The sequence below is a fragment of the Bradyrhizobium sp. 141 genome (assembly GCF_023074055.1).
GTDB lineage: Bacteria > Pseudomonadota > Alphaproteobacteria > Rhizobiales > Xanthobacteraceae > Bradyrhizobium.
In genome coordinates this window covers 229319-284098 of sequence record NZ_JADPKR010000103.1, presented here as the reverse complement: position 1 = coordinate 284098, position 54780 = coordinate 229319, and the positions used below count along the sequence as shown (strand labels likewise).

Here is a 54780-nt window from a genome sequence, read left to right as displayed (position 1 = left end):
CATCATTGCACCGCTCGCACGCGTCAGCGAGATCATCAGCCTGCGCCGCACCGCCGAGATGCTGCTCGACACCTATGTCGGCAATCGCGCCGGTGCGCGCATCCTCGGCGGCCAGATCCGCCGCGGCCACAACGATACCATGCAGGCTGCGATCTGGCTGTCGGACCTGCGCGGCTTCACCGCGCTGTCGGACCGGCTTCCGGCCGAGACGGTGGTCCAGATCCTCAATCACTATTTCGACTGCCAGGTCACCGCGATCCGGGGCCATGGCGGCGAGGTGCTGAAGTTCATGGGCGACGGCCTGCTCGCGGTATTCCCGATCGACGAATATGTCGGCGATGCCGCGCATGTCTGCGCGCGCGTGCTGGAGGCCGCGCGTGAATCACGCGCGAGCGTCGAGGCGCTGGCTTTTCCGGTCGGCGACGTCGTCGAGCGCTTCCGCTTCGGCGTCGCGCTGCACGTCGGCAACATCCTCTATGGCAACATCGGCGGCGGCAACCGTCTCGACTTCACCTGCATCGGCCCGGCCGTCAATCTTGCTGCGAGGCTCGAGAAGATCACGGGACGCCTGGGACGGACCGTCGTCGCCTCGGAGGGCTTTGCCAATGTCTGCCGTCACGACTGGCACGAGCTCGGAGAATTTCCGATCGCAGGATTTTCCAAGGCGCAGCGTGTGTATGGGCTGGCGGAAGAGACGCACGCGGCCGGCCGCTGAGCCTTACTCCTCCGGCTCCGTCGTGAACAGCAGCGGATAGCCCTTGGCGCGGCCGGCGTCGGTGGCGCGCGTGGCCTTGGTCTCGGCGACGTCCTTGGTGAACACGGCGACGACGCAGGCGCCCAGCTTGTGGGCGGTGATCATCACCTTGTAGGCCTGATCTTCGGTCATGCGGAACTCGGCCTTGAGGATCATGGTGACGAATTCGCGCGGCGTGTAGTCGTCGTTGATCAGGATGACCTTGTGCAGCTTCGGCCGCTCGACCTTGGTCTTCGTCCGCGTCTTCGGCTTGGTGACAGTGTCGTTCATTCCGCCTCCCGGACACGGCGGGCTGGGGGTTGCTGCCGCAGCAATCAGCTCGCGGCCTTCGCACCATATTGCAGGACCTGCACCTTCTCCAAGGTGATCAGCCCGCTCGACATCATGCCATCCAGGATGGGCAGGAATGCGTTGATGTTATCCTCGCTGTCGACGATCTCGATCAGCAGCGGCAGGTCCTCCGACAGCCGCAGGATCTTCGAGGTGTGCAGCCGGCTCGACTGGCCGAACCCCATCGGTCCGCGCAGCACGGTGGCGCCGGCGAGGTGCCGCTCGCGCGCCGTCATCACGATCGCTTCATAGAGCGGCTTGCCGTCGAAATGGTCGCTCTCGCCGATGAAGATCCGGAGCGAAACTGCCTGAGCGGGGATTTGCATGGTCAGCTCCTTGTCAAGCGGTTGTAGCGGCTCGCGATCATATGGCCGATCCACACCGACACCAGCCAGCAGACCACGGATGCGGCGATGTAGGCGAGCGCCGTGTATTTCATGCCGCCGTGGAACAGGCGGAAGGTCTCGAGGCTGAAGGTCGAAAAGGTGGTGTAGCCGCCGCAGAACCCCGTCATGACGAACTGCCGGTGCTCGGGCCGCGCCAGCATGCGGCCGTCGGGGCCGGTCAGCGTCGCGTAGAAGCCGATGATCAGCGATCCCGTGGCGTTGATGAACAGCGTCGCGAAGGGAAAGCCCGGTCCGGTGTCGAGCGCGAGCCCGACCAGATAACGCGACAGACCACCGACGATGCTGCCCGCGGCAACCCAGGCATAGAGCATCGCGGTGCGCCAGCGCTCGGCGGAGGAGGGGGACTTCATCTACCTCTAGCCTCCCAAGCTGTCCGCAAGGAGGAAGCCGCAACTGACCGCGGCAAGGCACAGTCCGACCGAGAGCATGATATTGCCGAGCGCATGCATCGGCTCGCCGCTACGCGCGAGCGTCAGCGTTTGCAGGCTGAACGAGGACACGGTGGTGTAGCAGCCGAGAAAACCGGTCACTGCGAACAGCCATGGATTGGGCGCGGCGAAGGCCGAGCCGGGATGGGTCGCCAGCGCGCCGAAAATGCCGATCAGGAAGGCGCCGGTGACGTTGATGGTCATGGTGCCCCATGGAAACGTTTCGCCCAGCCGCCGCGCGATCGCACCGGAGACGAAATAACGGGCGCAGCCGCCGAGCACGCTGCCGACGATGATTGCGAACACTCCGCTCAGCACGACGAAAGACCTCCCATTTCATTTTTCCTCCGCTGCCAGACCGTTGCCGACGGCCAATAGTCCCACGAGCGAGACCAGCGCGAAGCCGAGCCCCGCAAAGAACGTTCCGGCCGGACCATAGCTGTCCCACAGCGCGCCCGCGATCACGCTCGCGGCCAGCAAGGCAAGGCCGGTGAACAAGTTGAAATAGCCGAACGCGGTGCCGCGCAGGTTCGGCGGCGCGGCGTCGGCGACGAGCGCCGAGAGCAGGCCTTGCGTCAGTCCCATATGCAGCCCCCACAGCGCGACGCCGAGTGCGAGACCGCCAAGGCTCGGCAGCAGAGCGAGCGCCAGATCGGCACCGGCGAGGAAGACGAGCCCGAGCGCGAGCAGGCCAGTCCTGTTGATCCGGTCCGAGAGCACGCCGGCCGGATAGGCCGACAAGGCGTAGACGATGTTCATCAGCACCAGCACCGCAGGCACCCACATCGCGTTGAGCCCGATATTCTGTGCGCGCAGGATCAAAAAAGCCTCGCTGAAGCGCGCGAGCGTGAAGACGACGCCGACGGCCACAACGCGCCAATAGATCGATCCGAGCTGCCGCATTGCGGCGAGATTGAGCGGATTCTTTGCAGGCTCCCGGCCCGGCTCCGGCTCCGGCTCGCTCACCGCGAACGCGATCAAGCCAAAGGACAAGAAGGCCGGCAGCACTGCCACCCAGAACACGGCGGCGAAATTGTCCGCCGTCCACCACATCAGGGCGATCGCCACGAGCGGCCCGATGAAGGCGCCGATGGTGTCGAGCGATTGGCGCAGGCCAAAGCTCGCCCCGCGCAGGCCGACCGGGGCGATATCGGCGATCAGCGCATCGCGCGGCGCGCCGCGAATGCCCTTGCCGACGCGGTCGATGAAGCGCGCCGCCACCAGCCATCCGACGCTGGGCGCGAGTGGGAATAGCGGTTTTGTCAGCGCGGCAAGTCCGTAGCCGAGCGCTGCGAGCAGCTTGCGCCGGCCGAGCCAGTCGGACAATGCGCCGGAAAAGATCTTGGTGATCGAGGCCGTCGCCTCCGCAATGCCCTCGATGAAGCCGACGGTGAGCGTCGAAGCGCCGAGCACGGTGACGAGATAGATCGGCAGCAGCGCATGGATCATCTCCGAGGAGATGTCCATCAGCATCGAGACGAAGCCGAGCACCCAGATTCCCCTGGGCAGCCCCGCACGCTCGGCATTCGGTGTCGTCGTCGTCACGCCTTCGCCTTTGTCACCAGACAACAAAAAACCCGCCATTGGCGGGTTTGTCCATGCTCCCGCCGAAGGCAGAGGCTCAAAGATTGCCCCTCCTCAAGCAGGAGTCATCAGCCCACACGGTCATCGACCGTCGGGCGGTTATCGGGGGACTCCATCCCCATCTGTGCGGCCAACCTAGCACGGAAATCGCTTCGGACAAGTGGGCGGGGAGTTCTGTCCCGCGGCTCGTCGTCCGGCTTCGCGCATCATGAGCCCGATGATGCGAGCGACCGGGCGTGTCCAGCGGCGCGAGCGTGGCAACACGGCGGCAGCTTTGCGCAAGGCGCGCAGATCCCTGGCTCGCAATCCTTCACTCACAGATCTTTAGCTCGCAGCTCCTTAACTTGAATGTGAAGCGCAATCGATCTTCGCGCTTTGCGGCAAGGCGATTGCATGTCACCATCACGTCATACGACGGGAGGCTGCGATGCGCTTGCTGTTCTCGATCGGGGCTGTGTTGGTTGCCGGCATGTTTGCCGGAGGGGACGTCGCGGGCGTCGCGGCACCAGGGCCAAAATTCGAACCGCCCAAACATCAGCCGCAGCGGCTTGCGGGCGACAGAGACGCGCAGACGGTCGACGTCGAGCTGATCCTTGCGGTCGACGTGTCCTACTCCATGGACATGGACGAGCTCGCGATCCAGCGCGAGGGCTATGCGCAGGCGATCCAGTCGAAGGAGTTCCTCCAGGCTCTGAAGCTCGGTCCGAACGGCCGGATCGCGGTGACCTATTTCGAGTGGGCCGCCTCGAGCGACCAGAAGATCATCATTCCCTGGCGGCTGGTCGACGGCCCGGAGACGGCGGATGCGGTCGCCGCCGAGATCATGAAGACGCCGATCCGGCGCGCCTCGCGCACCTCGATCTCCGGCGCGATCACTTTCGCGATGCCGCTGTTTGACGAGGATCCCTATCGGGGCTTGCGCCGCGTGATCGACATTTCCGGCGACGGCCCCAACAACAATGGCGGCCCCGTCACGGTGGCGCGAGACGCCGCGCTGGAGAAGGGCGTCGTCATCAACGGCCTGCCGATCATGGTCAAGGAGCCGTCCTATTCCACCATGGATATCGACAATCTCGATTTCTACTACGAAGACTGCGTCATCGGCGGACCCGGCTCCTTCGTCATCACGATCAAGGACCGCGACAAGTTCAAGGAAGCGATCCGCACCAAGCTGCTGATGGAGGTCGCCGGCCGCACGCCGGAGCGCCCCACGATGCGCGTTGCGGACAAGGAGCCGCGCGTCAATTGCCTGATCGGCGAGAAGATCTGGTCGGACCGCTGGGGACGCTGATAGCGCACCCCCGTTGGGACCTTTCGCCTCATCTCGTCCGGCGGTTGAATTTAACCGCTCGTTAACCGGCACATGGCCCTAATCCGGTGTTTCAGTTCGTTTCCGACCGCTGTTTGACTTTGCTGTCGGGCGCGCGAACGAGAGCGGGTTCATCGAACCCGTCCACCGAGCAATCCAATGGCCATCGTCACGTCCAGCACCAGCCAGATTTCGCCCGCCAACGAGCGGGTGTTTCACCAGAGCAGGCTCGTCGGTGAATGGAAGGGCAATTGGGTGGGCAACAACCAGCCCGTCAGCTTCAAGGTCGTCAACATCCGCGGTGCCCGGGCGCAGGTCGAATACACCCATAACGGGCAGACCGAGCGGGGCTTTGCCGAGGTCAGCGGCGCGCTGATCACCTTCGGCGGGGTCACGGTCGGCACCAAGGACGGCAAGAGCATGGTGCTGCTGTTCTCGGCGGGCGGCGCTGGCAAGCAGACCGCAAATCTCGAGAAGCAGGCGCCGCCGGCTTCCGACAGCCGTCTCATGGGAAGCTGGGGCGGCTATTCCAGCGACAACGGCAAGAGCGCCAGCTTCAAGGTGCTTGCCGTCAACGGCAAGGAAGCGCAGGTCAGCGTCACCACCGACGGCGTCACCCGCCAGGGCACCGGCACCGTCTACAAGAACGTCATCATGTTCGGGCAGGCGCAGATCGCGACCGATGACGGACAGAACGGCAAGGTCATCTATCAGGTCGGCACGAAATCGTTCATGGTGCCGGTGACGAAATATCCACCGGCCGATACATCGTCTACTCTTGACAGAACCGCCTGAACGCTGCCGTCCTCACCATTTCGGCGGCCGCTTCTCCACGAACGCCCGCAAGCCCTCCTGCGCCTCATCCGACGTCGCGACGTTGCAGAAATCGTCCACGGCGCTTGCAATGCTGCGTCGATAGTCGAGATCGATCTGGCGCATGAAGGCGGCGCGGCCCATCCGCAGCACCGCGGCCGATTTGGCGGAGAATTGCGCCGCAAGCTTCAGCACCTCCGCCTCGAGTTCGGCATCACCGACGACGCGGTTGATGACGCCAAGCTCGCGCGCTTCCACGGCGCTGAAGACCCGGCCGGTGAACAGCAGCTCGAAGGCACGATGGCGTCCGACGATGCGCGGCAGGTGCGCGTAGTGAATCGCCGGAATGACGCCGACGTCGATCTCGGGATAGCCGAACGTCGCGCTCTCGGCTGCCAGCACGACGTCGCAGGACACTGCCATGGTCATGCCGCCGCCCCGCGTCGCGCCACCGACCGCGGCGATTGACGGTTTTCCCAACCCGTACTGAGCATCGTAGAGGTCGATATAGAGCGCCTGAAGGAATTCTCGGATCTCGGCGCCGGATCTGCCGAGCAGGATGTCGAGATCGAGGCCCGCCGAAAAGCGCTTAGGGATCGCACTGGCCAGCACCACCACGCGGGCATCCGGATCGTCGGCCGCGCGGCGGAACGCCGCGACCACGGCGCGAATCATCTCGAGGCTCAGCGCATTGACGGGCGGGCGGCGCAGCGTGATGCGGGCGATGTTGTCGACGCGTTCGTATGCGACCGGACCGTCAGATGTCACCGAGTTCTCCATGCTTCATTGGGACAGCACCTTCAACTGCTGGTCGATCTTGCGCAAGACTTCACAGGCGGACGCAAGGGCGCCGTCGTCGATCAGCCGCCAGACATCGTCAGTCCGTTCCGTCAGATGTGGAATCGTCAGCGGCAGACGGGCAGCCTCCTGGAGCGCGCCCTTTTCGTTGATGAGATAGCGCTCGTTGAGCGCGAACAGCACCTGCGCGATGCAGGCGAGCGATCTGTAGAGACATCCGGCGACGTGGGTTCGATCACCCCGCGCAATGGCGAGCTCGGCGTTCCCGATGCCAAACAGGATTTCCCACCGGAAGCGTTGGATCAGGGCTTCGCGCAACGGGCGAGGATAGGGCAGGGCGATCGATTTCAGCCGGGCGATCAGGCCCTGCGGATCGTGCAGAGGCTGACAATACGCGATCTCGCCCATCCAGATTGCCGAACAGAAGCCATGCGGATGGCCGGGTTGGTAGGTCATGGTGACGAGGCCGGCATGGCAGGACTTCATCACGGCTTCGACCGCATCGGCGTTGCGATAGAGCAGATCGACCTTGCGGCCTTCCACCGACAGCCACGCGCCGCCGACGATCCATGGTCCCCATTCGCCGACCGGCGTCACGGTCGTGGCGGCGGGATCGTCGGCGATCTCCTTCGCGGCCGCCAGCAACCGCTCGGTGTCGATCGGGCTCGCTGCGGCGAAGTAGAGCCCGATATCATGGTCGGAGGTAAGATGCGCGCTGCCTCGCGCACGCGAGCCGCCGAGCACGATGGCCGCGAGGCCCGGCACCTCGCGGAAAGCGGATGTCAGGTGCGTGAGCAGGGGATCGTGCGACATCGGCGGTGCGGCTCGGCTACTTCGCCGCCAGCGTCAGACCAAGATATCTCATGGCATTCTCCCCATTTCGGCGGACTTGCGCCGCTTTGCGCGACGACCAGCTTACGTTGCGGCGCGATCCGTGCAAGACCTCGGGCGCGCATGCTAGACTGCGCGCGGGAGATTGCTCGCGACGGAGAGGACAGATGATGACCGACGAACATCCCAGGATGGCTGGCTCCGCGACCGTCTTCGTCGTCTCCGACATCGCGACGAGCCTCGCCTATTATCGCGACGTTCTCGGGTTCGAGGTCACCTTCGAATACGGCGCCCCCCCGTCCTATGCTTGCCTCTGCCGCGACGAGGTCGCTCTGCATCTGCTCGCGGCGGCCGCTACGAAACGATTGCCTGGACAAGGCGGTCTCTGCATTTTCGTAACAGACGTCGACCGGAGCTATGCCGAGGTGACGGGACGCGGCGCCAGGCCCATCAACCAGCCGGAGGACCGTGATTACGGCATGCGCGATTTCGATATCGTCGATGCCGACGGCAATCAGCTCACATTCGGCATGGGGATCTCGGAACCCGGGTGAGACCATGCCGGCGCGCGGCCTCGCTGGCATTCCTCATCGCCGAAGGGTATAATTTACAAGGTTTTCGAAGGTCACCTGAATGTCGCGCCGCGCAGCTTCATGCCGTCTTGCAGCTCTCTTCGTCGTGCTTTGCCTCGGCGGAACGTCCGTTGATGCGCAAGTTGCACCGCTGCGGTATTTCATTCCGGGTGGACCGTTTGGCTTTGGCGGCAGCGATGGCCAGAGCTCCGAACCTTACGGCAATTTTTCGGGCTTCAATGCCGGCGACGCGAGCGGGCGTGCCAATTTTGCGAAGGGCTTTTTCGTCGGCAGCCAGCGCGGCAATCTCAATTGGAGCGGGCTCAGTCAGCCCGGACTCAGTCAGACCGGACTTGCCGGCAATTTCAGCGCGCTGTCGTATGACAGCACCCAGTTCGGCTACGCTACCAAGACCGCGGGCGGCTTGCCCGTGACGTTCTTTGCCGGTTTCGACACGTTGAAATACGGCAATGGCATCGGCAGCTCGGTTGCGCCGCTGACATCAAGTACGGCACCCGGCTACAGCGCATTTGCGGGCGTCGAGTTCAAGCCGACCTCCAACCTCAGCCTGTCGTTCGGGGCCAGTGTGATCCAGCAGGATTCCGCCCGCATGGACAGCGATATCAGATCGAACATGCTGCCCGGCGAGTCGCCGGCCTTGGGCGGCCTTCGGCGTTAGGATCGCAGCACCAGCTCCGGCGGACGCCGCAGCGATTTCGGCAGGTTCGGGCCGATCCGAAACGCATCACGATATCGGGACGCGGTTCGCCGAGCGAGTGAAGTCGCAACAGGCGCGGCCGACGGCGATCCAGTGCGATTGTCGCTGCGATCGGCAGCAAGCACGACCACGCCCCTAGAGCAGCAAGCTTGTTTCCTGAGCCGCGCTACCGCGCGCCTTCGCAGGCCGCGAGCATCAGGACAAGCCCGCCACCAGCGGGCGCTGCAGGTGCTTGGCCATCAGTTCCGCCGCCTCAGTGTAACGCCGCGTCTCCAGGACGTCGAGCAGGCGCAAATGTTCGCGCACGTGCCGCCGCATGCCGTCACGGTCGGCGAAGCTGCGATAGGCGAACAGGCGTCTGATCGAATTCACCCGCCTGAGCGCTTCGAGAAAGAACGGATTGCCGGCGCCGCGGATGATGTCTTCATGGAATTCGCAGCCGGAGTGAAAGATCTCGCCGATCGTCATCTTTTCGAGCTCGCCTTCGAAGACGCGCTGTTGGCGCTCGCGCAGGCGTACGATCACCTCCTGCGGCAGCGCAAAGCCGGGCTGCGCGATTGCCGCCGGCTCGATCACCGCACGAAACGCCTTGGCCTGCGCTTGAGCTTCGGGGCTCGAGACCGTCTCCGCAAAGCGCCAGCCATAGCCCGGCAGGCGCGCGATCCAGCCCTCGGCCGCGATCCGGTCCAGCAGCCGCTGTAGCTCGGCCCGAGCGACGTCATAGCGGCGCATCAGCTCCGCCTCGGTGACGTCGGCCGGCAGCCGGCTCGCGAGCACGTCGCCTGCGATGCTCGCATAAACCTGCTCGTTGCGCCTGACCGCCGCGAGCGCCGGTTGGGCGGCGCCGCTGGTGGGATTCTTTGCCAGCACAAAGCCGCGATGCGGCTCGCCGCGCGCCAGCCCCGCTGCTTCCAGCGCCTTCAGGCCGAGCCGGATCGGCGCGCGTGAAAGGTCCAGCGCATCCGCAAGCCTTTGTTCGATCAGGCGGTCTCCGGCTTTCATGCCTTCGCGCCGGGCGAGCGCCATGATCAGTCCGGCAAGGTGTTCGGCGCGTTCGGAACCGTTCTTGTCGCTGCGTTGTCGGGAACTGTCGGAAGCGCTCATTGCAGTGCACGCAAATTTTTGGGGCTTGACAGATTGTCCCATGGATTGTTCTTTTACGCAACAATATACAATCGACCAGGGAGAAAGCATGATGGCGCACGCGCCCGATGTCCACATTTGCGAGGTTGCCCCCCGCGATGGTCTCCAGAACCTGGACATCTTCGTTCCGACTGAAGCCAAATGCGCGCTGATCGACACGATCGCCGCTGCGGGCGTGCGCGAGATCGATGCCGGATCGTTCGTGCCGCCAAAGGTCGTGCCGCAATTCGCCGACGTCGACGCGGTGATGGCGCATGCGCTCACTCACGAGACGGCGACCATCGGCGCGCTGGTGCCGAACGTGAAGGGTGCCGAGCGCGCCATCGCCGCAGGCGTCAACGCCGTCTATTTCGTTATCTCGGCGAGCGAGACGCACAATCGCGCCAATGTGCGCCGCTCGGTCGACGAGCAGCTCGAAGGATTTCGCGCGGTCCGCGCCGCGATCGACGCCCGGCCAGTGGGCCAGCGGCCGCAATTGATGGGCGCGATCTCCACCTCCTTCGGCTGCTCGCTGGAAGGTGAGGTGAGTGAAGCGGCCGTGTGCCGTGTGGCACTCGCTTTTGCCGAAGCTCGCGCCGACGAGATCGGGCTTGCCGACACCGTCGGTTATGCGACGCCCAAATCGATCGGGCAGATCGTCACGGCCGTGCGGCGCGAGGTCGGATCGCACATGACTCTGCGGCTGCATCTGCACGACACGCTCGGCGCAGGCCTTGCCAATGCCGTCGCCGGCCTCGAAGCGGACATTCGGCGTTTCGACGCCGCGGTGTCCGGCCTCGGAGGCTGTCCCTTTGCTCCCGGTGCGCGCGGCAACATCGTCACCGAGGATCTCGTATTCATGCTGGAGCGCATGGGACTTTCCACCGGCATCGACCTCGATCGCCTGATGCAAACGCGCGAGATTCTCGCCCGCCATATCCCGGCAAAACATTTGACGGGGCATCTGCACGAGGCCGGCATTCCCAAGGTTTTGCGGAGGGCGGCATGACGGCGGCAGAGCGCGAGACGGCCTCGGAGCTTCGTCCGCTCGCCGGCGTTCGTGTCATCGAGTTCAGCCAGATGGTGATGGGGCCGAGCTGCGGCTTGATCCTCGCCGATCTCGGCGCCGACGTGATCAAGGTCGAGCCGCCCAAGGGCGACCGCACCCGTTATTTCAAGGGGCCCGCCGCCGGCTTCTTCGCCACCTACAGCCGCAACAAGCGCAGCATCGCGCTGGATACGTCGACCGCGGAAGGCCAGACCATCGCGCGGCGGCTGATCGAGAACAGCGACGTCCTGATCGAGAACTTCCGGCCGGGCCTGCTGAAGCGGATCGGTCTCGACTACGAGAGCGTCGCCGCCTTCGCACCACGCCTGGTCTATTGCTCGCTCAAGGGCTATCTGCCCGGGCCCTACGAAAACCGCCTCGCGCTCGACGAGGTCGTGCAGATGATGGGTGGCCTTGCTTACATGACCGGCTTGCCCGACCGTCCCATGCGTGCCGGGGCCTCTGTCAACGACGTCATGGGCGGTATGTTCGGCGTGATCGCGATCCAGGCGGCGCTCGCCGAGCGGCAGCGGACCGGCAGGGGGCGCTACATCCAGAGTGCGCTGTACGAGAACAACGTGTTCCTGATGGCGCAGGCCATGATGTGCGAGGTGGTCAGCGGCCAGCCGTCGATCCCGTATTCGATCAAGGACAGCCCGTGGCCGGTCTACGATCTCTTCGACACAAAAGACGGCTCGAAGCTGTTCGTCACCATCGTCGGCGAAGAGCAATGGGAGGCGTTCTGTCGTGCCTTCGATCGCGAAGCCTGGCTCGTCGATCCGCGCTTTGCGACGAGCAACGACCGCGTCGATCATCGCAGCTGGCTGATCCCCGAGATCGCGAACATCTTCAGGCAATGGGACAAAGCCGATCTTGCCGCGCGTCTCGAGCAGCTCGATCTGCCCTATGCGCCTGTGAACAAGCCCGGCGATCTCTTCGATGATCCGCATCTCAACCAGTCGGGGGGCCTGACCGATATTCGGCTTCCGGACGGCGGCCAGGCCAAGACGCCGCTGTTGCCGATTTCCATGGACGGAAGGCGCCTGCCCAATCGCTACGATCCCCCCGGGATCGGCGAGCACAGCGGCGAGATCCTGAGCGAGATCGGCATGTCGCCGAATGAGATCGAAGCGCTGCGACAAGCTGGGACGATCAAGCTCGCGCCGTCCTGATCGATCGGCGCTAGCGAACAAGAACCAAGGGAGGAGGAACACATGAGCATTACCAGGCGCCAGACGCTGATCGCGGGCTCCGCATGGGCCGGCGCAACGCTGCTGCCGGGGCAGCTGCGCGCCGAGGCCAAGCAGGTCTCGCTCGCCTTCGGTCCGGTATCGCCGGTCTACGCCATCGGCATGATCGCGGAGCTGAAAGGGTACTTCAAGGACGAAGGACTCGATTCCAAGCTCGTCACCGGCAATGCCGGCACATTCGGTCGCCAGACGCTGGCGGGAGGGCAGGCGCAGTTCGCCCATGGTGATGCCAGCCATCCGCTCCAGCTCGGTGCGCGCGGCAAGCCCTGCAAGATCCTGCTCGCGACCGAGATGGTGTGCTCCTACGCCAATATCATGGTCCGGCAGGACCTCTACGACAGCGGCATCAATTCGGTCGAGAAGCTTGCGGAGTACAAGCGCGCGGACGGTGCCAAGCCGATCGTTGCCGCGACCGCGATCGGGTCCGGCACCTGGGTGTTCGGCACTTATGTGTTCGAAACGCGTGGGCTGGGCAGCAAGGTGAACTGGGTCGCGGGCGGCGGGCCCAACACGATGTTCCCTTCGCTCCAGACCAAGCAGTTCGACGCCATCATGGCGCCGCCGAGCTGGATCGTCGAGGTCGAGAAGAAGGGCTTTGGCAGGACGATCTATGACACCTCAAAACCCGGCGTCTTCGAGAAGGATTTCGGCGGGACGCTGCCCGTGCTGGTGATCTACACGCTCCAGGACACGGTCGAGCAGGACAAGGCGATGGTGCAGGCCTATGTCAACGCGATCTACCGCGCGATGGCCTTCGTGAAGGCAACGCCGCTGGCGGAGGTGCAGGCGCTGGTCACGCCGAAATATTTCTCGGGCATCGATCCCGACGCGGTCAGTGCCGAACTCGGCTTCGACAAGTCGACCTGGGCCTATGACGGTGTCATCGACAAGCCCGCGTTCGAACGCGGCGCCAAGCCCTGGTACCGCAAGGGCACGGATATTCCCGAGACCAGATACGAGGATGTCGTCGACATGAGCTTCCTCCAGGCCGCCAGGGCGAAATACAAATGATCGCCGCGCCAGGCCAGGGCCTTGCGCTCGCGCGCGGCGAGGATCAAGCAGCGGCAGCGCGCATCCGCATTGCCGTGCAGGGTCTTGCCAAGCGCTTCAACGCGTCCGGCCGCGAGTTCGTGGCAGTGGATGACGTCTCCTTCGAGGTCAAGCAGGGCGAGTTCGTTGCGCTGCTCGGTCCATCCGGCTGCGGCAAGAGCACCATTCTCAACATGGTCGCGGGGCTGTTGCCGCGCTCGGGAGGACGCATCCTGATCGACGAGGACACGGTCGAGACCGGCAAGGTCAACCCCAGGGTCGGTTATGTCTTCCAGCGCGATACGCTGTTTCCCTGGCGAACCGTGGAGCAGAACATCGGCTATGGGCTGGAGATCGCGGGACTGCCGAAGACCGAACGCGCAGGGCGCGTCGCTTCGGCCGTCGATAAGGCCGGGCTCTCGGGCTTTGCGCAGAGCTTTCCGCGCATGCTGTCCGGTGGCATGCGCCAGCGCGTCGCCTTGATGCGCACGCTGATCCTCGAGCCCGAGATCCTGCTGATGGATGAGCCGTTCGGCGCGCTCGACACCCACACCAAGCTGGAGATGCACAAGACGCTGCTGGAGATCTGGGAGCGCGAGCGGCAGACCGTGCTGTTCGTGACGCACGATCTCGGCGAAGCCTTGACACTGGCGAGCCGCATCATCCTGCTCTCGGCGCGGCCCGGGCGTCTCAAGGAAGACTTCGACGTCGCCATCCCGCGTCCGCGTGACCCCGTTTCCGTACGCGAGACCGCCGAATTCGGCCGCCTCTATTCGCACATCTGGCATTCCCTCGGCGAAGAGTTCCGCCGCACCAGGGCCGACTGACCATGTCCAACAGCCGCACCGCCATCCTGTTCTGGCAACTGGCCATTCTTGCAGCCGTTCTCGTCGTCTGGCAGTGGGGCTTCGAATGGAGCAAGGCGCTGCTGCCGAAGGCCTACGTACCGAAGATCCTAGATCCCTATTTCGTCGCCAAACCGTCGCTGATCTGGCAGAGTTTCTTGCGGCTTGGTTGCTTCGCTGACGCCGGCGGCTTTGCCGCCTGTCTCAAGGGCAACGACAACAATCTGTGGCTTGCCACGCTCGTCACGCTGAAGAACACCTGGTGGGGTTTTCTGTTCGGGTCGGCGAGCGGGATCGCGGCTGGCCTGATTCTCGGCCGTTCGGACTTCCTTGCCCGCGTGTTCGGACCCTATATCGTGGCGCTCAACTCGATACCGCGCATTGCGCTGGTGCCGCTCGTCATCCTGATCTTCGGCCTCGGCGATCTCTCCAAGATCGCCACGGCCTGGCTCGTCGTCTTCTTCGTGGTGTTCTTCAACACCTTCGAGGGAACGCGTGCGGTCGACCGCGACCAGATCGCCGCCGCCCGTCTGCTCGGCGCCAGCGAATTCACCGTGCTGCGTACCGTCGTGATCCCGTCCGCGCTTGCCTGGGTGTTCGCTTCGCTCTTGCCGGCCGTGTCTTTTGCGCTGATCGGCGTCATCGTCGGCGAGTTCATCGGCGCCGAGCGCGGCCTCGGCAAGCTCATCATCGAAGCCGAGGCGCGGGCCAATGCCAGCGAGATGATGGTCGCCATCTTCGTCATGATGTTCGTCGGTATCCTGCTCGCGATCGCGGTGCGCTCGCTGCAGTCCTACCTGCTGCGATGGCAGCCGCAATTCGAGCCGTCGGCGTAGCGATCCGGCGTCAGCGGCTGAACCGCGCCACCAGCTCCACATGCGGCGTGTGGCGGAACTGGTCGACAGGCACCACCGCCTCCAATCGATAGCCGCCGTCGATCAGCAGTCGGGCGTCGCGGGCAAATGTCGCGACGTTGCAGGACACCGCGATCACCACTGGCACCTTGCTCGCGGCGAGCTTCAACGCCTGCGCCTGCGCGCCCTGGCGCGGCGGGTCGAACACCACGGCATCGAAATCGCGCAGCTCCGGCGGCACCAAAGGGCGGCGAAACAGATCGCGCGGCTCGGCTTTGATCGGCTTCAGGCCCGGGGTGCGCGCGGCTTTCACGAGGGCCGCAATCGCACCGGCGTCGTTGTCATAGGCGGTGACGCGGGCCTTCTCTGCGAGCCGCAGAGCGAACGGGCCGACGCCGCAGAAAAGGTCGAGAACTTCCTTGGCCTTGCCGATGCGTTCCGCGACGAGCGCGGCGAGCGTCTCTTCGCCCGCCACAGTTGCCTGCAGGAACGAGCCCGGCGGCAGCGTCACCTCCGCGCGGCCCATCGTCACCGTTGGCGGCAAGCGTTGCAACACCAGCTCGCCATGCCGCGTCAGCCGCGCCAGGCGGTGCAGTTCGGCGACGCGCGAGAGTGCCGTGACGAGCGCCGTCGGCAGCGGGCCGGAGCCGCGCACATCGACGTCGAGCCCGTTGGTTGTGGCGGTGACCTGGATGTCGAGCGGCTTGGTCACCGGCATCCTGGATGTCAGCGGCTCGGCGAGCGCCCAGGCGGCATCGAGCGCGCCGTCGAGCGTGGGATCGAGAATGGGGCAGCGATCAATTGGAATGACGTCGTGCGAGCTCGTCGCGGAGAAACCGACCTTGAGGATGTCATGCGTGCCAAAGCGGCCGTGCAGGGTGATGCGCCTGCGCCCGGCGCCGTGAGCATCGACCAGCGGCGCCACCGCGCAATCGATGCCGGCCTGCGCCAGCGTTTCGACCACGATGCCGCGCTTCCAGGCGTGATAGGGATCGGCCGCCCAGTGCTGGATGGCGCAGCCGCCGCAGACGCCGAAATGCGGACAGAACGGCTGGACGCGCTCGGAGCTTGCCAAATCCACTGCGAGCAGTTTGCGGCGGTCTGGATGGTGGCCCGCGACGTGATCGACCTCGACGGTCTCGCCGCCAAGCGTGTAGGGCACATAGATCGCTTCGCCCGTCGCCATCGAGACGCCGTCGCCGCGATGGCCAACATGATCGATCGTCAGACGTTCAACCACGGCGCGCACCCAGGAAGAATTCGATATTGCCGTCGCCGCCCGCAATCGAAGAGGGAAATATCTCGATGTCGGTGCAGCCGAGCGAAGCGGCAAAGGCGGCGATGTCGTCGCAGATCTCCTTGTGCACGGCGGCGTCGCGGACGATGCCCTTCTTGTTGTGCTTCCGATCAGCCTCGAACTGCGGCTTGATCAGCGCCAGCAGGCTCATCGGCGCGGCGGCGAGGGAAAGCGCCACCGGCAGCACCGTCTTGAGCGAGATGAAGCTGACGTCGATGACGACGACATCGGGCCGCGCCGGAAGCCGCTTGCCTTCGTAGGACCGGATGTCGGTCTCCTCCATCGACACGATCTTGGGATGATCCCGCAGCGAGGGATGCAGTTGGCTGGTGCCGACATCGATTGCGAACACCAGGCTCGCGCCGTTCGCCAGCAGCACCTCGGTGAAGCCGCCGGTCGACGCGCCGACGTCGAGGCAGACATGATCCTCGATTTCGATCGGGTAGCGTTCCAGCGCGCCGGCGAGCTTGACGCCGCCACGGGAGACGTAGGGGTGCGCGGGCTCGGCCTGGATCACCGCATCCTCGGCAATCGTCTCCGACGGTTTGGCGACCGGCTTGTCGTCGGCCGTGACGAGGCCAGCCTCGATCGCCGCGCGCGCCCGCGCCCGGCTCTCGAACAGGCCGCGCTCGACCAGCAATACATCTGCGCGCTTGCGGGCAGGGGACATCACGCTCTCTTGGGACGCTTCTTCGGGACGATTGATGGGCTTATGTAGCGATCAATCGCGCTGCCGCCATCCGGACGCAAGCCTCGACCGTCAGGCCCTGCGTGTCGACCTGCCGTCTGTCCTCGGAGGTACGGTCCATGAAACGGCTGACGCGGCCGACATTTTATGAAGCGAATACGAAAATTTGGATGAGATGCGAGCCGCAGCGCCAACTCTGCCGCTTCCCCCGCCTGCGGGGGGAAGGCCGGGGAGAGGGTGCCGCCGCAAGCAAGGACCCTCAAGAGGAGAAAGCCCTCACCCGACGCTGCGCGATAGCCGGGGCATCGCCCCGGCGTTCCTAGAGGACGGCCGCCGGCGGCGGCCTACGCTCTCCCGCAAGCAGGCGGGAGAGGCGAAACCAATCAGGCCAGCTTGACCGTCTCGGCCTTGACGTCCTTGCCGAGCGCCTCGAACACCTTCGCGACGATGCCCTTGGCGTCGAGACCGGCGCGGCCATACATCGCGGCCGGCGTGTCGTGGTCCTGGAACACGTCCGGCAGCACCATCGAGCGGAACTTGACCATGCCGGTGTCGAGCACGCCCTGATCGGTCAGGTACTGCGCGACATGCGAGCCGAAGCCGCCGACCGAACCTTCCTCGATCGTAATCAGGATCTCGTGGTCGCGGGCAAGCTTGAGCACCAGCTCGGTGTCGAGCGGCTTCATGAAGCGCGCGTCCGCAATCGTGGTCGACAGGCCATGGGCCGCGAGCTCGTCGGCCGCCTTCTCGCATTCGGCGAGGCGCGTGCCGAAGGAGAGCAGGGCGATCTTGCTGCCCTGGCGGATCATGCGGCCCTTGCCGACCTCGAGCGGAATGCCGACCTCCGGCATCTCGATGCCGCGACCTTCGCCGCGCGGATAGCGCAGCGAGCTCGGACGGTCGTCGATCGCGACCTGGGTCGCCACCATGTGCACGAGCTCGGCCTCATCGGCCGCCGCCATGATCACCATGTTCGGCAGACAGCCGAGATAGGCATTGTCGAACGAGCCGGCATGGGTCGCGCCGTCGGCGCCGACGAGGCCGGCGCGGTCGATGGCGAAGCGGACGGGCAGGTTCTGGATCGCGACGTCGTGCACGATCTGGTCGTAGCCGCGCTGCAGGAAGGTCGAGTAGATCGCGCAGAACGGCTTGTAGCCTTCGCTCGCAAGACCGGCGGCAAAGGTCACCGCATGCTGCTCGGCGATGCCGACGTCGAAGGTGCGGTCGGGGAAGGCCTTGTTGAAGATATCGACGCCGGTGCCGGACGGCATCGCCGCGGTGATGGCGACGATCTTGTCGTCCTTCTCGGCTTCCTTGACGAGGCTCTGGCCGAATACGTTCTGGTAGGCCGGCGCATTCGGCTTGGCCTTGGCTTGCGTGCCGGTCGCGACGTCGAACTTGACGACCGCATGGTACTTGTCGGCGGACGCTTCGGCCGGGCCGTAGCCCTTGCCCTTCTGCGTCACGACGTGGACCAGGATCGGGCCGGTCTCCATGTCGCGGACGTTCTTCAGCACGGGCAGCAGATGGTCGAGATTGTGGCCGTCGATCGGGCCGACATAGTAGAAGCCGAGCTCCTCGAACAGCGTGCCGCCGTCCATCATGAAGCCGCGGGAATATTCCTCGACGCGGTTGGCGCGGTTGGCGATGATCTTGGGCAGGCGCTTGTTGATCTGCTTGGCCGCATCGCGCAGCGTGCGATAGGTCTTGCCGGAGTAGAGACGCGACAGATAGGCGCTCATGGCGCCGACCGGCGGCGCAATCGACATGTCGTTGTCGTTGAGGATGACGATCAGGCGCGAGTTCATCGCACCCGCGTTGTTCATGGCCTCATAGGCCATGCCGGCCGACATCGCGCCATCACCGATGACGGCGATCACGTTGTTCTTGCCGCCGGAGAGGTCGCGCGCCACCGCCATGCCGAGGCCGGCGGAGATCGAGGTCGAGGAATGCGCCGCGCCGAACGGATCGTAGTCGCTCTCGCTGCGCTTGGTGAAGCCGGACAGGCCGCCGCCGGTGCGCAGCGTGCGAATGCGGTCGCGCCGGCCGGTGAGGATCTTATGCGGATAGGCCTGATGGCCGACGTCCCAGATCAGCCGGTCGCGCGGCGTGTCGAAGACGTAATGGATCGCGGTGGTGAGCTCGACCACGCCGAGACCCGCGCCGAAGTGACCGCCGGTGACCGAGACGGCATCGATGGTCTCCTGCCGCAGCTCATCGGCAACCTGGCGAACCTGCTCGATCTTGAGCTTGCGCAGGTCGTCCGGCGTCCGGATGGTGTCGAGAAGCGGCGTTTTACTGTATGCGTTCACGGCGATTTCCAATTTGTCAGCGCCGGAAGGTCGTTCCGGTGCGCGATGGGTTTGCACAATATCGGCGCAGCGCGAGTCCTCAAACCGTCGGAGCCACCTGCATGGGGCAAGGCCCCGTCTTCAAGCTTAGGTAAGCTTAAGCACGCTCCGGTTCAGTCTCTGTGATCCCTGTCACTTAGATCGGCTTCGTCCGTCCCAGCCAATTCATCAGCAGTTTGAAGCGCTTGTCGTGGGCAATCGGTGCCCACGCAAGGCTTACAAAAAGCCACACTCCGCGCAGCTTTACACCAAAGCTTGGGCCAAAGCCAACCCGCCGGACCGATTAGGGGTATGCAGATGCAACCGGCGGGCCAGAGTGGTTAACTGTGGCCCGCGACGAGAGGTTCCTGGCTGGACTGGGTCCCTGGCGGCTTTTTCGCCGCGAATCAGATCTTTTTCGGTCTCGGAAGGCCTTTTGCACAGCGGCCAGCAGTGGCGCCTGCCCATGGAACCGTAATGTCTCGTGGGACGGCGCCGTGCGATCGTGAAATCTCGGCCCGCTACGCTGCCATTGCCGTGTCACAGCGCCAAGCGCGGTCAGAAGCCGAGTGAGGAAACGTGTGTGGGATAGTTTTGGCTACTGCACGTCGAGCGGCGCAGTGCCGGTGGCCTGGCCGCTGGCATCGGTGGTGATCTTGTCGACGCGGGCCTCGGCCTGGCGCAGCAATTCCTCGCAGCGGCGCTTCAGTGCCTCGCCGCGCTCGTAGATCGTCACGGATTCTTCGAGCGGCACCTTGCCGTCTTCGAGCCGCTTCACGATCGTCTCAAGTTCCTCGATCGCGCGCTCGAAGGTGAGCCTGGAGACGTCGACTTGGGTGTTTTCGGCCATATCCGTTTCCGATTGCCCGATTCGCTTTCCTTGCAGTGAAGGCGGGTTTTGCGGGCTTAATGTGGCGGGCGTCGTCAGGCGCCCATCAGGGCGCCGACATGCGCCGTAACAGATTCTTTCAGTCCTTGCAGGTCATAGCCGCCCTCGAGCACCGAAACAACGCGTCCCCCCGCGGACTTGTCGGCGAGATCCATCAGCTTGCGCGTCACCCAGGCATAATCGTCCGCGCGCAAATTCAGCGAGGCCAGCGGATCGCGATAATGCGCATCGAAGCCGGCGGAAATGACCACGAGCTCGGGGCTGAATTTTTCGAGTTGCGGCAGGATCAAATTCTCGAACGCGGAGCGGAATTCGGGCCCGCCGTCCTCGGAGGCAAGCGGCGCGTTGACGATGGTGTCGTGATCGCCGCGTTCGCTTTTCGCGCCTGTGCCCGGAAACAGCGGCATCTGGTGCGTCGAGCAGTACATCACGGTCGGATCCGACCAGAAGATGTCCTGGGTGCCGTTGCCGTGATGCACGTCGAAATCGACGATGGCCGCACGCTTGATGCCGTATTTGCGCTGCGCATGGCGCGCGGCGATGGCGACGTTGTCGAAGAAGCAGAAGCCCATCGGCTTGCCGATTTCGGCGTGATGGCCGGGCGGGCGCACCGCGACGAAGGCGTTGCGATGATCGCCCGCCATCACCGCTTCGGTCGCCGCGACCGCGCCGCCGACGCCGCGCATCACCGCTTCCCACGTGCCCGGCGACATCGAGGTGTCGCCGTCGATATAGACCTGCCCGCTGGTCGGTGCGATGTGGCGCAGCTCGGTAACGTAGTGCTCGTTGTGGCAGAGCGTGACGAGATCGAGATCGCCCTCGGGTGCCTGGTCGCGCACCAGAAACTGGAAGCGCTCATGCGACAGGGCTTCTTCCACCGCGCGAAGACGATCCGGCCTCTCAGGATGTCCCGGCGGCGTGACATGGTCGAGGCAGGCCTTGTGGGAAAGGAGAAGCGTGCTCATCAGGTCGGCCTCACAGGAAACGGGCTTTTGGCGTCGTTGGCGCATCCGACGCCAAAACGCAATGCAAAACCCAATCTATGCGCTTGGGCGGCAATGGCAAAGGGTTGTCCGGCCCGGCCCCGTTTGATCCGGATCAATTCACGCGCAGGATGCGGCTCAGCGGTAGCGGACCGATCGGCCCGTGTGCCCGGAAGAACGCAAACAGCGCGTCCGCGTCGTAGCCGCCATATTGTGGCGCCGTGCCTTGTTTGGCGACGGTAAAACCGTCGCCGCCGACGGCGAGGTAATCGTTGAGGGTGACGCGGTAGCCGCTGGCCTGCTCGATCGGCCTGCCGTTGAGCGTCATCTTCTCGGGGATCACGCGCTCGCCGAACGGCTTCGCCGCATCCCAGGCATAGCTGAATCCGTTCGAGACCTGGAGGATCCGCGGCCGCTTCGGGTCCAACCATTGCTGCTCGAGCATGTCCTTGAGCTGGCTACCGGTCAGCGTCATCGTGACGAGGCGGTTGCGGAATGGCTGGCTGGCGAAAACATCGCCGAAGGATATCGCGCCGTTCTCCTTCGGGACGATGTCGGTGCGGATGCCGCCGGGATTGGTGAGCGCGATGACAGCGCTGCCATCTTTGGCCTCCCTGGTCGCGGCAAGCTGCGCGTCCGCGATGACGTCGCCGAGCGGGCTTTCGCCGGCCTCGTTCGGCACGCGCGACAGCGTCTGCGTCACGGATCCGGCCGGCCGGTTGGCGATCGGTGCTGAGAGCCTGTCGTAAGCCTCGATCAGCGCGGTCTGCTCCGCGTCCCTCGCCAGCGAGGCATTGGCGACGACGACGTTCTCGCCCCTGGCGCTGACGATGTCGCGCGTTGTGGGATCGAGCTTCAGGTCGATCGCGGTAACCAGCGTGCCGTATTTGTCGCCGCTGGTGACGAGCCGCCCGTCGATGTCGCAGACATAGGCGCGATGGGTGTGGCCGCTGACGACGACGTCGACGGCGCGGTCGAATTTCTTGACGATGTCGACGATCGGCCCCGTGATAGCCGGGCATTCATTGTAGTCGCCGGCGGGCTCGCCGCCCTGGTGGATCAGCACCACGATCGCCTCGACGCCGCGCGCCTTCAGCTGCGGCACGAGCGCGTTCACCGTCTCGGCTTCGTCGCGGAATTCGAGCCCGGCGATGCCGGACGGCGAGACGATGCCCGCGGTTTCCTTCAAGGTCAGCCCGATGAAGGCAACGGGGATGCCGTCGAACTCCCTGATTTCGTAGGGCGGCAGCAAGCTGTTGCCGGTCGCGGTCTCGATGGTGGATGCCGCGAGATAACGGAATTTGGCGCCCGTGAAGGGATGCGGTCCCTGGCAGCCGTCGAGGGGATGGCAGCCGCCGTTCTGCATCCTGAGCAGCTCGGTCTTGCCCTCGTCGAATTCGTGATTGCCGACGGACGTGATCGCAAGCCCCATCATCGACAGCGATTCGATCGAGGGCTCGTCGTGAAACATCGCCGACAGGAACGGACTCGCGCCGATCAGGTCGCCGGCGGCGACGAAGATCGTGTTCCTGTGCCCTTCGCGCAGCTGCTTGACCAGCGTCGCCATGTATTCGGCGCCGCCGGCCGCCACCATCACCTTTCTGGCCTTGTCCTCGGGATCTCCGATGCGGATGCCACCCGGCGGCGGGCGCAGATTGCCGTGGAAATCGTTGATCGCGAGGATGCGCAGCTCGACCGGCGCGGCGGTCTGGGCCGAGGCGGGGAGGGTGCTGGTGAGCGCGAGGACGGTGAGGAGGGATCGGTATCGCATGGAACCGAGACTAATCGTTCCACGCAAAGATTTCACGAAGTTCTCGCCGTCATTCCGAGGCGCGCGTAGCGCAAGCCCGGAATCCATTGGGCGACAATGACGGTGGATGAATGGATTCTCAGTCTCCTAGGGTGGGCAAAGCGAAGCGTGCCCACATCTTTCGCTGTCATCGACAGATGGTGGGCACGGCGCAAGCGCGCCTTTGCCCAACCTACGATTTCGGACACGCGGAGGAAATGTGCACTCTACCGCTTCTTCCTATTCGCGAATGCACTGAATGCCGCCACCGCTTCCTCCGACGTCAGCCGCTCGCCGAACAGGTGACCTTCCTGGTCGATGCGGCGGGTGAGCTCTTCGGTCGGCGCGCGCAGCAGTTTGCGCGAGATCGCGACGGCCTCGGCCGGCAGCCGGCAGATCTCGCGCGCCACCTTGCGCGCCTCGACCTCGGTATGTCCCGGGGACACAACGGTGTTGACGAAGCCGGCGGCATGCGCGTCCGCGGCGGAAAAAGTCCGCCCCATCACCAGCATCGCAAAGGCGCGCTGGTAGCCCATCGTGTTCGGCATCAGGAGGCTGGCCGCGCCGACCGGGACGAGTCCGAGATGGATATAGGGCGCGGAAAAGGTCGCAGCGTTCGAGGCGAGCACATAGTCGCAGTGGAACAGCATCACGGTACCCATGCCGATCGAGGCGCCGTCGACGGCCGCGATGATCGGCTTGACGTTGAGGGCGAGCGAATAGAGAAATTTTGCGCCCTCCGACAGCGTCTCGGGACGCGAGGCGTCGGCGTGCATGAAATCGTCGATGTCGTCGCCGGCGGTGAACACGCCGGAGCCACCGGTGATGATCATGCAGCGGATATCGGGGTTGTTCTGCGCGGTGTCGATCGCGCGGCTCATCTCCCGGTACATGTCCTGGGTGATCGCGTTCTTCTTGCCCGGGCGACGCAGGGTGATCACGCGTGTTCCGCGCTCTTCGGTGATCACGATGTTGCCATTCGGCATGAGAGCCCCCTGCGGTCGCCGCGACGCTTGCCGCTTTATGAGTCCCGCCAAGCGTCAGCCTACATCATCTCGCAGGCGTGCCAATGCGCTGGCTCAATCTTTCCGGCGCCAATTTCCGCAAGGTCGCACATGGCGGCGGCCGCCGCCGCCCGCCGCAACAAATGGCTACAATGTTTCATTTGAAAAACCGGTGGTTGTGGTGCACGATCTCGCGCGGTTCCATTTGGCCGATTGCTCATTGATGATTGCCGCAGCCCGCGTCGACGAATCCTCGCTGCACTACCGCGGCTGGCGCGTCGTGCTGGCCTGCTTCCTGATGGCCTTCTTCATGTTCGGCTTCGGCCTGTACGGCCAGGGCGTCTATCTTGCCGAGCTGCAGCGCGCCCATGGCTGGCCGGGCACGCTGGTCTCCGCCGCCAGCACTTTCTCGTTCCTCCTGACCTCCGTGCTCGTCATCTTTACCGACGATCTGCTCGCCCGGATCGGGCTGCGCTCGCTGATCCTGTGCGGCCTGGTGGCGCTCGGCGCCTCGACGGTGCTGCTGGCGCTGATGCAGACGCCCTGGCAGCTCTATCTCGCCTATGGCCTGATGTCGGTCGGCTGGACCGGCATGGGCACCGTGGTGATCGCGACCGTGCTGAACTCCTGGTTCGAACGCCGGCGCGGGCTTGCGCTCAGCCTCGCGTTCAACGGCGCGACCTGCGGCGGCATCGTCCTCGTTCCGCTGCTGCTGTCGCTGTCCGGCAGCATCGGCTTTCGGTCTGCCATGCTGGCGGCCACGACGGCGATGATGGTGCTGGTGCTGCCGGTGGTCGTGATCTTCATCGGCTGGCCGGCCGGGACGTCGCTAGCATCGGACGGGCGTTCCTCCGGCGGCGTGGCGGCACCAGGCCGATCCCGCAAGGCGCTGCTCGCCAACGCGGCGTTCTGGACCATGGTGTTGCCGATCGCCATCGCCCTGCTGGCGCAGATGGGATTCATCATCCACCAGGTGACGTTTCTCGAGCCGCTGATCGGCCGCTCCGCCGCAGGGCTCGCGGTCACCGTCATGGCGGCGATGGCGGTGGTGGGCCGCCTGTCGCTCGGCCTGTTCGTCGACCGGCTCGATCCGCGGCTCGCCTGCGCGGCCTCGATGGCGAGCCAGGCGGCGGCGCTGTTCGTTCTCCTGCAGAGCACGAACCCGACGATGCTGCTGGTGTGCTGCGCCGTCTACGGCTTCTCGATCGGCAACATGATCACGTTCCCGCCCTTGATCATCCAGCGCGAGATCGGCGCCAGCGCCTTCGCCGCTGCCATGGGATTGGGCACGTCGATCAGCGGCATCGTCAGCGCCTTCGGTCCCGGCATCGTCGGGCTGGTGCGGAGCGCGAGTGGCGATTACACGACGGCGTTTGCGATGTGCGTGGTGCTGGATCTCGTCGCGGCGGGCATCGTGCTGTGGCGGCCGGGGGGAAGGGCGAAGCTCGCAGCGTCGTAGCTTGAGCTGGATTGCCTCTCGTGCCCCGGACGCAGCGCAGCGCCACTTCAGCGGTGCGCTGCAGAGCCGGGGCCCATGTGACCCTGATCGCTTCTTTGGCGTGGGTCCCGGCTCTACGCAGCAACGCTCCGCGTTGCAGCGCGTCCGAGACACAGAAGCAGCTTACCCCAACAACACCGCATCCGCCGCCGCGACCGACTCGGCGCTTTCCGTCACCGTGCGCTCGAGCGCGGGCGCCTGCACCGTGATGTTCTCGGCGAAGAAGCGTGCGAGCGAGACGTAGCGCGCGGCGTCCGTGTTGCCGTCGGCCTTGGCGGCGAGCGCCTCGGAGGTGAGCAGGCAGCCGCCGAGCGTGGCGCTGAACTGCTGCAGATAGGGCGTCGCACCTGCAAGCGCATCGTTCGGTGCGGACGCAACGCGCTCCAGCAGCCACTTGCTGGTGCGCGTCAGCGCCTCAAGTGCTTCGCGCAGCTTCGTGCCCGTGGTGCCGAAAGCGGGATCGTTGGAGGCCTCGACTTGGTTGACCGTTGCGGAGAGCTCGTCGAGCAGCGCCCACACCGATGCGCCGCCGTTGGCCGCGAGCTTGCGCGTGACGAGGTCGATGGCCTGGATACCGTTGGTGCCCTCGTAGATCGCGGTGATGCGGGCATCGCGATAGTGCTGCGCCGCGCCGGTCTCCTCGATGAAGCCCATGCCGCCATGCACCTGCACGCCGAGATAGGCGACCTCGTTGCCGATATCGGTGGAATAGCCCTTGGCCATCGGCGTCAGCAGCGCCGCGCGCGCGGCGGCATCCGCACGCACCTTGGGATCCCTGGCGCGCGTCGAGACGTCGATCGCAACCGCGGTCGCATAGCAGATGGTGCGCGCGGCCGCGGTCTGCGCCCGCATCCGCATCAGCATGCGCTTGACGTCCGGATGCACGAAGATCGCATCCGAGCCGTCGCCCTTGCTGCCGACGGCGCGGCCCTGCTTGCGCTCCTGGGCATACGACAAGGCCTGCTGATAGGCACGGTCGGCAACGCCGACGCCCTCCAGGCCGACGCCGAGGCGGGCCTGGTTCATCATCGTGAACATGCAGCGCATGCCCTGGTTCTCTTCGCCGATCAAAAAGCCGATCGCGCCGCCATGATCGCCCATGGTCATGGTGCAGGTCGGGGACGCATGCATGCCGAGCTTGTGCTCGACGCCGCTGGCGAAGATATCGTTGCGCGCGCCGAGCGAGCCGTCCGCGTTGACCATGAGTTTCGGCACCAGGAACAGCGAGATCCCCTTGGTGCCGGCGGGCGCATCGGGCAGACGCGCCAGCACGAAATGCACGATGTTGTCGGTCATGTCGTGCTCGCCATAGGTGATGAAGATCTTCGTCCCCTTGATGCGATAGGTGCCGTCGGCCTGCTTCTCCGCCCGGGTGCGCAGCGCGCCGACGTCGGAGCCGGCCTGCGGCTCGGTGAGCTGCATCGTGCCGGTCCATTCGCCGGAGACGAGCTTCTCGAGATAGATCTTCTTCAGCTCGTCGCTGCCATGCGCCTCCAGCGCCTCCATCGCCGAGGCCGTCAGCAGCGGGCAGAGGCCGAAGGCGACGTTGGCCGCGCTCCAGATCTCGGTGCAGGCGGCGTTGATCGCGATCGGCAGGCCCTGGCCGCCGAAATCCTCGGGGCCGGACACCGCGTTCCAGCCGCCCTCGGTCCAGCGCTTGTAGGCGTCCGGCCAGCCCGGCGCGGTCGTGACCTTGCCGTTATCAAGCTTGATGCCGTGCTCGTCGCCGACCTTGTTGAGCGGCGCCAGCACGTCGGTTGCGAACTTGCCTGCTTCCTCCAGCACGGCCGCGGCGATGTCCGCGTCGAAATCGCCGTAATGGCCGGCTTCCACTGCGGCCTTCAGGCCGGCGCCATGGTTGAGCGACAGCAGCATGTCAGAGATCGGCGCGCGGTAGGTCATGGCTCACTCCCGTGGACAGGTTTGGCGCCGTATTCCCATGAAACGGGAGAGGTCTCAATGGGCGTGATACGGGACCGCATCGGGCTTTTGCGGGGCCTATAATAAGGTGTCGTGCGACCGATCCCGGCTGCTGTGGTATTTTGCCCCTCCAGGCGGTTGAAATGCCGCGCCGCTCCCTATAGACCGGCTGCGACCCAAGGGAATCTGCGGTAGCCAGTTCTTCCGCCGGCCCCTGGTCGCCTGTTGGGGCGTAGCCAAGCGGTAAGGCAGCGGATTTTGATTCCGCCATTCGGAGGTTCGATCCCTCCCGCCCCAGCCAGACGCCCCGATTTCCTGAAATTGCTGACGAAACCGCCCAGGGCACAGATCCCCTGGCGGTCTTCGATCATGGCGTGGCGGCGGCCCATGGCCGCCGCAACCGCATCGGGACGCCGCCACGAGGCGGCGGGTCGTCGTCATCGAGCTCGCGCAGCGCGGCGAGGATGTCTGCAAGCCGGATCGGGTGATCCATGCCCGGAATCTCGCGGAGCGCCGGATGGGATTCGACGGCGTACATGTCCGAGGCCCACGACGACAATATGATCCGCTTCTCCGCTGTCGAGAGCTTGCCGTCATCGAGGACGGCGTTCGGCGATGCATAGTGCGCGGCGGGATGAAACAGCGGGCCGAGACCGCCGGTGGTCGCATTGGCGTTGGTCATCTCTGGTCTCCCTCTACACTCCTTTCGAAGGGATGCTTTGATCGGCGGACGGCGAGGAGATCGCCATCCGCCACGGTGGTCGCAGGCACGTCGACCTCGTCCGGCGCGATCAGGCGGCCTTCTTCTGCTCGATCTGCGGTGACGCGGCTCCCGCGATCTGGATCCGGCGCGGCTTCATGGCTTCCGGAATCTCGCGCAGGAGGTCGATGACCAGGAGACCGTCCTGGAAAGCCGCCTGCTTCACCTGGACGTAGTCCGCGAGATTGAACACGCGGCGGAACGGACGCGCCGCGATACCCTGATAGAGATATTCGCGGGTGGCGCTGTCGGGCTTCCGGCCCTCGATGGTGAGCGCATTCTGTTCGGCGGTCACGCTGATGTCGTTGACGCCGAAGCCTGCCACGGCCAGCGTGATCCGGTATTGGTCTTCGCCGGAGCGCTCGATGTTGTAGGGCGGATAATTGTCCTCGCCCGCCTGGCGCAGCGTGCTGTCGACAAGGTCGGCCAGATGATCGAAGCCGATGGTGGAGCGCCACAGCGGCGCGAAGTCAAAGGTGGTCCTCATACCAAGTCCTCCAAAGAGCAAGATGGTTACGAAGGAGCGCACGACAGGGAATCGGAAAGCGGGTCCGAAGACCCCGGCCGGCGCCCGCGCCGGACCCGATCGGGCATCCGGCACACCGCTCTCGCGGCGAAAAACGAATTAGAGCGGCGCAAGGACCTTGCAAGAGGGGGCGCGAAATTTTTTTTCGAGGGGCCGCCGGCGCCGTCGAGGGAGCGGCGAAACAGCGTCTTGACAGGACAGCGCGTCTGAATATTTTTTGCGCCGGAAGATGTTTCTTCCTGCACTGCAGAATCGAAAAGGACCGTGAAAGACCGTCAGGAGTGACGACGATGCTCGATCAGGATTTCGCCCGCATCCGCGCGCACCGCAACAATTTGTCTCGTTATCGACGCTTGCTGAAGACCAGGCTGTCGGACATTGAGCGCCAGTTCATCGAACGACGCCTCGCCGAGGAGCAGGCCGCGCTCGAGGCTCTCGCCGCCAACGTCTTCCCGGCCGCATTCAGCCTTCCGAACATGCCATCGGTTTCCACTGCTATGGGAGGGGAACGATGAGCGACGTCCGCAACCTGCTCATCAGCGGCAGCGAGAAGGTGATCGGGCACTATCGCATGTTGCTGGCCAGTGCCAGAAGCGAGAGCGAACGCGAGCTCTATCGCGCCCGGATCGCGCGCGAGCAGCGACTGCTTGACACCTTGCGGGGCGGCTTTCCGGATCGATCGGCGGCGTGAACAGGCGTGCACGCTCATTCCGGAACTTAGCTTGCGAGCGTGCGGCCTTCCTGCACCAGCATGGCCACGAAGGCCGTGATTTTCGGCGGCCGGAATCGGGCCGCGGGATACACGGCATGGATGCCGCCGGCCGGCAAGCTCCAGGACGGCAGGACATGGACCAGCCGGCGGGACTTCAGGTGCTCCGCGACCAGGTAGTCGGGCAGCACGCAGAGTCCGCCGCCGGCGAGCGCGGCTGCCAGCACCGCAGGCGTCGTGTTGATCGAGATCGACTGCCGCATGCGGATTGTGCGGCTGTCGACATCGTTTCTGGTGAAGCGCCAGACCAGCGGCTCGTCGAGCGCTCCGTTGGCGATGAACGGTCGAGCCGCAAGCTCGTCGGGCGTCTTGCTCTTGAACGCTGCGGCAACGTCCGGCGCGGCCACCAGCAATTGCCGAAACGATCCGATCCGCCTGGCCTGCTGACTTGAATCGTTCAGCCAGCCGACCCGGATCGACAGGTCGATCTGGTTGGCGAGGAGGTCCGTTCGCGTGTCCGACAGGATCAACTCGACACCGCAGGCCGGATATTTTTTTGCAAACTTCGCCGCCAGCGGCGCGATCATCGTTGCGCCATAGTCGTTCGGCGCGGCGATCCGCAGCACGCCCATCGGCTCGGAATTGGACTGGGCGAGTTCGTCCACGGCATCTTCCGCCGTGCGCAGGATCATGATGCAACGGGCATGCAGCAACCGGCCGGCTTCGGTCGGCTCGACCCTCCTGGTGGTTCGCAGCAGCAAAGCCGTTTTCAATTCCGCTTCGAGCCGGGCGACTTGCTGGCTGACGACGGTCTTGGTGATTCCGAGGCGCTCCGCAGCGCGTGTGAACGAGCCGGCATCGACCACGGCTGCGAAATAGGCGAGGCGGTTGAGGTTGATCGCTTCCATGCGTCGTCGCCATTGTTAGCTAATGACAAACAATATGTCATATTATTTGATATTTATCAAATAATGGTCGACCGCTAGGTTTCTCTGCATCGAACATCGGCGGCCCGAAATCATGCAGATCACCTATCTCTTCGACCCTCTCTGCGGCTGGTGCTACGGCGCATGGCCGGTGCTGGAGCAGCTTGCTGCGCACGGTGAGGCGACGCTCGTGCTGGCGCCGACCGGCCTGTTTGCAGGCCCGGCCGCGCGAACCATGGACCAGCATTTTGCGGCCCATGCCTGGCGGAACGACCAGCGCATTGCGCAGCTGACCGGCCAGCCGTTCAGCGAGGCCTATCGCAGCGGCATTCTCGGCAATATTGGCGGCCTGTTCGACTCGGCGGCGGCGACCCTTGGCGTCGTCGCCGCGGGTCTGGTCAGTCCGGCCCGCGAACTCGAGGTGCTCAAGCTCTTGCAGCGCGCCCGCTACGTCGATGGCCGCGACAATTCCAGCCTTCAAATCGTCGCCGACGTGCTCGAGGGCGCGCAACTGGCTGATGCGGCGCGCCGCGTGCGGGCGCCTGACGATGCATTGACCGCCGCTTACCAGGCGCGGATCGCGGCTGCGCGCGTCGACATGACGCGATTTGGGGTCGATGGCGTGCCGGCCCTGGTGGTCGGCGCCGGCGCCAAGCGGAGGCTGCTGGATGGCAGCATGCTGTTCGGGCGGTTCGATCTCCTGGCCGCGCAACTCCGTGCCGCCTGATCACCGAACTGATTTTCCCTGTCGAGTTCAATGGAGAAAGCGATGTTGTCGAGGAGACAGATCATGAAGACCAGCCTTGCCGCCGGTGCGGCCGTATTGTTGCCTGCCGATGTCGGCCATGCCGCGGAGGCCAAGCTGAGCTGGAAGCACTTTCCCGCCGGTCCCAACGGATTCTTCCGCGCGCCGGTCCTGCTTTCCGGCCCAACCGAGACGGTGCTGATCGACGGCGGCTTCTCCTATCCGGACGGACGCGCGCTCGCAGACGCGATCAAGGCGAGCGGCAAGAAACTCACGACCATCTATGTCAGCCAGTCAGATCCGGACTATTATTTCAGCCTGAAGCCGGTGCGCGAAGCTTTCCCGCATGCCAAGGTGCTGGCGGCGTCCGCGACGCTCGCGGCCATCAAGGCGAATGTGGAGAAGAAGCTCGCCGTCTGGGGACCGCAGCTCAAGGAGAACGGTCCGCAGACGCTTGCCGACGTCGTTCTGCCGGAAGCGTTCGATGGAGCTTCTCTTGCGGTTGACGGCGAGGCGATCGAAATCGTCAACGCCGAGGGTCTCGCAAACCGCCGCTATCTCTTCGTTCCGTCCTTGAACGCCGTGTTCGGCGGCGTGATGATCTTCTCCGGCGTGCATGTCTGGATCGCCGATACGCCGACCAAGGAGCAACGCGCAGCCTGGATCGCCAGCCTCGACAGGATCGCGGCCCGCAAGCCATCGATCGTCGTGCCGGGCCACATGGCGGCGGGCGTCGCGCTCGATCTTTCCGCCGTCGAGCACACAAAGAAGTATCTGCTCGCGTTCGACGAAGAGCTGGCGAAGGCCGCTGACAGCGCTGCGCTGAAGGCTGCGATGGAAGCGCGCTTCCCCAATCTGGGTATGGGCGTCGCGCTTGATATCGGCTCCAAGGTAGCCAAGGGCGAGATGAAGTGGGGCTGAGGCACCCTTACGGAAGGGGGCGGCGCTCGGCCGCCTCCTAACCCTCGTACTGGTCCGGTCCCATCGCCCAGAGCGACTGGTCGTGGCCGTACGCGTAATTCCGGTTGTTGAGCGCCGGATTGCGATTGACCATCGGCCGCATGAACATCGGATGGGTGGCGCTGCGCACCTCGTGCTCGACCGTGAACAGAGGCTTGCCGCTGTCGAGGTCGACGATGTCGCAGAACCGGTACTGGTATTGATTGTCCTCGCGGGAGACCAGCCTGCGCGCCAGGAGTTTTCGGTACGGGCCGGAGAAATCGGTGATGTACATCTGCACGTGATGCCCGTCATAGTCGCCCTGCGGCCGATCGGTCTCGCGGAACAACAGATGCTGGTTGCGGCCCGCCTTCACGGCGGCGACCGTGCCGTCGCCATTCCACAACTCCGATGGCATGCCCATGATCGCGGGGTAGAAGGCGCAGATGCCGCGCGCCGATCCCATGGGCACGTCGAACTCGACATAGGGAATGCCGAGCGCGATGCGCCCGAAGCGCGCGGCGTCGGGCTCGTAGCAGCAAAGGCGGTTGCCCCACGGACAGATCGCCTCGACATGGTCGTTGCGCTCGGCGAAGGCGAAGGCCGTGCCCTCGAGTTTCTTCGCAACCGACGCAAGCCGCGCGAGCAGCGCCTCGCGGCCCGCGATGACCAACCCGACATGGCCGCGCAGCACCTGCGCCCTGCCGCTCGGCAGGTGAAACTGGCTCCGTCCGGCGTTGATCCACATATTGGTGTCCGACACCATCAGATAGGGATCGCGGGTGAGCCCGAGCCCTGCGACGTAGAACAGGGTGGCGAGGCGCTGATCCGGAACCTGGATGTTGACGTGCTCGAAATGGATGGCATTGCCGAGATCTTCTGCGGATCGGTCGAATTGTTGCGGCATGGATGGGCGCTCTGGCTGGGGGATGGACAGGTGCATATTAGAGCAGAATTTCCGCCCGCCGAAACGGGGCGCCGATGAAATATCGAGAGCGGCGCACGATGCCCGTTGCCACCTTGCCGTGGCAGCCGTTCCCTGTAATCTCTCCAAAACATCAGGGAAGGGATCGATGGGAGGAGTTCTGGAGGGCGTGCGCGTCCTCGATTTCGGGCGCTACATTGCGGGCCCCTATTGCGCGACCCTGCTGGCCGAGTTCGGCGCCGAGGTCATCCGCGTCGAGAAGCGCGAGGGCAGCGAGGATCGCTTCGTGGCGCCCGTCGGCGAAGGCGGCGAGGGCGCGTTGTTCCTCCAGGTCAACCGCAACAAGAAGTGCGTCACGCTCGATCCGATGAAGCCGGAAGGGCAGGAGGTGATGCGCCGCCTGGTTGCGACCGCGGACGTCGTCGTCGCCAATCTGCCGCCGCAGACCCTGCGCGCGATGAAGCTCGACTACGAATCCTTGAAGGCGATCAAGCCCGACATCATCCTGACGACGGCGACCGCATTCGGCGGACCGGGGCCCTGGTCCGACCGCGTCGGCTTCGACGGCGTCGGGCAGGTCATGTCGGGTTCGGTCTACATGACGGGCACCGGGGATCCGCCATACCGTGCCGCGGTGAACTGGGTCGATTTCGGCACTGCGCTGCATTGCGCGTTCGGCACGCTCGCCGCGCTGATCGAGCGCGGCAAATCCGGGCGCGGGCAGGTCGTCGAGGGCGCGCTGCTCGCAACCGCCTTGTCTTTCACCAATGCGACGCTGATCGAGCAGGCGGTGATCAACGTGAACCGCGTCCCGACGGGCAATCTCGGCCAGACCGCGGCTCCGGCCGACATCTACCGCACCCGGGACGGCTGGGTGCTCTGCCAGGTCACCGGACATCCGCTGTTCAAGCGCTGGGCGAGGCTGATGGGCGAGGAGGAGGTGTGGCTGAACGATCCGCGCTTTGCCGACGATATCAGCCGCGGCAACAACGGCCCCGTCATCAGCGAGCGGATGGCGCGCTGGTGCGCCGAGCGCACCACGCAGGAGGCCGTCGATGCGCTGGGCGAGGCGATGATTCCAACCGGGCCCGTGCTCTCACCGCAACAGGCGCTGGATCATCCGCACATCCGCGCCGCCGGCTTCATGCAGGACGTCGACTATCCCGGCCTGCCGAAGCCCGCGCCGGTGACGCGTGCTGCGGTCCGGCTGTCGGAAACGCCGGGTGAAATCGCAACCCGCCCGCCGACGCTCGGCGAGCACACCGATCTCGTCCTCGCCGAGCTCGGCTATGACGCGGCCGCGATCGCGGCGCTTCGGCAGGGCGGTGTCATCTAGAGCAATTGCTTCAACGCCTGCGCGTCGGCTGGCGCCGCGCTCTTCTGGTCGTTGTCGAAATAGATATAGACGTCGCAGCCCTGCCGCTTCCAGGACGTGATGCGCTTCGCCCATTGCGCCAGCGTGGGCTTGGTGTAGTGCCCGTGATAGCGCCCGCTCGGCCCGTGTCCGCGCACATAGACGAAATCCGCCGTGCGCTTCCATGGCGCCGGCGCATCGTGATGGTCGGACAGGCAGAGCGAGATGTTCTCGTCCGCCAGCATTCGCAGGATGCGCGGCTGATACCAGCTCGGGTGACGGAATTCGAAACTGTAGCGCCGTTTCCGTGACAACAGCTTGAAGAAGGACGCGAGCCGGTCCGCGTTCGCCTCGAATTGCGGCGGCAGCTGGAACAGGATCGGGCCGGCCTTGCCGCCGAGCCGTGAGATGCGGTCCTCCAGCAGCTCGAGGCTGTTGACGGAGCGCTCCGACAGACGTTTCCAGTGCGTGATGAATTTGGACGCCTTCCAGGCGAAGACGAAATCGCGGCCGGTCTGCTCGCGCCATCCTTTCACAGCTTCGGGCGTCGGCGTGCGGTAGAACACGCCGTTCAGCTCCGTGGTGTCGAACTGTCCGGCGTAATAATGCAGCTGCTCCTTCAGCGTCACGCCCTCCGGGAAGAACGGGCCGCGCCAGGAATCATAGTGCCAGCCGGAGGTGCCGATCAGAACGCGCGCCATGCTTCACGTGCCATCCGTTGCCATTCGCCGGAAGGAACGTCCGTGCCGCCGATACGTTGCTCGTGAGCTTGATCAACGCAGGACCGGAACCGATGTACGCGCTGTTCGAAGGCAACAAGCAGATCGGCGATCCCTTTCCCACCGAGAAAGAGGTGTGGGAGGCCGCCTTGATCGAGGGGCTGGTGACCGACGTTCCCGTTGCGGACGAGGAGGGCGGCCGGCTGCTCCCGGAGGGATATCACGTCGCGCGCGTCGAGGAGGCTTTCGCGCCGAAGCGAGACTGGAAGCTGCCCCGCGAGATTTCGTGAGCTAGTTCGACGCCAGCGCCGCCTTGGCCACTTCGGCCATCCAGCTCGATGCCACCGGCAGGATGGCGTCGTTGAAATCGTAGCGCGGGCCGTGCAGCTCGGCGCCGTGACGGAGCTCGCCATTGCCGATCCAGACGAAGGCGCCCGGCCGCTGCTGGAGATAGTGGGCAAAATCCTCGCCAGCCATGCTGGGCGCGAGGTCGCGGCGCACCTTGGCCCGCACCTTCTCCGCGCCGATGCGCGCCAGGCCAGCCTCGTCAGCCGTGTTGATCACGACGCCGACGCCCATGACGATCTCGGGCGTGACCTTGACGCCAAAGCTCGTCGCGATCCCGGCGCAGGTGCGCTCGATCCCGTCGAGGATGACGTCCTTGACGGCGTCGCGGTGGTACCGCAGCGTGCCGCGGATGATCACGCGTCCCGCGATCTGGTTCGGTGCGGTGCCGCCTTCGATGGTGCAGAGCGACAGCACGGCGGTGTCGAGCGGATCGACGCTGCGCGAGGCGATCGATTGCAGCGCCACGATCAGATGGCCGGCCGCCAACACCGGATCGCGCGTCAGATGCGGCATGCCGGCGTGGCCCGCATGGCCCTCGATGGCGATGGTGACGCGTCCGCCGGAGGCCATGACGACGCCGTCATGCACGGCGATGGTGCCGGCGGCAAGGCCCGGCCAATTGTGAAAGCCGAACACCCGTTCCATCGGAAAGCGGTCGAACAGCCCGGCCGCGACCATCGCGCGCGAGCCGCCAAAACCTTCCTCCGCCGGCTGGAAGATGAAATCGACCGTGCCGCTCCAATCGGTGTCAGTGGCGAGCATCGCAGCGGCGCCGAGCAGCGAGGCGGTGTGTCCGTCATGGCCGCAGGCATGCATCACGCCTGATGTCTTGGAGGCGTAAGCAAGCCCGGTATCCTCGGTGATCGGCAGCGCGTCCATGTCGGCGCGCAAGCCGACGCGGCTTCGCGCATGCCCGCGCGTCAAGGTCGCGACGATGCCGTGGCCGCCGATGCCTGACACGAAGGGAATGCCGAGCTCGGTGAGCTTGTCCTGCACGAAGGCGGCGGTCTCTTTCTCCTGGAGTGACAGCTCCGGGTGGGCATGAAGGTGCCGGCGCCACGCGGTCAGTTTCTGGTGCAGCTCGGGTGTCAAGTGGGTGTCTTTCACAAGGAGAGTCGGCTATCGACAGCATAACCGAATATTGGGTCGCCGCATCAAGCGCCAGCGAATGCCTCGCGTGCAACCACGTCGTCATGGCCGGGCTTGACCCGGCCATCCACGTCTTGCTTGCTGCACGAAGAACGTGGATGCCCGGGACAAGCCCGGGCATGACGACCTATTCTCTACGCCGCCAGCTTCGCCAGCCCGCTCCAGTCGAAGCTGATCCCATGCCCATGCCTGTCCGGCGCCAGCGCCTTGCCGTCCTGAAGCACCAGAGGGTGCTCGATGTATTTGTCCAGCCCGAAACCGTGCGCTTCCAGATAGGAGCGGTTCGGGCAGGCCGCGAGCAGATGCACGGTGATGTCGTGCGCGCCGTGGCTGGTGACGGGCAGGTTGAAGGCTTCCGCCAGCCGCGCGATCTTCATGAAGGCGCCGACGCCGCCGCAATTGGTGACGTCGGGCTCGGGATAGGACACCGCGCCGCTGGCGATGTAGTTCTTGAACTCCCACAGCGAGCGCAAATTCTCGCCCGCCGCGATCGGCACACCACCCTCCTGCAGGACGCGCGCGTGGCCTGCGACGTCGTCAGGGATGATCGGCTCCTCGAGCCAGGTGAGGTCATAGGATGCGAACGCGCGCGCGGCGCGGATCGCCTCCTCGACGGTCCATTTCATGTTGGCATCCGCCATCAGGGGAAAACCGTCGCCGAGATGCTGTCGCATCGCCGAGACCTTCGCGACGTCGGATTTCAGGTCGGGCCGGCCGACCTTCATCTTGATGGCGCGAAATCCCTTGGCGAGGTTGCCGTGGGTCTGCTTGAGCAGCGCATCGACGGAGAGATCGAGGTCGATGCCGCCGGCATAGCACGGCACGCGCGCGTCGAAGCCGCCGAGCAATTGATACAGCGGCAGCTTCGCGCGCCGCGCCTTCAAATCCCACAGCGCGATGTCGAGCGCGGAGAGCGCCAGCACCACCGGCCCGCCGCGGCCGCCATAATGCAGCGCCCACCAGACATGGTGCCAGATCGCTTCGGTGTCGTCGGCCTCGCGGCCCTCGACCAGCGGCGGAATCTCGCGCTTGAGAATGTCGGCGACAGCGCCGCCATTGCGGCCGACCGTGTAGGTATAGCCAACACCTTCGGCGCCATCGGCATCACGGATGCGGCAGGTGATCAGCTCGAACGCCGCGATCTCGCCATGCGTGGAGTCGGAGAGCGTGACGGGGAGGGGGATCCGGTAGAGTCCGGATTCGATATGAGCGATGCGCGGCATGTGGCCTCCCTTTTCTTTTTGTTTCGTAGGGTGGGTTAGCCGAAGGCGTAACCCACCACTGTTCATCCCTGCGGAAGCAGAAGAGGTGGGTTACGCCAGCGGACTGCGCTTCGCGCAGCCGCAAGCTAACCCACCCTACAAACGCAACTCACCGCATCGTCGCGAGTTGCACCGCCAGCGCACACGCCCGATCATATTCGTCGAGATTGATCCACTCGTCGATCGTATGCGCCTCGTTCTGGCCGGCGCCGAAGGTCACGGTCGGAATGCCGTGACGGACCATCCAATTGGCATCCAGGCCGCCATTGGCGGTGCGGACATTCGGAGTACCGCCGACTGCGGATACGGCCTCGACCGCGCGCTTGATGACGGGCTGGCTGTCCTTCATTCGGAACGGATAATAGTCGGTCTCGGCCTTGAACTTGACCTTGCCGGACTTGCCTTGCGCATTCGTCACCTTCTTGGCCGCCTTTTCGAACGCGGCCTTGTAGGCCTTGGTGATCTCCTTGAAGAATTTTCCGTCATGGCTGCGGCTTTCGCCGCGCACATGCACGTAGTCGGTGACGACGTTGGTGGCATCGCCCGCCGGGCGGCCTTCGCCGCCGGTGACGGGGCCGACATTGCTGGTGCCTTGCTGCTTGCCCTTCACCACCTTGCCGAACCAGCCGCCGGCCTTCACGTCCGCGAGTGCGAGCGCCATGATCATGGTCGAGGATATGCCGCGCTCCGGCGCGACGCCGGCATGCGAGGCGCGGCCGAAGATCTCGACGGTCCAGCGGTCGGCGCCGACGGCGCCGATGATGACGTTGGAGGCCGAGCCGCCGTCATAGTTAAAGGCCATCGCGGGCGAGCCGAGCTCATCCAGCTTGACGTGGCGCGCGCCATAGAGCCCGCTCTCCTCGCGCACGCAGAACAACAGCGTGATCGGCGGATGATCGAGCTTCTGCTTGGCGAGTTCGGCCGCCAGCGTCACCAGCACGCCGCAGCCGCAGCGATTGTCGCCGCCGAGTGCGGTCTTGGCCTCGTTGACGATCTTGCGTCCGGATTTCTTCGGCTTGGCACCGGCGCAGAGCGGCACGGTGTCCATGTGGGTCATGAACATGATGCGCGGCTGGTTGTGCAGCGCGCCGCGGCCGGGCAGGTCGACGATGAGGTTGCCGGTCTCGGTCGGCACGGGAATGCGGCTGCTGGCATCGTCGAGCCGGATCGCCCTCGCCGGCACGCCGCTCTCCTTCAGCGCAGCCATGAGCTCCCGCCCGATTGCCGCCTCCTGTCCGGTCACGCCCTCGACGGCGAGGAAGCGCATGAGGCGGTCGGTGGCGGCTTTGGTGTCGACAGGCATGAGTGATTCCTTTGGCGGACGGAGCACGCCATCCTATGGGCTCCGCGAGGTGTAAGCCAAGAAGATCAACACGCCGAATGCCAGCATGGCAGCCATGAACAGCAGCACGGCCGGCAGCCCGGCGAGCGCCGCCACCGCGCCGGTCACCGACTGCATCAAGGCCGCGCCGAGAAAGAAGGCGAGGTTCACTGCCGCGAGCGCCTTGCCCGTCGTCTGCGCGTCGACCAGCTGCCGCGACATGCCGAACAGCAGCGGCTGGGCGGACGTCGCAAGACCAATGAGCACGAACAGCACGAGGTCGTATTGCGGCGGCATCACGGGCACGCCGAACAGGACGGACACCGCATAATGCGGCGCCCCGAGCGCCATCAGCGCCACCAGCAGCGCCCCGACCATGTGCGTGCCCGCCACCAGAGCGCGGCGGCGGCCGAGCCTGCGGTCGATCATGCCGATGAGAAGCGGGCCTATGATCATCGCCAGCGTGAACGCGCCGAGCTGGTTGCCGGCCTCCACCCGCGACAGGTCCTTGATCTGCATTAGCCACGGCCCTCCCCACAGGCCGCGCAGCACCAGAGAGGTCGCCAGCGACACCAGCGCCAATGCGATCAAGCCGCGCAAGGGACGCGAGAGGCCGAGCCTGAGCACCTCGATCATCTGCGACAGCGGCGAGGATTCGTCCTTGTGTTCGGCCGCCTGCTGCGGCACCAGCGCGAACACGGCAAGCGCGACCGCAACGCCGCCAGCTGCGGAAATCCAGAACCCCGCGCGCCAACCCCAAGCGTCGACCACGAAGGCGAGCGGGCTCGACGACAGCAGCATGCCGATGTTGCCGATCGAGAGGATCGCGCCCGACCACAGCCCGAACCGCGCCGCCGACAATTGCTTGGCGGCCAGCGTCATCGGGCACATCAGCATGCCCGAGGTGGCAACCCCCAGCATGAACTGCCCGACCGCAAAGCTCGCAGGCCCCGTAGCAAATCCCGACGCCACCGCGCCGAACACGGTCCCCGCGAGCAAGCTCAGCGACACCGGTCGCACACCAAACCGGTCCATCGCCGCCCCAACGGGGATCTGCGCCGCGGCAAAGGCGAATGGATAGATCGACGTGAGACTCGCCAGCGCCTGCGGATCGAGATGGAAATCCGCGGCCATGAGGTCGAGACTGACCGCCGGAATGGTGCGCAGCAGAGTCGACAGCATGTGACCGCACGCCAACGCGACGAGTGCAAGGATCAGCGCGCGGGTGGCGGTGCCCGCGTCGTCGGCAGCAGCAGTCCCCATGAGTATCCCGTCCCGGCAGCTTTCGTGTCGCGTTACACGATCGGGGCGACCGTGCCAAGGCGAGCAATGGCATGGCGACATCTGTTCTCGGGGGATCAGTTCATGCCGCGGGACCGCGGAACGGCCATTTGCCGGACGGCTCCTGACATGGCCGGCATGCCAGGAGCATGGCTTGCACCTCCTGCAGGCGCAGATTACGCGACCCGCGGATTGACCACCGCATAGCCCCGCAACGAACGCGCGTGAATGCGGGTTGCCCGGCCTCCTGAATTACCGTCATACGCCATCCAGACATCGCCTGCGATATGCTGCTCGAGGACGAAGACATGACCACGTCGCGCGGCGACCATTCCCGGCGCCGGTGACGTCCGCGGAAAGCGCAGCCAATTGGCCGCCAGATTCAATCCCGGCACGATGCGGCCGAACACGCGTAGCGATGCTGCGCAACCGCAGAAGGAGTGTGGGCAACCGGAAGGGCGGCCGCCGACGATCCGGCCCGCGCCTTCCGTCGTGGCTATCTGCATCGCGGCGGTGCGCCCCGTCACCTCGCGTGGCGCGCGAAATGGCGACGACGTCGTGCGACCGCGCATGTTCGAACCGGAGAAGTCGCACGGCATGATGACGTTGCATTCGGGCGGCGCCGCGAGGTGAGATCGGAAGAGGCGTGCATCGGCGACGCCAGAGGAAATTGTGAAAATGAAAACAAACGCAAACGCAACGTAACGGTACATCGCAGGTCTCCAGGTTCATGAAGCCCGCCCCGCCGCAGAGACAAAACAATCCTGAGCCAAAATACGGCAGCGCCCCTAAACGCGCAGGAATCGAGGATCTTTCGTTGAGTTCCCCTAACCTTCGTTAAGATTGGACGGCGCCGGCATTGGGTTGAATAGACCACATGCCATATGGCCTGTTCTTGGATCATGCGTCCCGGTGTCAGGTGATTTGATCCGTCCTTGCGGGGCGCGATCTAAATCCATCAGCAGCTTTCCCGTCTCGCCCAGCAGCGTCCGGATCGCCCTTCGCTCCGCGATCCGCTCCTGTGTGAAGGCGCCATGCTTGCGCGCATTGCGGTTTCCCCACGGCGCGCCCGATCCTGCGGCGCCGCCGTGCATGCGGCAGCGGAGCTTGCCGCGCACGGCCGGCGCGCGGCAGACGAGGCCGCCGCGCGTGCCGGCGCCGCAGCGCGGGCTTGCTGACATCGCGCTCGTGTTGCGGATGTGATCGGCACTCATGCGATGCCGCCTTGCATCACTTCGGCCCGTTCGCGTTCGCGTTCGCCGGCTTCGCCGGAGGGCACCAGTCCCGCGTCTATCGAGGTGCCCATGTCGGCGACGGTCAGATGCGCATGCTGCGCGACATTTCCCACGATTGCCTTGCCGCCATCCTGCACCGACAAATTCTGCACCGTGATCGGACGCTCGCCGTTGCCACGATGACGGTTCAGGGCCTCCATCTGGGCTGCGAAGGTGCGGGCCAACCGGGTCAATGCGCGTGTGATGCCTTCCTGCTGCGCGATGTCCTCGGCGAAGGCGAGGCGGCAGGCGGAGCGCATTGTGGCCACGTGAACGGATATCATCTGCGCCGTCAGCATGGCCTCGAGGGAATCCCTGGGCGCGATGCTCTTCATCATCGAGATCATGAAGGCGAGATTGGCTTCATCGGGCTTCTGCAAGATCACGCTGGCCTTCATCAATTGCTTGAGGATGCCGTGCAGCGCGTCGCGGTCGACTGCACCGAGCGACTCGGCCATCAGCCGCTCGCCGGCCTGCGAGTCGGGATGCTGGATCACGATGCGTCGTCGGGTGAGCTTGATCCGCGGGCTGTGCCTGCTGCGATCGTATGATGCGACGGGGGGCGTGCTGTTGCGTGTCAGGGCTGTCGTCATGTCGATGTCTCCTTGGGCCGGTGCAGGCGCGAGGGCTCGCTGTGCGAGGTCGACCCGTGCACTTGCCGTGCGGCGTTGCGATTTTTCAGATGTTGATGAGGGGCTTACGCGAATTCGCCTCGCCCCATGGCTGGGGCGAAGTGGATGAGGGGGGAATCTCGCGATGATGCCATTATGCCGGTGTGCTGCCCGACGAGTCAAATTGAATTCGCAGGATCCGAAACCGATGTCCTGCGTAAGCCCTTGTTCCGACAGCGGCCGGCTACTGTGCATGGGGTTGTTTTCGCGCTTTTGTTTTGTTGTGGCTCGCACCTGCCGTGTGGCGGAATTGCTTGGGCCGCGCCTGCGCGGAAACGCGATTGCGAAATCCGGCGCGACCGCTATTCATGATCCACACGCGCGTCGCACCAACAAGCATGCACAAGCGGCGCTGGTGAGGTCTGGGGAGAGAACCAATGCAACGAACCGCCCGCCGCCTGCTGGCAGTCATCGCCGGATTGTGTGCCTGTGCGCTATCCACGCAGGCCGTCGCGCAGAAATATCCGGTGCGGCCGGTCAAGGTCATGGTCGGCTTCAGCGCGGGCGGTCCGGTCGATGTCGCCGCGCGCATCATCGGCGATCGCCTGAGCAGCAGGCTCGGGCAGCCCTTCGTTGTCGAGAACCGCGCCGGCGCCAACGGCATGATCGCCGCCGAGGGCGTCGCGCATGCGGAAGGCGACGGCTACACGATGCTCGCCTGCAACTCGTCCACCATCACGCTCAACAAGACGCTGTTCAGGGATATCCGCTACGATCCGCAAGGCGACTTCGCGCCGCTCACCACCGTCGTGTCGGCGCCGCTCGTGCTCGTGGTCAATCCGGAGAATCCCAAGACGGCTGATATCAAGACCGTGGCCGATCTCGTCGCAGCGGCGAAGGCCGCACCCGGCGCACTGGCTTACGGCTCGGGCGGCAACGGCAACCTTGCCCATCTCGCCATGGAGCTGCTCAGCCAGAAGGCCGGGATCAAGATGATTCACGTGCCTTATCGCGGAGGTTCGGCCGCCGAGGTCGGCGTCCTCGCGCAGGAGGTGCTGGCGGTGTTCGATCCGCTCTCCGCCGTGCCGCTGGTCAAGGCTGGCAAGCTGCGCGCGCTCGCGGTGTCGTCCGCCGAACGGCTGCCGGCGCTGCCCGATGTGCCGACCGTCGCGGAAGCAGGCTATCCCGGCTTCGACATCTCGTTCTGGGTCGGCTTCTTCATGCCGAAGTCGACGCCGGCGCCAATCCTGGAGACGCTGCACCGGGAGATCGTCGCGGCCGCCAAGGATCCGGCAATCGAGGAGAAGCTCGGCTCGCAGGGCGTGGTCAGCGTGCTCAGTCCCGCCGACTACGCCGCCAAGATCGCGAAGGAGACCAAGGAACTTGCCGAGGTGGTGACGGCCGCGAATATCAAGGCTGAGTGAGGGCATCTGTTTGCGCTTGCGCGTAGCGGCTGGCTCCGCTGCACCTCTCCCGCTTGCGGGAGAGGTCGACGTGCGAAGCACGGCGGGTGAGGGTTCTATCCTCTGGGGGATTGTCCCGTTGCGGAGAAAACCTCTCCCCAACCCTCTCCCGCAAGCGGGAGAGGGAGCGCACCTGTTTCCATCACAGGATTCCTATTCGCCGCCCGCCAGTTGCTCCAGCCGATCGAGCAGGGGGCGTTGTCCTGCGTTGATCTTCTCCCGCGCCTCTTCGAGCGTGAACCATTCGGCACGATCGACCTCCGGGAAGGTCTGCCGTTTGCCGCTCCGTGGCGGCCATTCCATCTCGAAATTGTTGCTGCGAATGCCGCGCACGTCGAGATCGAGCTCGGCCGCGAACGCGGTGACGAGCTTGCCGCCGCGCTGCTTGATCTGACCCAGCGCGGTCAACCGCATGGACGGCTCAAGTCCAAGCTCCTCGGCAAATTCGCGTCGCGCGGCGATCGCTGCATCTTCTTCGTCCGCATACTCGCCCTTCGGGATCGACCATGCGCCGAGATCCTTGTTGCGCCAAAACGGCCCTCCGGGATGAACGAGGAGAACCTCAAGCGTCCGCCGCTTCCGATAGGCGATGATCCCGGCACTCTTCGATGGCATTGCAGGTTCCGTGCGGAAGCGGTTCGCCTTTCTCTCGGGAAAAAGTGGAACCGGCCGTTTTAGCGCAGGTTAGTAGCCAACGTTCATTTGATAAAAGGGAGTGAACCATGATCCGCCTGTTGGCAACCACCGCATTAGGGCTGGTGCTGGCGAACGCCGCCTTTGCGCAATCGCCCAACACCACCACGAAGTCCGATCAGACGCCGCAATCCCAATCAAATTCCACAGCGCCGTCCACCGCTGCGCCGTCTGCGGCTGATAAGCAGCAGACCACATCGCAGCCGCAGCAATCACCGGCGACAGGAAACTCGGCGCAGACGACGCAGAGCACCGCGCCGTCATCCGGGGCTGCCAATTCCGGCTCCGGCACATCTAACAACGCGGCGAACAGCACGGACACTTCGCGGCCGCAGAGCGGCACGGCAAGCTCGAACACGACCGGCAACCAGCCCGCGACCCAGCAGAGCGCCAACCCGCCACCGGCGAACACGAACCAGGCGCAGGATCGGTCCAATCCGCCGCCCGCCAACAACAGCAATCAGGCCCAGCAGGCGCCCGCTGCATCCGGGACCAACCAGGCTCAGCAGGCGCCGAATGCGCCAGCCAGCAATCAGGCCCAGGGCGAGCGTAGCGGCACCAATGCGCAGGCGGCCGCGCGGACCGACGTCAATCTCAACCGGCAGCAGGAGACCAAGATCAGCACCTCGATCTCGCGCCTGAACGTTCGGCCTGTGACCAGCGTCAATTTCTCGCTGAATGTCGGCACGGTGGTGCCGCGCGACGTGCATCTCTCGATACTGCCGCCTGACGTCGTTGAGATCGTGCCGCAATATCGCGGCTACAGCTTCGCGCTGGTGAAGGATGAGATCGTCGTGGTCGATCCGGCGACGTACAAGATCGTGACGGTGCTGCCGTATTCGGGGCAGTCCACGGCGACCACGACGACGACCACGCGCGAGCGCAGCCCCAGCAAGTTCTCCGATCGCGATCGTGATGCGATCCGCAAGCATGCGAAAACCCGTACCGAAGGGCGAAGCGAGGCGCGGACCACCGGGAGTACCGCACGCACGGATGTCCGCGTCGGTGACCGTCTCCCCGAGAGCGTCGAGGTGGAGGAATTCCCGAGCACGGTCTATCGGGACGCGCCGGACCTGCGGGAATACCGCTACATCCACCGCGACACCCGGACCTACGTCATCGAGCCGCGTGAGCGGCGCGTGATCGAGGAGATCGACTAGCGCGATAAATGTCGGAGCCACTCAAACGGGTGGCTCCGAACACTAACCCGACGGCCGTTCGCGTGATGCGAAGCGAACGGCGCGGGCCTTCGCGCTCTTTCCGGCCGCGCGTGCCGCAATCATGCTGCGTGCCTTACCATGGGCCGTGGCATTCTTCCGGAGCATAATCGCGAACCGCTTGCGCGCGCGGTTCGTCGGTTGGCGCGCGGCGAGCTGTTCGGCCTTGCGAATGATGGTCGTGACCGAAGGCGTCAGGTTGACCGGAACCCAGGCGACGTCCTTTGTCTTCGAGAGACTGCCGAAACCTTCGCAGGGCGCTTCGCGCGGAAGGTCGATCCGGATCGCAAGTGCCTCGGATCGCTCGGTCCAGTCCTCGGCCTTGGTGCCAGTGATGATGCGGACATAGTCGCGCGTCTCGCGCGGCAGCTCGCTCTCTTTGCCGAGCCATTTCTGGATGCGGCCCGGGCCTGCATTGTAGGCGGCGGCGGCGAGGCCGAGATTGCCGAAATCGTCACGCAGCTTGCGCAGGAATTTGGCCGATGCAGGCAGCGCCTTCATCGGATCGAAGGGATCATCGAGCCCGACCTCGGCGGCGGTCCCGGGCATGAACTGCGCGACGCCCTGCGCGCCGGCGTGGCTGACCTCGTTGGATTTGAACCGGCTCTCCTGCCAGATCAGCCGCGCGAAGAACGGCACCGGAATGCCGCTGGCTTCGGCAGCCTCGCGAAGCGCATGACAAAATTTGTCCGTCGGTGAAACCGGCGCCTCGACGACAGGTTCGGCCGCGCGCGGTGGCTCGATTGTTTCCTCATACGCCGCGCGCGCGTTGGCGAGCTCGATGGCCTGCACGCTGGCAAGGAAGAGCTCGACCACTGGAACAAGTGACGAGGCATGATTGTTCTTGAGAACGGCGGTGTCGATAGTTGATGTTTGCCGCGACGCCGACGGATCGAGGTCGCACATCAGAATCAGAAACGCGGCGCAAGCCGCGACGACAAATCGCATTTGCTGGGGCAACCTCGAACTGTGGGGTGAACGGCCAGCGATGCGCCGGCGATAGGAAGTTCTTAACCTTCCGATTGCGGCAAAGCTGCGGTCTCGTCGGTTCCTTCGGTGTTAGTACGGTGTTCCAAAAAAGAAACTGCCCGCGGATTTGCGGATCATTGTTTGGGACGAGCGATCATGATGCGATGGATGCTTGGCGCGGTGATGTCGCTGTGGTTCATCTGCCCTGCTCTCGCGGGCAATCTCGATGCGAGAGCGGTGAATGACGCTGCGCGTCCCGAAAAGCAGCCGGCTGCGGACAAGATCACCGCGCCGGTGACGAAGCTTCAGATTTTGCTCGATCGTGCGCAATTCTCTCCTGGCCAGATCGACGGCAAGCTCGGCGAGAACGCGCAGAAGGCGCTGAAGGCGTTTGCCGAGCAGAACGGTGTCGGATTCGACAAGACGATCCCCCCTGAACTCTGGGACAAGCTGAACGCGGCGAGCGAAGGTTCTGCCCTCGTCGACTACAAGATCACCGACGCAGATGTGAAGGGGCCGTTTCTCAAGAAGCTGCCGGCCAGGCTCGATGACATGAAGTCGCTGGAGGCGCTGAGCTACACCAGTCCGCTCGAAGGGCTCGCGGAGAGATTCCACATGAGCGAAGAGCTGTTGAAGGCGCTCAATCCGGGAAAGGCTTTCGATAAAGCCGGCGAGACCATTGCCGTGGCCAGCGTGCCGGCGCGACGCGAGCTTCCGCGCGTCGTTCGGATCGAGATCGACAAGACGCACGCGACGCTGAAGGCTTACGAGGGCTCCGGTCGTCTGGTCGCGTTCTATCCGGCGTCAATCGGCAGTCCGGATCGCCCGACGCCGACGGGGACGCTGAAGGTTACCGGCACCAATGAGCAGCCGACTTATCACTACAATCCGGAGTACAAGTTCAAGAGTGTCAAATCCAAAAGGCCGTTCGACATCAAGCCGGGGCCGAACAATCCGGTGGGTTCGTACTGGATTGGCTTGTCGGCGCAGGGTTATGGCATTCATGGAACGGCGGAGCCCGACAGGGTCAGCAAGTCGGCGTCCCACGGCTGCATCCGGCTGACCAATTGGGACGCGCGCGTGATCGGCGAGAACGTCAAGCGCGGCACGACTGTCGTCTTCCTCGATGCGCCGACGGACTCTTCCTCGAAGCAGCAGGGCAAGGCGGCCGGCAAGCGCGCCGCGAACTAATCCTTGAACTCGTCCTTGGGAAAATCCTTGCGCATCGCGATCTCGGCGGCATCGCCGGGCGACAGCACGGTCTGGTCGAAGGCCGCTTGCGGCTTCGTCATGATGTCGTAGAGCGAGATGCCTTTGATGGGCTTGCCCATGAGCTCCCGGACGCAGTCGGCGAGCGAGCCGTTGTAGACGAGATAGGGCGGACCTCTGTCCTTCTGCCTCTCGCCCTTCAGCGACGGCCACTTCTTCAGCTCGGCCGGCGCGTCATAGGCGATCGGCGATCCCTCTTTGAACATGCGTTTGGCCCCGGTGGCTTGGATCGCGGGAATCCTAGGGCCGCCGGGTAAACAGGCGTTAAAGAATTAGTTCAAATCAGCCGGCAATGAAGGCGAGCAGGGTGCCGCTGGCCCTGGCCGGCGGCACGCAGATCGCAGGTCCACTGCGCACGGCCGCCGAGCCCAGTGCCGTCTCGGTTGCCGCGAGATCGCCGCTGACGAGCACCAGCGCCGCGCCGCCACGCTCGGAGAGGCCGGCGAGCGGCACCCCGGGATAGCGCTCGGCGAGCTGCTCCAGCGTCAAATAGACGAAGTCGGCGCGATCGCCGCCGGAGTGCACCGTGACCGCGCCATCGGCTTCGACCTTCGGCTCCCGGTCGATCAGCCGTCCCAGATGCGCGGCTTCCTGTGCGGGCTCGGGCGTTGCGATCAGCGTCTGCTTGATCCGCTTGGCGGCATTGGCGTGCCGCATCAATTCGGGAATCCAAACCGTTTCGCGGGTCTTGTGCTGGCAGGCGAAGATGCGCACGCCCCCGGGCGCTTCCGCGGTCGGCCACATGAAGGTACGGAATTTTGCCGCCGAGACGGTGCCATTCGGCAGCGTCACCGGCCGTTCGAAATCAGTCGGGCCGATCGGCGTCAGGCCGCGCGCGCGGATCTCCTCCGCGCCGGCGGCGGAATCGACCGCGGTGAAGGCGATACGCTCGATACCTTCGCCGCGCTGGTCCAGGAACGCCCGCGCCGGCGCGTTGTGCTCGGTCGCGGTGAGCACGCCGAGTAGCTCCATATAGTCAGGGTCGAACATGATAGTGTAGTTGCCGGTGCCCATATGCGCACTATGCGTGCCGCGCGGGGAGACGGTGAAACCGAGTTGCCGGTAGTTCTCGGCGGCCTTGTCGAGGTCCTGCACCATGATTACGGCGTGGTCGATACCGATGACGTTGTTGAGGGCCACTGTTCTTTCCCCGCGAATGCAAACTGACTTCAGGCCGCGCCGGCGACCGCAAGGTCTTGTCTACGCCGGATAAGCGGTCAAGTCATTTTCTAATCGACAGGCGATATGGAATTTCATTCCGCGAAATGCGGCATCGACGCGTAGTGGCGTCAGCGCGCCTGCTCGATATAGGCGGCAAGGATCGCACGCTCCTCGCTGGTCATCTCGGTGATGTTGCCCGGCGGCATCGCGCTCGACCAGGCCGCGACACGGCCGATCAGGCGGATGTTGCGATGGATGTGCTCGGGCGCGTCGAGCAAAATGCCCTTCGGCGCGGTGACGATGCCGGCCCAGACCGGTTCGGCCGCGTGGCACATGCTGCAGCGGGACGTCACGATCTCCTCGACATTGGCGAGCGTCGGCCGAGACGACAGCGCGCCCGTCCTCACCTCGCGTGGACCGGCCGCTGAAAGGAAGAGGATCGCGATCACGCCGATTCCCGCGACGCCCCACACCCACCACGGCGATTTGCGCCCGGCACGCCGCGCGTTGAAGAAGTGGCGTATCACGGGGCCGAGCGCCAGGATGATGGCGACGATGATCCAGTTGAAGCGCGTGGCGTAGAGCAGGGGATAGTGATTGCTGATCATCAGCACGACCACAGGGAGCGTCAGATAATTGTTATGGACCGAGCGTTCCTTGCTGGCCTTGCCGAGCTTTGGATCGGGCGCTTGCCCCGCGATCAGGCTGGCCACGATCTTCTTCTGGTTCGGGATGATCAGTGCGAAGACGTTGGCGACCATGATGGTGCCGATGATCGCGCCGATCTGGTTGAAGGCACCGCGTCCGCTCAGCACATGGGTGAAGGCATAGGTCAGCGCGATCAGGAATAGATAGCCGCCGATGGCAAAGGGCAGCTCGCGCTGCGCAAGCCCGGTGCGACAGGCGGCTTCATAAAGCAGCCACGCCAGCGCGAGGCTCGCGAGGCTGAACAGCCCGGCCTGGAATGGCGTGAGGTCGAGGATCGACTTGTCGACCAGAAACAGATCGGCCTCGAGATAATACACCACCACCATCAGCGCGAAGCCGGACAGCCAGGTGGTGTAGGCCTCCCATTTGAACCAGGTCAGATCGTCCGGCATCTGGCTCGGGGCCACCAGATATTTCATGATCCGGTAGAAGCCGCCGCCATGGACCTGCCAGGCTTCGCCCTGCACGCCATCAGGCAGCTCAGCCTTCGGCTTGAGACTGAGATCGAGGGCAATGAAATAGAAGGAACTGCCGATCCAGGCGATCGCGGCGACCACGTGCAGCCAGCGGAGCAGCAGGCTCGCCCATTCCGATATGACGGATCCCCACATGATCTTCCCATCAGTCGCGACAGCGATGCCGCAGCTTTGATGACCGCAACCCCCGCCTTTACAATGTGTCGCACCTATCCGCAGTGTTTTCCAGTACGATGGGTTGCACCTGATGCCCATCGTGCGGGCATCAGCTGACGTGGGATGTGGCAGAGCTTCGACCTGCCGCGGTGGTGTCGAAGTTCGAGACTGCAGGCCGGGAGGACAACGTGAAGAGCAGAATTTTGTCCGTAGCGATATCCGCGGGACTGCTGGTTGCGACCGGCGTGCAGGCCGAGCCGGTGCTGCAAGGCAAGGATGCCTATGGCGATTGGCGGGCCGACAAGCCTGGTACGGTCAGGCTGATCCGGCCGCAGGATCTGGTCAGGCCCGGTGCGACGCGGTCGGTGGCGAGCTCGTCGTGCGTGGTGCCGCGTCCGCCCGAGGCTGCACTCCAGGTGCCGGCCGGATTCAAGATCGAGCTGTTCGCCGAAGGCTTGCGCGCGCCGCGCATCGTGCGGGTGGCGCCGAACGGCGATGTGTTCGTCGCAGAGACGCGGTCGGGCAACATCCGCGTCCTGCGCGCAGGCGAGGGCGGTAAAGTCGCGAGCAACGACGTGTTTGCCAGCGGCCTGCGGCAGCCGTTCGGCATCGCCTTCTTTCCGAGTGGCGACAATCCGCAATGGGTCTATGTCGCCAACACCGACAGCGTCGTCCGCTTTGCCTATCAGGCCGGCGATCTCAAGGCGCGCGGCAAGGCCGAGACGATCGTGGCGAGCCTGCCGCATGATGGCGGCCATTCCACCCGCGACATCGTCTTCACGCCTGACAACAAGCGCATGCTGGTGTCGGTCGGCTCGCTCAGCAACGTCGCCGAAGGCATGGGCACGCCGCCGGGCGGGATGGAGGTTTGGTCGAAAGCGCAACCGCTCGGCGCGGCCTGGGCCAGCGAGACCGAGCGCGCCGCGGTGCTGGCCTTCAATCCTGACGGCAAGGAGCGGAAGATCTATGCCACCGGCATCCGCAATTGCGTCGGCCTTGCGATCCAGCCGCAGACCGGACTGCCCTGGTGCTCGACCAACGAACGCGACGGCCTCGGCGACGATCTCGTGCCCGATTACGTGACCAGCGTGAAGGAGGGCGGCTTCTACGGCTGGCCGTGGTTTTATATCGGCAACAATGAAGACCCCCGCCACGCCGGCGCGCGGCCGGACCTCAAGGACAAGGTGACGGTGCCGGATGTGCTGGTTCAGCCGCATTCGGCTTCGCTCGGCATGACGTTTTATCAAGGCACGCAGTTCCCGCCCGAGTATCAGGGCGACGCGTTCGCCGCTGAGCACGGCTCCTGGAATCGGTCGAAGCGCACCGGCTACAAGGTGATCCGCATCAAGATGAAGGACGGCAAGCCGACGGGCGAGTATGAGGATTTCGTCACGGGGTTTGTGGTGAGCGACACGGAGGTGTGGGGCAGGCCGGTGGGGGTGGCGGTTGCGAAGGACGGATCGCTGCTGATCTCGGAAGACGGCAACGGCACGATCTGGCGTGTAACAAGCGTGCGGCAGTGACGGTGCACCCTCCCCTGGAGGGCCCCTCCAGGGGAGGGTAAGAGCACCGCACTCGCGGCTCTACCCCCGCCTCACGCTCGCTCCGCCATCCACCGGCAGCGTCACGCCGGTGATGAAGTCCGCTTCATCCGACGCCAGGAACAGCGCGGCATTCGCGACGTCCCATCCGGTGCCCATCTTCCTGCGCAGCGGCACCTTGCTGTCGCGTTCGGCTTCGACCTCGGCGCGGGTCTTGTGCCATTCGCGGGCGCGGGTGTCGACGGCCATCGGCGTGTTCATCAGGCCGGGCAGGATGACGTTGGCGCGGATGCCGTATTCGGCGTTCTGGTAGGCGAGCTGTTCGGTGAAGGCGATCATCGCCGACTTCGTCGCCTTGTAGGTGACGTAAGGGTAGGTCGTGATCGCCGCCATCGAGGAGATGTTGATGATGGCGCCGCTTCGCTGTGCGCGCATGATCGGGATCACCTCCTTCGCCGCGAGAATACAGCTCTTCAAATTGATCGCGACGACGCGGTCGAACGCCTCTTCGGTCAGTTGCAGCAACTCGGCGTCGCCGCCGGCAAGGCTGACGCCGACATTGTTGTGCAGCACGTCGATCCGGCCCCAGCGTGATTGTGCATCCGCCACCATCGCCTTGATGTCGGCAGCCTTGGTCACGTCGGCCTTGAAGGCCGTGGCGGTTCCTTGCTTTGCGGTGATCATCGCAACCGTTTCCTGCACCGATTCCAGATGGTGATCGACACACAACACCTTCGCGCCCTCGCGCGCGAAGGTCAGCGCAGTGGCGCGGCCGTTACCCATGCCTTCGCCGGGGCTCTGGCCGGCGCCGACGACGATCGCAACCTTGTCCTTCAAGCGCATCTCATTTCACTCCCCGGCTCGAGTCCTGTTCATCCCATTATTTTCGTGCAGATTAGCAACGGCCCCGCGCGGAGAGAAGGGCGGCGCTCCTGCGTTCATGTCATTGACATCACATGGAATTGCATGTTGCGGCCGGCCCATCGCGCATGGCTGCCCCTTGCGGTTCAGGAACCGTTCCGGGGTCGCGGCGTTTGTTGCGGAGCCTTTCCCGCGCTAGGCTCAGTCCCGGGGCTTCCCAACCGCCAGTGGCTTGCCGATGAATCTGCTCGATCCGCAAGGGCCCGTGGCTGCGGCCAACAGCACCATCCTGGTCGATTCCGTCTTCATCATGCTCGTGATCGTGGTGCCGACCATCTTCGCGATTCTGGCCTTTGCGTTCTGGTTTCGCGCCTCCAACCCGCGCGCGCGGTTTCAGCCGGACTTCGTCTATTCCGGCCGGGTCGAGATGGTGGTGTGGGCCATTCCGGCGCTCACCGTCATCCTGCTTGGTGGCGTCGCCTGGATCGGCTCGCACCAACTCGATCCCGCGGCACCCGTGCCCGGTACCGGCAGCCCGGTCCGTATCCAGGCCGTCTCGCTCGACTGGAAATGGCTGTTCATCTATCCGGATCAGCGCATCGCCACCGTCAACACGCTGACGGTGCCGGCCGGCGCCGAGCTGAATTTCCAGCTGACGTCATCGAGCGTGATGAACACGTTCTTCATCCCGCAGCTCGGCAGCATGATCTACACCATGAACGGCATGGTGACGAAGCTGAACCTGCGCGCCGACAATGAAGGCAAGCTGCAGGGATTGTCGGCGCATTTTTCCGGCGACGGTTTTCCCGACATGATGTTCGACGTCAACGTGGTCTCGCCGCTCGCCTTTCCGGAATGGGTGGCGACGACGGCAAAGACTGATGCTGTGCTGAATGAGGACAGCTACAAAAAGCTGATGCAGCAGGGTATCGAGAAGGGCAGGCCGATCTATCGCCTGGAAGATCCCCGCCTGTTCGACCTGATCGCGACCCAGCACATTCCGCCAGGTCCTGGACCGGAGCTCGCATCCGAAGCGGGCCGGCCGCACAGTGGAGGCCATGATGCTCGGTAAGCTCGATTGGTCGGCCATTCCGTTCGACCAGCCGATTCCACTCATCGCGGGCGCGGTGGTGCTGATCGCGATCCTCGCGGTGCTGATCTGGGTCGTGGTGAAGGGACATCTGCCCTACCTCTGGCATGAGTGGATCACCAGCGTCGATCACAAGCGGATCGGCGTCATGTACATTCTGCTGGCTTCGGTGATGCTGCTGCGCGGCGGCAGCGACGCCATCATGATGCGGATCCAGCAGGCGGTCGCCTATCAGTCGCAGGGCTATCTGCCGCCGGAGCACTACAACCAGATCTTCTCGGCGCACGGCACCATCATGATCTTCTTCGTCGCGATGCCGTTCGTGATCGGCCTGATGAACCTCGTCGTGCCGCTCCAGCTCGGCGTGCGCGACGTCGCGTTCCCGACGCTCAATTCGGTCGGGTTCTGGCTGACTGCGACCGGCGCGCTGCTGGTCAATCTCTCGCTCGTCATTGGCGAATTCGCGCGCACCGGCTGGCTCGCCTTTCCGCCGCTGTCGGGGCTGTCCTATTCACCGGGTGTCGGCGTCGATTACTACGCCTGGTCGCTCCAGATATCCGGCGTCGGCACGCTGGTGGCCGGCATCAATCTCGTCACCACCGTGCTGAAGCTGCGCACCAAAGGCATGAACTATCTGCGCATGCCGATGTTCTGCTGGACCACGCTGGCCTCGAACCTCCTCATCGTCGCGGCCTTTCCGATCCTCACCGCCACGCTCGCAATGCTCTTGCTCGACCGTTACCTCGGCTTCCACTTCTTCACCAACGAGGCCGGCGGCAACGTCATGATGTTCATGAATTTGATCTGGGCCTGGGGTCACCCGGAGGTCTACATCCTGGTGCTGCCGGCCTTCGGCATCTTCTCCGAGGTGGTGTCGACGTTCTCCGGCAAGGCGCTGTTCGGCTATCGCTCGATGGTGCTCGCGACCATGGCAATCTGCGTCGTCTCCTTCATGGTCTGGCTGCACCATTTCTTCACGATGGGTGCCGGCCCCGACGTGAACGCCATCTTCGGCATCGCCAGCATGATCATCGCGATACCGACAGGCGTGAAGATCTACAATTGGCTGTTCACGATGTATGGCGGCCGCATCCGTTTCGCGACGCCGATGCTGTGGTCGGTCGGCTTCATGGTGACATTCATCATCGGCGGTCTGACGGGCGTCCTGCTCGCCGTGCCGCCAGCTGATTTCATGCTTCACAACAGCATGTTCCTGGTGGCGCACTTCCACAACGTC

At 64.8% G+C, this 54780-nt stretch carries 58 protein-coding genes, 1 tRNA gene and 1 riboswitch (2 of these 60 only partly in view); of the genes, 25 read left to right on the top strand and 34 right to left on the bottom strand.

All coding sequences use genetic code 11. The features are described 5' to 3' along the window. Positions 1-715, top strand: the 3' portion of a protein-coding gene (locus IVA81_RS32730; RefSeq protein ID WP_247325881.1) for an adenylate/guanylate cyclase domain-containing protein. The gene continues 476 nt to the left of window position 1, outside the view; only the last 715 of its 1191 coding nucleotides appear in the window; its start codon lies off the left edge, out of view; it ends in the stop codon at positions 713-715. 3 nt (positions 716-718) lie between these two features. Here IVA81_RS32730 and clpS read toward each other — a convergent pair whose 3' ends face one another. The 5 genes from clpS to IVA81_RS32705 are packed head-to-tail and all read right to left on the bottom strand — an operon-like array spanning position 719 to position 3464. Beyond that, positions 719-1024, bottom strand: coding sequence for an ATP-dependent Clp protease adapter ClpS (gene clpS, locus IVA81_RS32725; protein ID WP_212080890.1), 306 nt, complete (start codon positions 1022-1024; stop codon positions 719-721). A 44-nt stretch (positions 1025-1068) separates the two neighbouring features. Next, positions 1069-1410 carry a DUF190 domain-containing protein gene (locus IVA81_RS32720; RefSeq protein ID WP_247325878.1) on the bottom strand — a complete coding sequence of 114 codons (342 nt, stop codon included), beginning with the start codon at positions 1408-1410 and terminating at the stop codon, positions 1069-1071. A gap of 2 nt (positions 1411-1412) precedes the next feature. Beyond that, complete coding sequence (crcB, locus tag IVA81_RS32715; protein WP_247325875.1) at positions 1413-1841, bottom strand: fluoride efflux transporter CrcB; 429 nt, start codon at positions 1839-1841, stop codon at positions 1413-1415. A 6-nt stretch (positions 1842-1847) separates the two neighbouring features. Beyond that, on the bottom strand, positions 1848-2237 hold the full coding sequence (gene crcB / locus IVA81_RS32710; RefSeq protein WP_247325872.1) for a fluoride efflux transporter CrcB: 390 nt from the start codon (positions 2235-2237) through the stop codon (positions 1848-1850). An 18-nt stretch (positions 2238-2255) separates the two neighbouring features. After that, positions 2256-3464, bottom strand: a complete 1209-nt coding sequence (locus IVA81_RS32705) for an MFS transporter (RefSeq protein WP_247325868.1) — start codon at positions 3462-3464, stop codon at positions 2256-2258. A gap of 91 nt (positions 3465-3555) precedes the next feature. Continuing rightward, a riboswitch (Fluoride riboswitch) is annotated at positions 3556-3632 on the bottom strand. A 298-nt stretch (positions 3633-3930) separates the two neighbouring features. On the opposite strand from IVA81_RS32705, the gene IVA81_RS32700 reads away from it, so the two are divergent. Together IVA81_RS32700 and IVA81_RS32695 are read left to right on the top strand one after the other, a co-directional pair. Further along, on the top strand, positions 3931-4794 hold the full coding sequence (locus tag IVA81_RS32700) for a DUF1194 domain-containing protein (RefSeq protein ID WP_247325864.1): 864 nt from the start codon (positions 3931-3933) through the stop codon (positions 4792-4794). Between the two features lie 177 nt (positions 4795-4971). Next, complete coding sequence (locus IVA81_RS32695; protein ID WP_247325862.1) at positions 4972-5607, top strand: hypothetical protein; 636 nt, start codon at positions 4972-4974, stop codon at positions 5605-5607. 12 nt (positions 5608-5619) lie between these two features. Here the strand turns inward: IVA81_RS32695 and IVA81_RS32690 are convergent, their stop codons facing one another. Both IVA81_RS32690 and IVA81_RS32685 read right to left on the bottom strand, forming a co-directional pair. Next, on the bottom strand, positions 5620-6393 hold the full coding sequence (locus IVA81_RS32690) for an enoyl-CoA hydratase/isomerase family protein (protein ID WP_247325859.1): 774 nt from the start codon (positions 6391-6393) through the stop codon (positions 5620-5622). A gap of 15 nt (positions 6394-6408) precedes the next feature. Continuing rightward, a complete protein-coding gene (locus IVA81_RS32685; RefSeq protein ID WP_247325857.1) occupies positions 6409-7236 on the bottom strand; it encodes a nucleotidyltransferase domain-containing protein in 828 nt (275 codons plus the stop codon). 185 nt (positions 7237-7421) lie between these two features. Here IVA81_RS32685 and IVA81_RS32680 point away from each other — a divergent pair, with 185 nt between their 5' ends. Next, complete coding sequence (locus tag IVA81_RS32680; protein WP_247325855.1) at positions 7422-7808, top strand: glyoxalase superfamily protein; 387 nt, start codon at positions 7422-7424, stop codon at positions 7806-7808. 79 nt (positions 7809-7887) lie between these two features. Beyond that, complete coding sequence (locus IVA81_RS32675; RefSeq protein WP_247325852.1) at positions 7888-8505, top strand: hypothetical protein; 618 nt, start codon at positions 7888-7890, stop codon at positions 8503-8505. Positions 8506-8739: 234 nt separating this feature from the next. Here IVA81_RS32675 and IVA81_RS32670 read toward each other — a convergent pair whose 3' ends face one another. Further along, a complete protein-coding gene (locus IVA81_RS32670) occupies positions 8740-9648 on the bottom strand; it encodes a GntR family transcriptional regulator (protein ID WP_247325850.1) in 909 nt (302 codons plus the stop codon). Positions 9649-9736: 88 nt separating this feature from the next. Here IVA81_RS32670 and IVA81_RS32665 point away from each other — a divergent pair, with 88 nt between their 5' ends. From IVA81_RS32665 to IVA81_RS32645, 5 genes are read left to right on the top strand one after another with little or no spacing between them, the layout of a single operon-like run. Next, positions 9737-10675 (top strand): hydroxymethylglutaryl-CoA lyase, encoded by a 939-nt coding sequence (locus IVA81_RS32665; protein WP_247325848.1) that lies wholly within the window; start codon positions 9737-9739, stop codon positions 10673-10675. After that, on the top strand, positions 10672-11886 hold the full coding sequence (locus IVA81_RS32660) for a CaiB/BaiF CoA-transferase family protein (RefSeq protein ID WP_247325846.1): 1215 nt from the start codon (positions 10672-10674) through the stop codon (positions 11884-11886). The genes IVA81_RS32665 and IVA81_RS32660 overlap by 4 nt, the downstream gene beginning before the upstream one ends. Positions 11887-11928: 42 nt before the next feature. Continuing rightward, entirely contained in the window at positions 11929-12975 is a 1047-nt protein-coding gene (locus IVA81_RS32655) for an ABC transporter substrate-binding protein (protein WP_247325843.1), read from the top strand. Further along, positions 12972-13820 carry an ABC transporter ATP-binding protein gene (locus IVA81_RS32650; protein WP_247325839.1) on the top strand — a complete coding sequence of 283 codons (849 nt, stop codon included), beginning with the start codon at positions 12972-12974 and terminating at the stop codon, positions 13818-13820. The genes IVA81_RS32655 and IVA81_RS32650 overlap by 4 nt, the downstream gene beginning before the upstream one ends. A 2-nt stretch (positions 13821-13822) precedes the next feature. Further along, on the top strand, positions 13823-14674 hold the full coding sequence (locus IVA81_RS32645) for an ABC transporter permease (protein ID WP_247325837.1): 852 nt from the start codon (positions 13823-13825) through the stop codon (positions 14672-14674). 10 nt (positions 14675-14684) lie between these two features. Here IVA81_RS32645 and IVA81_RS32640 read toward each other — a convergent pair whose 3' ends face one another. From IVA81_RS32640 to IVA81_RS32610, 7 genes are all read right to left on the bottom strand, one after another. Then, the gene (locus tag IVA81_RS32640; protein WP_247325835.1) at positions 14685-15932 is read right to left on the bottom strand and encodes a methyltransferase; all 1248 of its coding nucleotides are present in this window, start codon (positions 15930-15932) and stop codon (positions 14685-14687) included. Next, positions 15925-16659 (bottom strand): TlyA family RNA methyltransferase, encoded by a 735-nt coding sequence (locus IVA81_RS32635; RefSeq protein ID WP_247325833.1) that lies wholly within the window; start codon positions 16657-16659, stop codon positions 15925-15927. Before IVA81_RS32635 ends, IVA81_RS32640 begins: the two co-directional genes overlap by 8 nt. A 401-nt stretch (positions 16660-17060) precedes the next feature. Continuing rightward, the gene (dxs, locus tag IVA81_RS32630; RefSeq protein ID WP_246917652.1) at positions 17061-18989 is read right to left on the bottom strand and encodes a 1-deoxy-D-xylulose-5-phosphate synthase; all 1929 of its coding nucleotides are present in this window, start codon (positions 18987-18989) and stop codon (positions 17061-17063) included. Between the two features lie 616 nt (positions 18990-19605). Beyond that, complete coding sequence (locus IVA81_RS32625) at positions 19606-19857, bottom strand: exodeoxyribonuclease VII small subunit (RefSeq protein ID WP_008132970.1); 252 nt, start codon at positions 19855-19857, stop codon at positions 19606-19608. Between the two features lie 74 nt (positions 19858-19931). Continuing rightward, entirely contained in the window at positions 19932-20861 is a 930-nt protein-coding gene (locus IVA81_RS32620; protein WP_247325831.1) for a histone deacetylase family protein, read from the bottom strand. Between the two features lie 133 nt (positions 20862-20994). Further along, positions 20995-22650: a bifunctional metallophosphatase/5'-nucleotidase gene (locus tag IVA81_RS32615; RefSeq protein WP_247325828.1), complete on the bottom strand. Its 1656-nt coding sequence runs from the start codon at positions 22648-22650 to the stop codon at positions 20995-20997. Positions 22651-22895: 245 nt separating this feature from the next. Beyond that, positions 22896-23654, bottom strand: coding sequence for an enoyl-CoA hydratase-related protein (locus IVA81_RS32610; protein WP_247325825.1), 759 nt, complete (start codon positions 23652-23654; stop codon positions 22896-22898). A gap of 83 nt (positions 23655-23737) precedes the next feature. On the opposite strand from IVA81_RS32610, the gene IVA81_RS32605 reads away from it, so the two are divergent. Beyond that, a complete protein-coding gene (locus IVA81_RS32605) occupies positions 23738-23896 on the top strand; it encodes a hypothetical protein (protein ID WP_247325821.1) in 159 nt (52 codons plus the stop codon). Further along, positions 23896-25131: an MFS transporter gene (locus IVA81_RS32600; protein WP_247325818.1), complete on the top strand. Its 1236-nt coding sequence runs from the start codon at positions 23896-23898 to the stop codon at positions 25129-25131. Before IVA81_RS32605 ends, IVA81_RS32600 begins: the two co-directional genes overlap by 1 nt. Positions 25132-25293: 162 nt before the next feature. Here the strand turns inward: IVA81_RS32600 and IVA81_RS32595 are convergent, their stop codons facing one another. After that, positions 25294-27072, bottom strand: coding sequence for an acyl-CoA dehydrogenase (locus IVA81_RS32595; RefSeq protein ID WP_247325814.1), 1779 nt, complete (start codon positions 27070-27072; stop codon positions 25294-25296). A 244-nt stretch (positions 27073-27316) separates the two neighbouring features. On the opposite strand from IVA81_RS32595, the gene IVA81_RS32590 reads away from it, so the two are divergent. Further along, positions 27317-27391, top strand: a tRNA-Gln gene (locus IVA81_RS32590). Positions 27392-27457: 66 nt separating this feature from the next. Here IVA81_RS32590 and IVA81_RS32585 read toward each other — a convergent pair. Both IVA81_RS32585 and IVA81_RS32580 read right to left on the bottom strand, forming a co-directional pair. After that, positions 27458-27772: a hypothetical protein gene (locus IVA81_RS32585; RefSeq protein ID WP_247325811.1), complete on the bottom strand. Its 315-nt coding sequence runs from the start codon at positions 27770-27772 to the stop codon at positions 27458-27460. Between the two features lie 109 nt (positions 27773-27881). Continuing rightward, the gene (locus IVA81_RS32580; protein WP_018322651.1) at positions 27882-28337 is read right to left on the bottom strand and encodes an Hsp20 family protein; all 456 of its coding nucleotides are present in this window, start codon (positions 28335-28337) and stop codon (positions 27882-27884) included. Between the two features lie 329 nt (positions 28338-28666). On the opposite strand from IVA81_RS32580, the gene IVA81_RS32575 reads away from it, so the two are divergent. Both IVA81_RS32575 and IVA81_RS32570 read left to right on the top strand, forming a co-directional pair. Further along, the gene (locus tag IVA81_RS32575) at positions 28667-28891 is read left to right on the top strand and encodes a hypothetical protein (RefSeq protein ID WP_247325808.1); all 225 of its coding nucleotides are present in this window, start codon (positions 28667-28669) and stop codon (positions 28889-28891) included. After that, a complete protein-coding gene (locus tag IVA81_RS32570; protein ID WP_247325805.1) occupies positions 28888-29067 on the top strand; it encodes a hypothetical protein in 180 nt (59 codons plus the stop codon). The genes IVA81_RS32575 and IVA81_RS32570 overlap by 4 nt, the downstream gene beginning before the upstream one ends. Positions 29068-29093: 26 nt before the next feature. On the opposite strand, the gene IVA81_RS32565 is transcribed toward IVA81_RS32570, so the two are convergent. Beyond that, positions 29094-29993 carry a LysR family transcriptional regulator gene (locus IVA81_RS32565; RefSeq protein ID WP_247325802.1) on the bottom strand — a complete coding sequence of 300 codons (900 nt, stop codon included), beginning with the start codon at positions 29991-29993 and terminating at the stop codon, positions 29094-29096. Positions 29994-30105: 112 nt separating this feature from the next. Here IVA81_RS32565 and IVA81_RS32560 point away from each other — a divergent pair, with 112 nt between their 5' ends. Next, positions 30106-30738 (top strand): DsbA family protein, encoded by a 633-nt coding sequence (locus tag IVA81_RS32560; RefSeq protein ID WP_247325799.1) that lies wholly within the window; start codon positions 30106-30108, stop codon positions 30736-30738. A 42-nt stretch (positions 30739-30780) separates the two neighbouring features. Then, positions 30781-31677: an MBL fold metallo-hydrolase gene (locus tag IVA81_RS32555; protein ID WP_247325796.1), complete on the top strand. Its 897-nt coding sequence runs from the start codon at positions 30781-30783 to the stop codon at positions 31675-31677. Positions 31678-31714: 37 nt separating this feature from the next. Here IVA81_RS32555 and IVA81_RS32550 read toward each other — a convergent pair whose 3' ends face one another. Beyond that, complete coding sequence (locus IVA81_RS32550) at positions 31715-32602, bottom strand: hypothetical protein (RefSeq protein WP_247325792.1); 888 nt, start codon at positions 32600-32602, stop codon at positions 31715-31717. A gap of 166 nt (positions 32603-32768) precedes the next feature. Here IVA81_RS32550 and IVA81_RS32545 point away from each other — a divergent pair, with 166 nt between their 5' ends. Next, positions 32769-33956: a CoA transferase gene (locus IVA81_RS32545; protein ID WP_247325789.1), complete on the top strand. Its 1188-nt coding sequence runs from the start codon at positions 32769-32771 to the stop codon at positions 33954-33956. Here IVA81_RS32545 and IVA81_RS32540 read toward each other — a convergent pair. Then, on the bottom strand, positions 33953-34675 hold the full coding sequence (locus tag IVA81_RS32540) for a DUF72 domain-containing protein (RefSeq protein WP_247325785.1): 723 nt from the start codon (positions 34673-34675) through the stop codon (positions 33953-33955). The two genes, IVA81_RS32545 and IVA81_RS32540, sit on opposite strands and share 4 nt — an antisense overlap. Before the next feature lie 92 nt (positions 34676-34767). Between IVA81_RS32540 and IVA81_RS32535 the strand changes: the two genes are divergently transcribed. After that, positions 34768-34983 (top strand): hypothetical protein, encoded by a 216-nt coding sequence (locus IVA81_RS32535; RefSeq protein ID WP_247325782.1) that lies wholly within the window; start codon positions 34768-34770, stop codon positions 34981-34983. Between the two features lies 1 nt (position 34984). Here IVA81_RS32535 and IVA81_RS32530 read toward each other — a convergent pair whose 3' ends face one another. The 7 genes from IVA81_RS32530 to IVA81_RS32500 form a co-directional block, all read right to left on the bottom strand. Next, positions 34985-36133 (bottom strand): amidohydrolase, encoded by a 1149-nt coding sequence (locus IVA81_RS32530; RefSeq protein ID WP_247325780.1) that lies wholly within the window; start codon positions 36131-36133, stop codon positions 34985-34987. A 191-nt stretch (positions 36134-36324) separates the two neighbouring features. Further along, on the bottom strand, positions 36325-37413 hold the full coding sequence (locus IVA81_RS32525; RefSeq protein ID WP_247325777.1) for a mandelate racemase/muconate lactonizing enzyme family protein: 1089 nt from the start codon (positions 37411-37413) through the stop codon (positions 36325-36327). Positions 37414-37561: 148 nt separating this feature from the next. Further along, positions 37562-38755, bottom strand: coding sequence for a M20/M25/M40 family metallo-hydrolase (locus IVA81_RS32520; protein WP_247325774.1), 1194 nt, complete (start codon positions 38753-38755; stop codon positions 37562-37564). A gap of 33 nt (positions 38756-38788) precedes the next feature. Then, a complete protein-coding gene (locus IVA81_RS32515; protein ID WP_247325770.1) occupies positions 38789-40036 on the bottom strand; it encodes an MFS transporter in 1248 nt (415 codons plus the stop codon). 194 nt (positions 40037-40230) lie between these two features. Next, positions 40231-40626, bottom strand: coding sequence for a hypothetical protein (locus tag IVA81_RS32510; RefSeq protein ID WP_346659427.1), 396 nt, complete (start codon positions 40624-40626; stop codon positions 40231-40233). A 255-nt stretch (positions 40627-40881) separates the two neighbouring features. Continuing rightward, a complete protein-coding gene (locus IVA81_RS32505; RefSeq protein WP_247325764.1) occupies positions 40882-41268 on the bottom strand; it encodes an HGGxSTG domain-containing protein in 387 nt (128 codons plus the stop codon). Then, entirely contained in the window at positions 41265-41921 is a 657-nt protein-coding gene (locus IVA81_RS32500; RefSeq protein WP_247325759.1) for a hypothetical protein, read from the bottom strand. The genes IVA81_RS32505 and IVA81_RS32500 overlap by 4 nt, the downstream gene beginning before the upstream one ends. 455 nt (positions 41922-42376) lie before the next feature. Between IVA81_RS32500 and IVA81_RS32495 the strand changes: the two genes are divergently transcribed. After that, positions 42377-43363, top strand: coding sequence for a tripartite tricarboxylate transporter substrate binding protein (locus IVA81_RS32495; RefSeq protein ID WP_247325756.1), 987 nt, complete (start codon positions 42377-42379; stop codon positions 43361-43363). Positions 43364-43555: 192 nt separating this feature from the next. Here IVA81_RS32495 and IVA81_RS32490 read toward each other — a convergent pair whose 3' ends face one another. Further along, entirely contained in the window at positions 43556-44017 is a 462-nt protein-coding gene (locus IVA81_RS32490; RefSeq protein WP_247325753.1) for an NUDIX domain-containing protein, read from the bottom strand. Between the two features lie 107 nt (positions 44018-44124). Here IVA81_RS32490 and IVA81_RS32485 point away from each other — a divergent pair, with 107 nt between their 5' ends. Continuing rightward, positions 44125-45255 (top strand): DUF1236 domain-containing protein, encoded by a 1131-nt coding sequence (locus tag IVA81_RS32485; protein ID WP_247325751.1) that lies wholly within the window; start codon positions 44125-44127, stop codon positions 45253-45255. A gap of 42 nt (positions 45256-45297) precedes the next feature. Here IVA81_RS32485 and IVA81_RS32480 read toward each other — a convergent pair whose 3' ends face one another. Further along, positions 45298-46260: a lytic transglycosylase domain-containing protein gene (locus IVA81_RS32480; RefSeq protein ID WP_247325748.1), complete on the bottom strand. Its 963-nt coding sequence runs from the start codon at positions 46258-46260 to the stop codon at positions 45298-45300. Between the two features lie 177 nt (positions 46261-46437). Here IVA81_RS32480 and IVA81_RS32475 point away from each other — a divergent pair, with 177 nt between their 5' ends. Beyond that, positions 46438-47472 (top strand): L,D-transpeptidase family protein, encoded by a 1035-nt coding sequence (locus IVA81_RS32475; protein ID WP_247325745.1) that lies wholly within the window; start codon positions 46438-46440, stop codon positions 47470-47472. Here the strand turns inward: IVA81_RS32475 and IVA81_RS32470 are convergent. The 3 genes from IVA81_RS32470 to IVA81_RS32460 all read right to left on the bottom strand — a co-directional run bounded on the left by IVA81_RS32470 (position 47469) and on the right by IVA81_RS32460 (position 50030). Beyond that, complete coding sequence (locus tag IVA81_RS32470; RefSeq protein ID WP_246921294.1) at positions 47469-47756, bottom strand: hypothetical protein; 288 nt, start codon at positions 47754-47756, stop codon at positions 47469-47471. The genes IVA81_RS32475 and IVA81_RS32470 overlap by 4 nt on opposite strands. Positions 47757-47832: 76 nt before the next feature. After that, positions 47833-48690 (bottom strand): VOC family protein, encoded by an 858-nt coding sequence (locus tag IVA81_RS32465; RefSeq protein WP_247325730.1) that lies wholly within the window; start codon positions 48688-48690, stop codon positions 47833-47835. 149 nt (positions 48691-48839) lie between these two features. Continuing rightward, positions 48840-50030, bottom strand: coding sequence for a urate hydroxylase PuuD (locus IVA81_RS32460; protein ID WP_247325727.1), 1191 nt, complete (start codon positions 50028-50030; stop codon positions 48840-48842). Between the two features lie 209 nt (positions 50031-50239). Between IVA81_RS32460 and IVA81_RS32455 the strand changes: the two genes are divergently transcribed. Then, positions 50240-51574 carry a sorbosone dehydrogenase family protein gene (locus IVA81_RS32455; protein ID WP_247325714.1) on the top strand — a complete coding sequence of 445 codons (1335 nt, stop codon included), beginning with the start codon at positions 50240-50242 and terminating at the stop codon, positions 51572-51574. Between the two features lie 60 nt (positions 51575-51634). Here the strand turns inward: IVA81_RS32455 and IVA81_RS32450 are convergent, their stop codons facing one another. Beyond that, entirely contained in the window at positions 51635-52435 is an 801-nt protein-coding gene (locus IVA81_RS32450) for an SDR family NAD(P)-dependent oxidoreductase (RefSeq protein WP_247325694.1), read from the bottom strand. Positions 52436-52691: 256 nt separating this feature from the next. Between IVA81_RS32450 and IVA81_RS32445 the strand changes: the two genes are divergently transcribed. Together IVA81_RS32445 and cyoB are read left to right on the top strand one after the other, a co-directional pair. Then, positions 52692-53525, top strand: coding sequence for a cytochrome ubiquinol oxidase subunit II (locus tag IVA81_RS32445; RefSeq protein ID WP_247325692.1), 834 nt, complete (start codon positions 52692-52694; stop codon positions 53523-53525). Continuing rightward, positions 53515-54780, top strand: partial view of a cytochrome o ubiquinol oxidase subunit I gene (gene cyoB, locus IVA81_RS32440; protein WP_247326073.1) — the 5' portion only. The gene runs 735 nt beyond the window's last position; 1266 of the gene's 2001 nt are visible here — the first part of the coding sequence; the start codon lies at positions 53515-53517; the stop codon falls past the right edge of the window. Before IVA81_RS32445 ends, cyoB begins: the two co-directional genes overlap by 11 nt.

Excerpts from the sequence above, each read along its gene's own strand:
- IVA81_RS32470 (WP_246921294.1), bottom strand. The coding sequence starts at position 47,756 with ATGTTCAAAGAGGGATCGCCGATCGCCTATGACGCGCCGGCCGAGCTG.
- IVA81_RS32510 (WP_346659427.1), bottom strand. The coding sequence starts at position 40,626 with ATGCGCGGTCGCACGACGTCGTCGCCATTTCGCGCGCCACGCGAGGTG.
- IVA81_RS32600 (WP_247325818.1), top strand. The coding sequence starts at position 23,896 with ATGATTGCCGCAGCCCGCGTCGACGAATCCTCGCTGCACTACCGCGGC.
- IVA81_RS32700 (WP_247325864.1), top strand. The coding sequence starts at position 3,931 with ATGCGCTTGCTGTTCTCGATCGGGGCTGTGTTGGTTGCCGGCATGTTT.
- IVA81_RS32555 (WP_247325796.1), top strand. The coding sequence starts at position 30,781 with ATGTTGTCGAGGAGACAGATCATGAAGACCAGCCTTGCCGCCGGTGCG.
- IVA81_RS32625 (WP_008132970.1), bottom strand. The coding sequence starts at position 19,857 with ATGGCCGAAAACACCCAAGTCGACGTCTCCAGGCTCACCTTCGAGCGC.
- crcB (WP_247325875.1), bottom strand. The coding sequence starts at position 1,841 with ATGAAGTCCCCCTCCTCCGCCGAGCGCTGGCGCACCGCGATGCTCTAT.
- IVA81_RS32495 (WP_247325756.1), top strand. The coding sequence starts at position 42,377 with ATGCAACGAACCGCCCGCCGCCTGCTGGCAGTCATCGCCGGATTGTGT.
- IVA81_RS32575 (WP_247325808.1), top strand. The coding sequence starts at position 28,667 with ATGCTCGATCAGGATTTCGCCCGCATCCGCGCGCACCGCAACAATTTG.
- IVA81_RS32550 (WP_247325792.1), bottom strand. The coding sequence starts at position 32,602 with ATGCCGCAACAATTCGACCGATCCGCAGAAGATCTCGGCAATGCCATC.
- IVA81_RS32615 (WP_247325828.1), bottom strand. The coding sequence starts at position 22,650 with ATGCGATACCGATCCCTCCTCACCGTCCTCGCGCTCACCAGCACCCTC.
- IVA81_RS32680 (WP_247325855.1), top strand. The coding sequence starts at position 7,422 with ATGATGACCGACGAACATCCCAGGATGGCTGGCTCCGCGACCGTCTTC.
- IVA81_RS32675 (WP_247325852.1), top strand. The coding sequence starts at position 7,888 with ATGTCGCGCCGCGCAGCTTCATGCCGTCTTGCAGCTCTCTTCGTCGTG.
- IVA81_RS32540 (WP_247325785.1), bottom strand. The coding sequence starts at position 34,675 with ATGGCGCGCGTTCTGATCGGCACCTCCGGCTGGCACTATGATTCCTGG.
- IVA81_RS32685 (WP_247325857.1), bottom strand. The coding sequence starts at position 7,236 with ATGTCGCACGATCCCCTGCTCACGCACCTGACATCCGCTTTCCGCGAG.
- IVA81_RS32560 (WP_247325799.1), top strand. The coding sequence starts at position 30,106 with ATGCAGATCACCTATCTCTTCGACCCTCTCTGCGGCTGGTGCTACGGC.
- IVA81_RS32645 (WP_247325837.1), top strand. The coding sequence starts at position 13,823 with ATGTCCAACAGCCGCACCGCCATCCTGTTCTGGCAACTGGCCATTCTT.
- IVA81_RS32720 (WP_247325878.1), bottom strand. The coding sequence starts at position 1,410 with ATGCAAATCCCCGCTCAGGCAGTTTCGCTCCGGATCTTCATCGGCGAG.
- IVA81_RS32505 (WP_247325764.1), bottom strand. The coding sequence starts at position 41,268 with ATGAGTGCCGATCACATCCGCAACACGAGCGCGATGTCAGCAAGCCCG.
- IVA81_RS32535 (WP_247325782.1), top strand. The coding sequence starts at position 34,768 with ATGTACGCGCTGTTCGAAGGCAACAAGCAGATCGGCGATCCCTTTCCC.
- IVA81_RS32695 (WP_247325862.1), top strand. The coding sequence starts at position 4,972 with ATGGCCATCGTCACGTCCAGCACCAGCCAGATTTCGCCCGCCAACGAG.
- IVA81_RS32480 (WP_247325748.1), bottom strand. The coding sequence starts at position 46,260 with ATGCGATTTGTCGTCGCGGCTTGCGCCGCGTTTCTGATTCTGATGTGC.
- IVA81_RS32620 (WP_247325831.1), bottom strand. The coding sequence starts at position 20,861 with ATGAGCACGCTTCTCCTTTCCCACAAGGCCTGCCTCGACCATGTCACG.
- IVA81_RS32660 (WP_247325846.1), top strand. The coding sequence starts at position 10,672 with ATGACGGCGGCAGAGCGCGAGACGGCCTCGGAGCTTCGTCCGCTCGCC.
- IVA81_RS32580 (WP_018322651.1), bottom strand. The coding sequence starts at position 28,337 with ATGAGGACCACCTTTGACTTCGCGCCGCTGTGGCGCTCCACCATCGGC.
- IVA81_RS32525 (WP_247325777.1), bottom strand. The coding sequence starts at position 37,413 with ATGCCGCGCATCGCTCATATCGAATCCGGACTCTACCGGATCCCCCTC.
- IVA81_RS32635 (WP_247325833.1), bottom strand. The coding sequence starts at position 16,659 with ATGTCCCCTGCCCGCAAGCGCGCAGATGTATTGCTGGTCGAGCGCGGC.
- IVA81_RS32650 (WP_247325839.1), top strand. The coding sequence starts at position 12,972 with ATGATCGCCGCGCCAGGCCAGGGCCTTGCGCTCGCGCGCGGCGAGGAT.
- IVA81_RS32460 (WP_247325727.1), bottom strand. The coding sequence starts at position 50,030 with ATGTGGGGATCCGTCATATCGGAATGGGCGAGCCTGCTGCTCCGCTGG.
- IVA81_RS32570 (WP_247325805.1), top strand. The coding sequence starts at position 28,888 with ATGAGCGACGTCCGCAACCTGCTCATCAGCGGCAGCGAGAAGGTGATC.
- IVA81_RS32520 (WP_247325774.1), bottom strand. The coding sequence starts at position 38,755 with ATGCCTGTCGACACCAAAGCCGCCACCGACCGCCTCATGCGCTTCCTC.
- IVA81_RS32515 (WP_247325770.1), bottom strand. The coding sequence starts at position 40,036 with ATGGGGACTGCTGCTGCCGACGACGCGGGCACCGCCACCCGCGCGCTG.
- IVA81_RS32490 (WP_247325753.1), bottom strand. The coding sequence starts at position 44,017 with ATGCCATCGAAGAGTGCCGGGATCATCGCCTATCGGAAGCGGCGGACG.
- IVA81_RS32655 (WP_247325843.1), top strand. The coding sequence starts at position 11,929 with ATGAGCATTACCAGGCGCCAGACGCTGATCGCGGGCTCCGCATGGGCC.
- IVA81_RS32485 (WP_247325751.1), top strand. The coding sequence starts at position 44,125 with ATGATCCGCCTGTTGGCAACCACCGCATTAGGGCTGGTGCTGGCGAAC.
- IVA81_RS32670 (WP_247325850.1), bottom strand. The coding sequence starts at position 9,648 with ATGAGCGCTTCCGACAGTTCCCGACAACGCAGCGACAAGAACGGTTCC.
- IVA81_RS32595 (WP_247325814.1), bottom strand. The coding sequence starts at position 27,072 with ATGACCTACCGCGCGCCGATCTCTGACATGCTGCTGTCGCTCAACCAT.
- IVA81_RS32565 (WP_247325802.1), bottom strand. The coding sequence starts at position 29,993 with ATGGAAGCGATCAACCTCAACCGCCTCGCCTATTTCGCAGCCGTGGTC.
- IVA81_RS32585 (WP_247325811.1), bottom strand. The coding sequence starts at position 27,772 with ATGACCAACGCCAATGCGACCACCGGCGGTCTCGGCCCGCTGTTTCAT.
- clpS (WP_212080890.1), bottom strand. The coding sequence starts at position 1,024 with ATGAACGACACTGTCACCAAGCCGAAGACGCGGACGAAGACCAAGGTC.
- IVA81_RS32665 (WP_247325848.1), top strand. The coding sequence starts at position 9,737 with ATGATGGCGCACGCGCCCGATGTCCACATTTGCGAGGTTGCCCCCCGC.
- IVA81_RS32545 (WP_247325789.1), top strand. The coding sequence starts at position 32,769 with ATGGGAGGAGTTCTGGAGGGCGTGCGCGTCCTCGATTTCGGGCGCTAC.
- IVA81_RS32610 (WP_247325825.1), bottom strand. The coding sequence starts at position 23,654 with ATGCCGAATGGCAACATCGTGATCACCGAAGAGCGCGGAACACGCGTG.
- IVA81_RS32500 (WP_247325759.1), bottom strand. The coding sequence starts at position 41,921 with ATGACGACAGCCCTGACACGCAACAGCACGCCCCCCGTCGCATCATAC.
- IVA81_RS32605 (WP_247325821.1), top strand. The coding sequence starts at position 23,738 with ATGCGCTGGCTCAATCTTTCCGGCGCCAATTTCCGCAAGGTCGCACAT.
- IVA81_RS32450 (WP_247325694.1), bottom strand. The coding sequence starts at position 52,435 with ATGCGCTTGAAGGACAAGGTTGCGATCGTCGTCGGCGCCGGCCAGAGC.
- IVA81_RS32475 (WP_247325745.1), top strand. The coding sequence starts at position 46,438 with ATGATGCGATGGATGCTTGGCGCGGTGATGTCGCTGTGGTTCATCTGC.
- IVA81_RS32445 (WP_247325692.1), top strand. The coding sequence starts at position 52,692 with ATGAATCTGCTCGATCCGCAAGGGCCCGTGGCTGCGGCCAACAGCACC.